Annotated in this window: 51 protein-coding genes (2 of these 51 only partly in view); 34 read left to right on the forward strand and 17 right to left on the reverse strand. The window is 37.2% G+C overall.

The genetic code is table 11. The features are described from left to right. The 7 genes from BM207_RS02610 to BM207_RS02640 all read right to left on the reverse strand — a co-directional run. A protein-coding gene (locus tag BM207_RS02610; RefSeq protein WP_394332962.1) for a glucoamylase family protein crosses the window boundary here: on the reverse strand, positions 1–1,091 show its 5' portion. 469 nt of this gene lie to the left of the window's left edge; the window shows 1,091 of its 1,560 coding nt (coding positions 1–1,091); the start codon lies at positions 1,089–1,091; the stop codon falls past the left edge of the window. Positions 1,092–1,270: 179 nt separating this feature from the next. Beyond that, complete coding sequence (locus BM207_RS02615) at positions 1,271–2,158, reverse strand: LamG-like jellyroll fold domain-containing protein (protein WP_090991990.1); 888 nt, start codon at positions 2,156–2,158, stop codon at positions 1,271–1,273. 16 nt (positions 2,159–2,174) lie between these two features. Next, positions 2,175–3,728, reverse strand: coding sequence for a RagB/SusD family nutrient uptake outer membrane protein (locus BM207_RS02620; RefSeq protein WP_090991991.1), 1,554 nt, complete (start codon positions 3,726–3,728; stop codon positions 2,175–2,177). 24 nt (positions 3,729–3,752) lie between these two features. Next, positions 3,753–6,767 (reverse strand): SusC/RagA family TonB-linked outer membrane protein, encoded by a 3,015-nt coding sequence (locus BM207_RS02625; protein WP_090992072.1) that lies wholly within the window; start codon positions 6,765–6,767, stop codon positions 3,753–3,755. Positions 6,768–7,021: 254 nt separating this feature from the next. Then, positions 7,022–9,886 (reverse strand): ligand-binding sensor domain-containing protein, encoded by a 2,865-nt coding sequence (locus BM207_RS02630; RefSeq protein ID WP_245768009.1) that lies wholly within the window; start codon positions 9,884–9,886, stop codon positions 7,022–7,024. Between the two features lie 91 nt (positions 9,887–9,977). Beyond that, positions 9,978–10,919, reverse strand: coding sequence for an oxygen-dependent tRNA uridine(34) hydroxylase TrhO (gene trhO, locus BM207_RS02635; protein WP_394332963.1), 942 nt, complete (start codon positions 10,917–10,919; stop codon positions 9,978–9,980). Between the two features lie 63 nt (positions 10,920–10,982). Then, positions 10,983–13,439 (reverse strand): DUF5686 and carboxypeptidase regulatory-like domain-containing protein, encoded by a 2,457-nt coding sequence (locus BM207_RS02640; RefSeq protein ID WP_090991994.1) that lies wholly within the window; start codon positions 13,437–13,439, stop codon positions 10,983–10,985. 126 nt (positions 13,440–13,565) lie between these two features. Here BM207_RS02640 and kbl point away from each other — a divergent pair, with 126 nt between their 5' ends. The 8 genes from kbl (at position 13,566) to BM207_RS02680 (ending at position 20,129) form a co-directional block, all read left to right on the forward strand. After that, positions 13,566–14,753, forward strand: a complete 1,188-nt coding sequence (kbl, locus tag BM207_RS02645) for a glycine C-acetyltransferase (RefSeq protein ID WP_090991995.1) — start codon at positions 13,566–13,568, stop codon at positions 14,751–14,753. 43 nt (positions 14,754–14,796) lie between these two features. Then, positions 14,797–15,738, forward strand: coding sequence for an alpha/beta hydrolase (locus BM207_RS02650; protein WP_090991996.1), 942 nt, complete (start codon positions 14,797–14,799; stop codon positions 15,736–15,738). Between the two features lie 102 nt (positions 15,739–15,840). Further along, positions 15,841–16,881 (forward strand): phenylalanine--tRNA ligase subunit alpha, encoded by a 1,041-nt coding sequence (gene pheS, locus BM207_RS02655; RefSeq protein WP_090991997.1) that lies wholly within the window; start codon positions 15,841–15,843, stop codon positions 16,879–16,881. Then, positions 16,881–17,291 carry a hypothetical protein gene (locus BM207_RS02660; RefSeq protein ID WP_090991998.1) on the forward strand — a complete coding sequence of 137 codons (411 nt, stop codon included), beginning with the start codon at positions 16,881–16,883 and terminating at the stop codon, positions 17,289–17,291. The genes pheS and BM207_RS02660 overlap by 1 nt, the downstream gene beginning before the upstream one ends. Beyond that, positions 17,291–17,866, forward strand: coding sequence for a TetR/AcrR family transcriptional regulator (locus tag BM207_RS02665; RefSeq protein ID WP_090991999.1), 576 nt, complete (start codon positions 17,291–17,293; stop codon positions 17,864–17,866). Before BM207_RS02660 ends, BM207_RS02665 begins: the two co-directional genes overlap by 1 nt. Positions 17,867–17,996: 130 nt before the next feature. After that, a complete protein-coding gene (locus BM207_RS02670; RefSeq protein WP_090992000.1) occupies positions 17,997–18,107 on the forward strand; it encodes a phenylalanyl-tRNA synthetase subunit alpha in 111 nt (36 codons plus the stop codon). Positions 18,108–18,261: 154 nt separating this feature from the next. Continuing rightward, positions 18,262–19,725, forward strand: coding sequence for a 23S rRNA (uracil(1939)-C(5))-methyltransferase RlmD (gene rlmD, locus BM207_RS02675; protein ID WP_090992001.1), 1,464 nt, complete (start codon positions 18,262–18,264; stop codon positions 19,723–19,725). Next, the gene (locus tag BM207_RS02680; RefSeq protein ID WP_090992002.1) at positions 19,722–20,129 is read left to right on the forward strand and encodes a hypothetical protein; all 408 of its coding nucleotides are present in this window, start codon (positions 19,722–19,724) and stop codon (positions 20,127–20,129) included. Before rlmD ends, BM207_RS02680 begins: the two co-directional genes overlap by 4 nt. 78 nt (positions 20,130–20,207) lie before the next feature. Here BM207_RS02680 and BM207_RS02685 read toward each other — a convergent pair whose 3' ends face one another. Further along, the gene (locus BM207_RS02685) at positions 20,208–20,924 is read right to left on the reverse strand and encodes a head GIN domain-containing protein (protein ID WP_090992003.1); all 717 of its coding nucleotides are present in this window, start codon (positions 20,922–20,924) and stop codon (positions 20,208–20,210) included. 129 nt (positions 20,925–21,053) lie between these two features. Here BM207_RS02685 and BM207_RS02690 point away from each other — a divergent pair, with 129 nt between their 5' ends. Genes BM207_RS02690 through hemH form a run of 4 tightly spaced genes read left to right on the forward strand, consistent with a single transcriptional unit; the run spans position 21,054 to position 24,105 of the window. Beyond that, positions 21,054–21,563: a phosphoribosyltransferase family protein gene (locus BM207_RS02690; RefSeq protein WP_090992004.1), complete on the forward strand. Its 510-nt coding sequence runs from the start codon at positions 21,054–21,056 to the stop codon at positions 21,561–21,563. Between the two features lies 1 nt (position 21,564). Further along, positions 21,565–22,188, forward strand: a complete 624-nt coding sequence (locus BM207_RS02695; protein ID WP_090992005.1) for a lysophospholipid acyltransferase family protein — start codon at positions 21,565–21,567, stop codon at positions 22,186–22,188. 53 nt (positions 22,189–22,241) lie between these two features. Continuing rightward, positions 22,242–23,090: a 4-hydroxy-3-methylbut-2-enyl diphosphate reductase gene (locus BM207_RS02700; RefSeq protein ID WP_090992006.1), complete on the forward strand. Its 849-nt coding sequence runs from the start codon at positions 22,242–22,244 to the stop codon at positions 23,088–23,090. 1 nt (position 23,091) lies between these two features. Next, positions 23,092–24,105: a ferrochelatase gene (gene hemH, locus BM207_RS02705; RefSeq protein ID WP_090992007.1), complete on the forward strand. Its 1,014-nt coding sequence runs from the start codon at positions 23,092–23,094 to the stop codon at positions 24,103–24,105. Here the strand turns inward: hemH and BM207_RS02710 are convergent. After that, positions 24,102–25,313, reverse strand: coding sequence for a 3-deoxy-D-manno-octulosonic acid transferase (locus tag BM207_RS02710; RefSeq protein WP_090992008.1), 1,212 nt, complete (start codon positions 25,311–25,313; stop codon positions 24,102–24,104). The two genes, hemH and BM207_RS02710, sit on opposite strands and share 4 nt — an antisense overlap. 66 nt (positions 25,314–25,379) lie before the next feature. Between BM207_RS02710 and BM207_RS02715 the strand changes: the two genes are divergently transcribed. Genes BM207_RS02715 through BM207_RS02740 form a run of 6 tightly spaced genes read left to right on the forward strand, consistent with a single transcriptional unit; the run spans position 25,380 to position 31,060 of the window. Beyond that, positions 25,380–26,696, forward strand: coding sequence for a UDP-glucose dehydrogenase family protein (locus BM207_RS02715; protein WP_090992009.1), 1,317 nt, complete (start codon positions 25,380–25,382; stop codon positions 26,694–26,696). After that, positions 26,693–27,682, forward strand: coding sequence for a UDP-glucuronic acid decarboxylase family protein (locus BM207_RS02720; protein ID WP_090992010.1), 990 nt, complete (start codon positions 26,693–26,695; stop codon positions 27,680–27,682). Before BM207_RS02715 ends, BM207_RS02720 begins: the two co-directional genes overlap by 4 nt. After that, positions 27,679–28,698, forward strand: a complete 1,020-nt coding sequence (galE, locus tag BM207_RS02725; protein WP_090992011.1) for a UDP-glucose 4-epimerase GalE — start codon at positions 27,679–27,681, stop codon at positions 28,696–28,698. The genes BM207_RS02720 and galE overlap by 4 nt, the downstream gene beginning before the upstream one ends. A gap of 9 nt (positions 28,699–28,707) precedes the next feature. Beyond that, positions 28,708–29,271, forward strand: a complete 564-nt coding sequence (locus BM207_RS02730) for a hypothetical protein (protein WP_090992012.1) — start codon at positions 28,708–28,710, stop codon at positions 29,269–29,271. Further along, entirely contained in the window at positions 29,271–30,323 is a 1,053-nt protein-coding gene (rfbB, locus tag BM207_RS02735; RefSeq protein WP_090992013.1) for a dTDP-glucose 4,6-dehydratase, read from the forward strand. The genes BM207_RS02730 and rfbB overlap by 1 nt, the downstream gene beginning before the upstream one ends. 2 nt (positions 30,324–30,325) lie before the next feature. Beyond that, positions 30,326–31,060 (forward strand): tyrosine-protein phosphatase, encoded by a 735-nt coding sequence (locus tag BM207_RS02740; protein ID WP_090992014.1) that lies wholly within the window; start codon positions 30,326–30,328, stop codon positions 31,058–31,060. Positions 31,061–31,072: 12 nt separating this feature from the next. Here the strand turns inward: BM207_RS02740 and BM207_RS02745 are convergent, their stop codons facing one another. Together BM207_RS02745 and BM207_RS02750 are read right to left on the reverse strand one after the other, a co-directional pair. Beyond that, complete coding sequence (locus BM207_RS02745) at positions 31,073–32,305, reverse strand: ABC transporter permease (RefSeq protein WP_090992015.1); 1,233 nt, start codon at positions 32,303–32,305, stop codon at positions 31,073–31,075. A gap of 130 nt (positions 32,306–32,435) precedes the next feature. Beyond that, positions 32,436–32,789 (reverse strand): HesB/IscA family protein, encoded by a 354-nt coding sequence (locus BM207_RS02750; protein ID WP_090992016.1) that lies wholly within the window; start codon positions 32,787–32,789, stop codon positions 32,436–32,438. A gap of 93 nt (positions 32,790–32,882) precedes the next feature. Here BM207_RS02750 and BM207_RS02755 point away from each other — a divergent pair, with 93 nt between their 5' ends. The 3 genes from BM207_RS02755 to dnaA all read left to right on the forward strand — a co-directional run bounded on the left by BM207_RS02755 (position 32,883) and on the right by dnaA (position 36,607). Beyond that, a complete protein-coding gene (locus BM207_RS02755) occupies positions 32,883–33,413 on the forward strand; it encodes a DUF7935 family protein (protein WP_090992017.1) in 531 nt (176 codons plus the stop codon). Between the two features lie 31 nt (positions 33,414–33,444). After that, positions 33,445–34,983, forward strand: coding sequence for an acyl-CoA mutase large subunit family protein (locus BM207_RS02760; RefSeq protein WP_090992018.1), 1,539 nt, complete (start codon positions 33,445–33,447; stop codon positions 34,981–34,983). A gap of 193 nt (positions 34,984–35,176) precedes the next feature. Next, the gene (gene dnaA, locus BM207_RS02765) at positions 35,177–36,607 is read left to right on the forward strand and encodes a chromosomal replication initiator protein DnaA (RefSeq protein WP_090992019.1); all 1,431 of its coding nucleotides are present in this window, start codon (positions 35,177–35,179) and stop codon (positions 36,605–36,607) included. Here the strand turns inward: dnaA and BM207_RS02770 are convergent. The 5 genes from BM207_RS02770 to BM207_RS02790 form a co-directional block, all read right to left on the reverse strand. Further along, positions 36,604–37,152, reverse strand: coding sequence for an NUDIX hydrolase (locus BM207_RS02770; protein ID WP_090992073.1), 549 nt, complete (start codon positions 37,150–37,152; stop codon positions 36,604–36,606). The genes dnaA and BM207_RS02770 overlap by 4 nt on opposite strands. Positions 37,153–37,206: 54 nt before the next feature. Then, a complete protein-coding gene (locus tag BM207_RS02775) occupies positions 37,207–37,593 on the reverse strand; it encodes a hypothetical protein (RefSeq protein WP_090992020.1) in 387 nt (128 codons plus the stop codon). A 5-nt stretch (positions 37,594–37,598) separates the two neighbouring features. After that, positions 37,599–38,387: a TPM domain-containing protein gene (locus BM207_RS02780; RefSeq protein ID WP_090992021.1), complete on the reverse strand. Its 789-nt coding sequence runs from the start codon at positions 38,385–38,387 to the stop codon at positions 37,599–37,601. A 2-nt stretch (positions 38,388–38,389) separates the two neighbouring features. After that, on the reverse strand, positions 38,390–38,833 hold the full coding sequence (locus BM207_RS02785) for a TPM domain-containing protein (protein WP_090992022.1): 444 nt from the start codon (positions 38,831–38,833) through the stop codon (positions 38,390–38,392). Between the two features lie 82 nt (positions 38,834–38,915). Next, entirely contained in the window at positions 38,916–39,500 is a 585-nt protein-coding gene (locus BM207_RS02790) for a LemA family protein (RefSeq protein WP_090992023.1), read from the reverse strand. Between the two features lie 264 nt (positions 39,501–39,764). Here BM207_RS02790 and BM207_RS02795 point away from each other — a divergent pair, with 264 nt between their 5' ends. The 13 genes from BM207_RS02795 to BM207_RS02855 all read left to right on the forward strand — a co-directional run bounded on the left by BM207_RS02795 (position 39,765) and on the right by BM207_RS02855 (position 57,361). After that, positions 39,765–40,322, forward strand: a complete 558-nt coding sequence (locus BM207_RS02795) for an RNA polymerase sigma-70 factor (RefSeq protein ID WP_090992024.1) — start codon at positions 39,765–39,767, stop codon at positions 40,320–40,322. A 66-nt stretch (positions 40,323–40,388) separates the two neighbouring features. Next, entirely contained in the window at positions 40,389–41,579 is a 1,191-nt protein-coding gene (locus BM207_RS02800; RefSeq protein ID WP_090992025.1) for a FecR family protein, read from the forward strand. A 117-nt stretch (positions 41,580–41,696) separates the two neighbouring features. Further along, positions 41,697–45,041 (forward strand): SusC/RagA family TonB-linked outer membrane protein, encoded by a 3,345-nt coding sequence (locus tag BM207_RS02805; RefSeq protein WP_090992026.1) that lies wholly within the window; start codon positions 41,697–41,699, stop codon positions 45,039–45,041. Between the two features lie 30 nt (positions 45,042–45,071). Then, the gene (locus tag BM207_RS02810; protein ID WP_090992027.1) at positions 45,072–46,490 is read left to right on the forward strand and encodes a RagB/SusD family nutrient uptake outer membrane protein; all 1,419 of its coding nucleotides are present in this window, start codon (positions 45,072–45,074) and stop codon (positions 46,488–46,490) included. Positions 46,491–46,533: 43 nt separating this feature from the next. Further along, the gene (locus BM207_RS02815) at positions 46,534–47,277 is read left to right on the forward strand and encodes a DUF4843 domain-containing protein (RefSeq protein WP_177217041.1); all 744 of its coding nucleotides are present in this window, start codon (positions 46,534–46,536) and stop codon (positions 47,275–47,277) included. Between the two features lie 34 nt (positions 47,278–47,311). Beyond that, positions 47,312–48,823: a PKD-like family lipoprotein gene (locus tag BM207_RS02820; RefSeq protein WP_090992029.1), complete on the forward strand. Its 1,512-nt coding sequence runs from the start codon at positions 47,312–47,314 to the stop codon at positions 48,821–48,823. Positions 48,824–48,899: 76 nt separating this feature from the next. Further along, positions 48,900–50,015: a TlpA disulfide reductase family protein gene (locus tag BM207_RS02825; RefSeq protein ID WP_090992030.1), complete on the forward strand. Its 1,116-nt coding sequence runs from the start codon at positions 48,900–48,902 to the stop codon at positions 50,013–50,015. Continuing rightward, positions 50,015–52,156 (forward strand): S46 family peptidase, encoded by a 2,142-nt coding sequence (locus BM207_RS02830; protein ID WP_090992031.1) that lies wholly within the window; start codon positions 50,015–50,017, stop codon positions 52,154–52,156. The genes BM207_RS02825 and BM207_RS02830 overlap by 1 nt, the downstream gene beginning before the upstream one ends. After that, entirely contained in the window at positions 52,140–53,510 is a 1,371-nt protein-coding gene (locus BM207_RS02835; RefSeq protein ID WP_090992032.1) for a TlpA family protein disulfide reductase, read from the forward strand. The genes BM207_RS02830 and BM207_RS02835 overlap by 17 nt, the downstream gene beginning before the upstream one ends. Next, entirely contained in the window at positions 53,510–54,859 is a 1,350-nt protein-coding gene (locus tag BM207_RS02840) for a TlpA family protein disulfide reductase (RefSeq protein ID WP_090992033.1), read from the forward strand. The genes BM207_RS02835 and BM207_RS02840 overlap by 1 nt, the downstream gene beginning before the upstream one ends. 72 nt (positions 54,860–54,931) lie before the next feature. Further along, complete coding sequence (locus tag BM207_RS02845; RefSeq protein ID WP_090992034.1) at positions 54,932–56,470, forward strand: NAD(P)/FAD-dependent oxidoreductase; 1,539 nt, start codon at positions 54,932–54,934, stop codon at positions 56,468–56,470. Between the two features lie 32 nt (positions 56,471–56,502). Further along, positions 56,503–56,988 carry a DinB family protein gene (locus tag BM207_RS02850; protein WP_090992035.1) on the forward strand — a complete coding sequence of 162 codons (486 nt, stop codon included), beginning with the start codon at positions 56,503–56,505 and terminating at the stop codon, positions 56,986–56,988. 13 nt (positions 56,989–57,001) lie between these two features. After that, entirely contained in the window at positions 57,002–57,361 is a 360-nt protein-coding gene (locus BM207_RS02855; RefSeq protein WP_090992036.1) for a CoA-binding protein, read from the forward strand. 65 nt (positions 57,362–57,426) lie between these two features. Here BM207_RS02855 and BM207_RS02860 read toward each other — a convergent pair whose 3' ends face one another. Next, positions 57,427–57,671, reverse strand: the 3' portion of a protein-coding gene (locus tag BM207_RS02860; protein WP_143095906.1) for a hypothetical protein. The gene runs 199 nt beyond the window's last position; 245 of the gene's 444 nt are visible here — the last part of the coding sequence; the start codon falls outside the window, past its right edge; its stop codon occupies positions 57,427–57,429.

Here is a 57,671-nt window from a genome sequence, read left to right on the forward strand (position 1 = left end):
GACAATCCAATTGGACTTATTCCTAAAAAAGAATAATGCTCAAAAAATAACGGTCCTCCACTTGCGCTTCCCAAGGGTAATTGAACACCATAGTAGGTGTTGCCATTTTTCAACGCACCATTATTGGCCCAGCCCTGATCGTATACTGCTTTAGGGATGGTGTGAGTAGTAGATGAAGCGGCCATTACATAAGTAATCAAACATTCATTCCAACCTTTAATTGGCAAATTCATCTCCCAGCCGTTTGTTGGACTCCAATGCCAGTATAAAATATTGTTGTTATCTTTCCTAAACCAATCCCATTCAACACCATTATAAATTGTAGTAATATCGCTCCTCAAAGTAGTTTCTGCAGCATTAGCTGTAGAAAAATATTGGCGAGCTGTGAGGAGCCCTTGCATCAAAAACGATGTCTCTACTAAATCTGCACCATTATCTTTTGCACTAAATGGAATGGTTGCACCAGTATTGCCATCAATCCAATGTGGGTAGGCACCATGGTATCTCGTAGTTTTGTTTTTTAAAAAATCTACGACTTTTTGCAAACGAGATAACCCTTCGGCCCTCGTAATAAAATTTCGGTGCACACCTGTAATAATGGCCATTATTCCAAAGCCAGAACCACCCGAAGTAACGGTATTACCAGACGAGTTTCTTTCTCGTGCTAATCCACTTACTGGATGTCCAAAATCCCAGAAATATTTAAACGTTTGTTTCTGCACTAAGGTAAGTAGTTCATCATCCGTAATCCGGGGAAACTTGTCTGTGCTGTTTAAACCTGACACCAAGTTAATGTTAACCGGGTTTATCAATCTACCTCCACCCGCAGAGGTTAACTTATCACTTACAGTTAAAGTATATTTTGTAAATGATTTGAAGTCGCTTTGGGGAGTGATTGTGACCGTTTTTTGCTCGTTTGAAAATGAGCTTGTAATAGCAACGCTGCCCCCAAGGTCATCGGTTAAGGTAATCGCATTGGCAACGGTCGACGTATTAATGGGCTCAGTAAAATTGAATTTTATTTCAGGCCTTTGTAGCAGATCAACATATTTTAAGGTTCCATTATAAACTCCATTTACCGTAAAAGACAAAGATGTGTCTGTGTTAGCTGGGGTTACACGTTTGTTTTTTTTACAGCTAAGAGTGGACGTAATTAACAGAAAAGCGATTAGCTTTGGAATGATCTTTATGTTCCTATTTAACGTCATGTGGTGTTTTGAAAAAGGGATTAAAGCATAGTATACTAAACACTATGCTTTAATTTAATGTGTTATTTCCCTGCAACACCTAGGTTGTATAGGGCTTTTATGTGTGCGTCTGGTAGTACAGCATTGTAGATTCTCAATTCATCAACACTACCGGTCATGGCGGCATAGGATACATCTGCAGTTACGGTTTTTCCTGGGATTAAATTATAGTTTGCGCCAATAATAAATTCTGATGGTTCATAAGATTTAAACAGATTGTTACCAACGCCCCGGTTGTTATATGATCCCACATCTACTCCATTAGCCCATTCTTTAAATGTCCCCGAGTTGCTGTCATAGGTTAATACCAAATGTGTCCAAACATCTGCGCCAATTTTTGGATGTAGGTTTGCATTCAAATTGTCTTGTGAACCGCCCCCAACAGTTGAAAACCTTGGGCCGATACCCAATTTATCAGTTACCGACGCAGGATTGCTATTGGTATTTAACCTAAAATCCAAACTTCCATCAAATACACCTGGACGAGCGATTTGCATTAACATTGTTCTTTTAGAACCATTGTTGGTAATTTGGACCCATACACTAACTGTAAAGCTTTTTAATGCATCAGTTTTTAATGCGTCAAATTGTTTGGCGTAATATAAATATCCACCATTAAGCTTAATAGCTTTACCCTTAACGCCTGAAATAAATGAATCATTAGCAGTTGAGGTAGGTGCCGAGGCAGATTTGATTTCATTCTTAGTGTCATCAAATGACCAGTAGGCTTTTAAGTTGGCCGGATAAATTTCGTCCGAACTGGTGTATCCATCAATTTTTCCCGTATAGCCACTAGGATCTACATCAGGAAGGTTATTTGGATTGTCACTTTTTTCACAAGATGAAAATAGGCCTGTTATTAAAATTAGGCTTAAAAAGTAACTTGTAGTTGTTTGAAAGGAAAATTTCATTGTTTTAATTTTAAAATTAATAACCCGGATTTGGTGTTAATATCCCTTTACTAAGGTCTATTTGAGCTTGAGGAATAGGCAGTAAATTATCACGCGATGCGATAAAGTTAGGTCTACCTGCGTTTGGTAAAACTGAACCCGAAATCCCCCATCTTACTAAATCGAAGAAACGGTCGTGTTCCATAGCCAACTCAATTCTTCTTTCATGTCTGATTGCATCCCGTAATAGACCTTGATCTGTAGTGGTTACATTTGGCAAAATCGCATTATTACCAGCTCTTGCTCTTGCTCTTATACTGTTCAGCGCCGCTAGTGCGCTTGTTGTATTTGCACCACCGCCAACCTCATTGGCTGCTTCTGCATACATTAAAACCACATCTGCATAGCGTAAAATGCGTATGTTCATCCACCTACCCGCTCTCGCATTATATAACGACCTAAAAGATGGGTTTGTATAAACTTTATGGTTATATGCAGGGTTTGCCCAAGTTGTTGGGGTAGTTTCGCCATATACCGTTTTATAACTGGTTGTTGGCGTACTTCTGTATAAAAATGTTCTTTCTCTCCGAGGGTCGTTTGGCTCATAGGCATTTTCCAAATTTGTGTTAGGAACATTCCACCCGTATCCTAAATTCCACACGCCTCCATCTCTAACGCCTTGCCACTGCGTAAACTCTGCACCTACTGCATTTTGGTCGGCCGCCACGGCACCTACAATTGAAGTTGCCTGAACTTCAAAAACAGACTCTTTGCTGTTTTCTCCTGATTCACCGAAGATGGTATTGTATGGGGTTGACAAATCATATTGTCCAGATGTCATTACCGCATTAGCGGATGCCATTGCTGAGGTCCATTTTTTCTGAGTTAGAAAAACTTTTGCCAATAGGCCATTAGCAGCACCTCTTGTTAAGCGGCCTATAAATTTTTTATCCCAACTCAAAGGGAGATTAGCAGCAGCGAATTGCAAATCGCTTTCAATTAGTGCATAAATTTGGGCCGGTTCGCTTTGAGGAACATTGATTTGTGCAACAGTTAGTAACTTATCAATTAAAGGTACTCGTCCGTACAACCTTACAAGATTAAAGTAGGCATACGCTCGTAGGAATTTAGCTTCAGCTTCAGCTTGTATTTTTTGCGCATCAGTTGCTACAATATCCTTGTCATTCTGTACTTTATCTAGCGCAGTATTGCATTTGGTAATTAGTCCGAAATAGCCATTCCACATTCCGTTCACAAAACCGTTATTTGGTGCAACCGGAAATGCATCCATGCTATTTGCATCAGCACCACCATCGGTTGGCGTACTTCCTTTATCAGCATCGTCACTTCTTACGCTTGTAGATAAAAAGAAACCTGTGCAGTGTACATCATATGATCTTAAATCATTATATGCAGCATATAGATATAAATCATAAGGTCCAGAGCCTCCAGGATAGGGATAATCTTCAGTCGTATATTTTCCCTGTAAAGATGTATCTAGAAATTTTTTACATCCAGTGAAGGAAGATAGCATGATTAGGGTGATTAGAATCAGCCCAATATTTTTGCCGTTATTAATATTATTTTTCATTTTATTGAGATTAAATGATTTTGATTAGAAAGTTACGTTTAAGCCAAATGAATAGATCGCAGGCACAGGATAAACACCATTATCTGCTCCACTTGCCAATACATTACCTAGTTGTGGCTCAGGGCTATAACCGCTTACTTTACTCCAAGTTTTGATATTCTGGCCGCTCACATATAATCTTAATTTTTGAACACCAGCTTTCGCCAATACATTTTTTGGAAGTGTATAGCCCAATTGAAGATTACGAATTCTAAAATAATCGCCGTCCTCTAAATAGTAAGTGCTAAATAATAAATTGTTACTACGTGAAACAATAATAGGCTCAACATTGGTCGAACCAGCTGTTGTCCAAGCATTTAATCTATTGCTCTCATAGCTTAGCGGAGCAAAATTTGCAGTACGACGTTGCGTATAAATTTTATTACCTGCAGAACCCTGTCCTTGAATAGTTACATCAAATGCTTTATACGCTAAACCTAAATTTAGTCCATAGCTATATGGAGGAAATGGGGTGCCTAAATATTCTCTATCTGCCGAGGTAATTACACCATCATTGTTTAAATCTGCATAGGAGATATCGCCAGGTAACGAAGTAGACATGCGTGGAATTTTATCTAAGTCAGCTGTAGATTGATAGATGCCTGTTTGCCTATAGCCATAAAAATAACCCACTGAGTACCCAGATTCTGTGAGGTTAACACCACCATTACCCAAAATCTGGAAGTTAGATACATTTCCTAATGAATTTACAATATTTTTGTTGTAACTAAAGTTGCCAGAAATATTGTAAGTAAGCTCACTTCCGATTTTATCATTCCAGCCTAGGCTTATCTCAGTACCTTTATTTGTAATCTTACCTAAGTTTGTGAAATATCTCTTGGTAGAACTTGGTAAAATAAAACTGGTTAGGATTCCATCGGTCGTTTTATTATAATAATTGAGCTCTAGACTTAATCTATTTGATAACGCTCTTACATCTAAACCTAGGTCAAAACCTTGTACAATCTCAAAATGTAAGTTTGGATCTGGAATGTAAGTGAAATCGACTGCAGGGAAAATGTTATCACCAAAAACTGCATTCGAAGCTTGTGATACTTCCTGTTGGTATAAGTTTGGATCAACACCTTTGGAGTTTCCTAATCTACCCCAGGCCGCACGTAATTTTAGGAAATCAATTCCCTTCATTTGCTTCATGAAGCCTTCTTCACTTATTACCCAACCTAATCCAACGCTTCCAAAAGTGCCCCACTTATTTTGTGGTGCAAACCTAGAGCTTCCATCTCTTCTAACTGTCGCATTCAATAGATATTTATCTTTGAAAGCATAGCTAATGCGGCCGAAAACACCCGCATTTGATTCTTCGGCACCATTACCTGAATTTGTTGTGGTATTTGTCCTTGGAATAATGTCCAAATACCAAAGGTTTGGATCAAATGGTACTTTTAGCGTAGAATCGGTACGTGAACCAGTTAATATAGTGCTCGATTCATATACAGTTGTAAAACCAATTAGCGCATTAATTCTGTGATTGTCATTAATCAATTTATCATAATTTAATGTATGATCCTGTTGGTATTTACGATATTCTGCCGCACTTTGACTAACCGATGTTCTTACATTTGGATCAGTAAAGGTAGTTGTTGGATTTGTACCTTCTCCGGTATATACTACTGTTAACGCCGGAGGTGAGTAACTCCTGCTATTGTTAAAGCCCAAATCCGTATATAATGTTGATCTCAGTGTAAAATCGGTAAGGAATTTAATTTCTCCAAACAAACTTCCGTTCACTCTATAGCCTCTATTAATCGCATTGTTACGGCTACGCTCTATGGCTGATACAACATTGCCAACCTGAGCTCTTTGAAAAGATGGCATGGCATAGAACAATCCGTCTTCCCTTCTCACAGGAACAATTGGGGCGGCGTAAATTGCTGTATTTAAGCTTGCAGCCGTAGGTTCGCTTCTATAGTGGAATCCTGATATATCTCCGCCCACCTTAATCTTATCGGTAATCCTAATTTCTTCACTCAAACGAGCAGTAAATTTTTTAAAGTTAGCATATTTCAATACACCATCTTGATTGTTGTAACCTAAGCTCACCAATGTTGTGCTTTTTTCTCCACCATTAGAAATATTCAATGAGTTGGTATTGATCATTGCATCTCTAAAAATTTCTTTCTGCCAATTGGTGTTACCATTATAGTTGGTATAATCAAAAGGGGCAGCTCCGGTGCTTGCAAGGGCTGCAGAATATAATTTTTTAAAACCATTTGCATCAACAACATCAATTAAATTAGTAACATGTTGTTTTCCAATTGTACTTTGAAAGTTTACAGCCGTTTTTCCTTTGGCAGCTCTTTTAGTAGTGATAGCGATTACGCCATTAGCACCTCGCAAACCGTAAATTGCAGTTGAGGAGGCATCTCTTAATAAGTCGATTGTCTCGATATCGCCAGGGTTTAGATAATCTATATTGTCTTGCAATATCCCATCAACCACATATAAGGGGTTCGCATCTTTTGTACTTGCTACGCCTCGTAAACGAACTACTGGACTGGCTCCTGGTGTTCCAGAATTTGAGATAGTCATTCCAGGCACTTTCCCTTGCAATGCTGCAATCGGGTTGGTAACCGTTAATTTCTCTATTTCTTCGCCTTTCACACTGGTAATGGATCCCGTTAAGTCTTTCTTTTTCTGCGTGCCATACCCTACTACAACAACTTGTTGTAAACCTGTAACATCAGATTTTAGAGTGATATCTATTTTAGTTTTGCCACTCACAGCCACCTCCTGGGGAACGTAGCCCAAGTAGCTAAATATTAAAGTTCCGTTTGAGGGAACACTAATGGAATAATTTCCGTTAGTTTCTGTTTGTACTGCTTTGGTTGTTCCCTTTATCATTACTGTTGCAAAAGGAATAGGCGCATTACTATCGTCTTTTACAATACCCGTAACTGTAACGTTTTGGGCAAAAGCAGCGTTTAATAAGAGTAAACAAAGAACCGTGAGCACAGAAAATTTTGTAAAGATTTTTTTCATACCGTTATTCATATTTGTTTAATTGATTAATCTAATTTTCGGTTTTCGAATGGTAACTGCAAGTATTTTCACCTATACATTATTACATCATCCATAATTTGAGTAGTATCTCATACAGATAGATAATATTGATTTTTGGTTCAAAAACAACGTTTTTTGTACCTTAAGATCTGATTGTGTACTACTACAAAAAGTTTTAGGCTACCTAATGTTGATGTGTTCCGAATTTGCGTATGAGAGGTAATGATGTAGTGCTAAAGCTCCATTAAAAACTCGACTAAGTTTTTATCATGTGGAACTTCGAGCTTTTTACGTAGTCTGTAACGACGGATTTCAACGCCCCTTAGCGAAATATTTAAGAGGGATGCCAGTTCTTTACTACTCATATTCATGTGAAGATAAGCACAAAGTTTTAAGTCGTTGGGGACTAGATCCGGATGATTAGCTTTAAGCTTTTTAAAGAAACTCTCATGCGCTTCATTGAAGCTACTTTCAAATAAATTCCAATCTCGCTCATCATTCATACCGTCATCTATCACTTTTTGGATCTTACGCAATTGCTCTTCAGAGAGTTTTTTACCGTTTTCATCTTTTAGCTTAGTCATTTCTTCGCTAATTTTCTGCAAAAGCTCATTTTTGTAAACTAAACTCATGGCGGAATTTGCCAACTCTCTATTCTTACTTGCAAGTTCGGCCTGTAGTTTTTCGGTTTGAATCTTGATAATTTGCTTCTCTGTGGCTTCGGCTTCCCGCTTCACAAATGCTTCCTTTTCTAATTGAAGCTTGTTCAAAATTGATTGCTGGTCCTTCTTTAATTTAGCCTCGTAAATTTTCTTTCCTGCAATAAGGGCTATTATACCAAGTACGAGGTAAACCACAATCGCCCAATTGCTGCCATACCACGGTGGATTTACGACAAATTCGAAAACTGTAATCTCACTCGTGAAGCCTTCGCTAATTTTAGCCCTAACTTTAAATACATAGGTACCACTGCTCAAGTTAGTGAAATCTTTTTGTGTAGCAGAGCTCCAATCTGACCACTGTTTGGCGTAGCCTTCTAAAAAATATTGAAACTTAACTTTTGATTGACGATAATATGGCAAAGAGAAGGAGATACGAATATTATTTCTGCTAAATGGAATTTCAATTTTCTCTTCACTACTTCCATTTTCTGTTAATGTAGAATACTTATCAGTAATATCTTCAATTTTCCGTATTAATACTGCTGGTAGCTTTTGCTTTTTAGCATAATTTGCCGAGCTAGCGGTATTATAAATCACAAAACCATCATCTACACTAATAAGATATAGTTTCGAACTAATCTGGCTAATATTTTCATAATACTGTACCATCCTCCCGTCAAGTATGCTAAACCTGTTCGAATCGATAACTGTTTGTCCTGGCTCACTTAGATTTACTAAACCCATTTTACCATGATTAATGAACCAGTATTTTTTTAAGCCTGCAGTGATAATTTTATTAGCTGTATAAAAGCTTCCCAGATTTTTGTTTAAGGCATCGTATTTAGTAAAGCGATTGCTAATCTCGTCGTAAAGCAAAAACCCTTCATCGGATGAAAAAACGATTTTATTCTCTAGGTTAAAAATATTAATGTTGAAATTGCTCGGCAAGCCATTTTTCCCATCATAATATTTAATGTTAGTCGCCTGCTTTAAATCCGGGCTTAAACTAAGCTTATAAAGTCCCTTGTAAGCGTGACTTACCCAAATATCGCCTTTATTATCTTGTTCAACGTATCTTGATGGCTCACCAAAGCCGGCCACCTTGTGACTAAAAACCCATTTTCCATTGGCATCTTTCGCAAAAATGACCAATCCAGTATAGGTTCCCTGAATGAGATAATTAGCGTTGGAATTTAATTTTTTAATGGTCCAGCCGCCGTTGATGTTTGATATCTTTTCCATCTGAGCGCCCACAATACGGTAAGTCCCATCGTTATGCCCACATAGCAGTTGACTGTCAATTTCTTGGAGGTTCCAAACCTGGCCTTGAGAACCTGGAACTAATTTAAAATCAAAAGAATTAAATAACGTACCATTCTCAGGAGTCCAAGGGCTGGCAAATAAGCCCTGATTGGTTCCAAGGTAAATTTTATCCTTTATGATCAAGCTGGAATAAACGGTTCCAAATTGACCTGCCTTATCAAAATAGAAATAGAGAGGGGAATTTAGTTCGATCCGGTCAATTCCATTGTCGAGCCCCGCCCATAAATTTTGCTCGTTATCTGCATATAAACTTAAAATAGTATTGTTTTGTAACCCACTCGATTTATTAATCCGCTGTACAATGTTGCCGTTTTCATCGATGATAATCAATCCGTTTAAGATGGTCCCATAGGCATAATACTTATTTAAGATTTTTACGCCATTGTTAAGTTGGTAGGTCTTCAAGAATGAATTTGCAAGACTATTTAGAGGCAGAAAGGTTTTTCCATCATAAACAAATAGACCATTTTTTCCGGTACCGATAATAAAACTACCATCTTTATAAGGAAGTACGGAAAGGATGCCAGTATTTCCCAAAATCTCACTCCCTGACAAAGGAATTAAATTTTTTCCCTTTAACTCAAAAAGTCCCTTCCCCAGTACTTCTGCAAAAAGTTTATCTTTAACCTGATGTAAAAATAAGAATGCATTAGGGGGTTTTACAACGGTTACTTTTTTATCCTCGTAGATGTAGATTGAAGAAAAGGACTGAAAAATTACGCGTTTTCCAACCGTGTATATCTTCCAGATTTCGTCGCGGATTTTATAAGGTTTGGGAATGAGGTTAACAAGGGAAGTATAACGAAGCTTTTTATGTTGATAAGACCAATATCCAAATTCTCCAAAACTACCAGTGTAAACCATACCGTCTTTTGCGGTAGCTACGGCACGCACAATTTGCCTGTTTGGCATTTTATATTGCTGCCAATATTTCCCGTCAAATGTCAGCAAGCCTTCGGCATTTCCAAAATACATCAACCCATTTCTATCCTTTGCAATAGACCAATTTTGATTGCCAGATAAGTAGGAAGATTTCGGGTAATTTTGAACGTAGGGCACACCGATGCTCTGTATGTCATCAGCCATCAGTCCGACAGGAACTATTAAGTTCACCAATAAAATAAAACAATATCTAAGCAAAGTATGGTACATTGAATATCAACTATTTTCGAACATTGTGCAAAATAGAAATTTCGAACCGATACTACGAATTTTGGACTACAGATTTAATTGGCTGGGGTACTTTAACATAATAGCCAGTTCCATCATAAGGACGTTTACGAGGATGCGTGGTACACGCTTCCGAGCAACAACCTTGTAGTTGTTCTCCACAACTATCACACTGTGTGAAATGCTCATTACACTCTGGATTGGCACAATTGATCATCTTAGGTGTAGTTGTTCCACAATTTAAACAAATGGAAACAACAGTTGGGTTCACCGAATTTACATCTACAGCAATTCGGTTGTCAAAAACATAGCACTTGCCTTCAAAATCTTTTCCACCCGCTTCTTTTCCGTATTTAATAATCCCGCCATGTAATTGATACACGTCGTTAAAGCCATGATGGAGCAATAGCGCACTTGCTTTTTCGCACTTGATACCACCAGTGCAATAGGTCATCACTTTCTTGTCTTTATATTGAGCTAAAGCTTCAATCTGATCAGGAAAATCTCTAAAATTTTCGATATCGAGTGTAATAGCGTTTTTAAATTTTCCTAAATTATGCTCGTAGTTGGAACGGACATCGAGAATTACAACGTCATCACGGTCAATCATTTCACTAAATTCCTTTGGCTCTAAATATTTTCCAGTTTTTTCGTTCGGATTAATAATACTTGTATCACGTAACCCAGAGTGTACAATTTCTGCCTTGTATCTACAGTGCATTTTTATAAAAGAAGGCTCTGGGACTTCGTCGATCTTAAAGTCTGTTTTTGCAAAACGTTCATCAGCTTTCACTGCTGACATATAAGCTTCACAAGCTTCTTTGGTTCCTGAAACTGTTCCATTCAGCCCTTCTTTGGCGACAATAATGCGTCCTACAAGGCCTAAAGATTTGCAAAAAGTTAAATGATCTGCAGCAAATTGTTCTGCATCCGCTATTGGAGAATAGCAATAGTAAAGTAAGGTATTGTATATCATAATTCATTGATACCGCTGCAAACGGCGTTTAATGAGCCAAAGATAGGGAAAATAGCCGAAATATTAAAGACCAAGTGAATAGGCAATCCTAAATCCTTGATCAACGTTTTTCCTTCCATCGAAAGCATAGCCATAACTAAGACCGAAGCCAAATCGCTCTACACCAAAATAAAATTCTTTATAGTTTCGCTTATCAGGCTGGTTTAAGTAATTGAAACCTACTATTTCTTCTAGTTTTAATTTCCGGAGCAATGGAACTTTATTGAGGATAAAGCCAGCAAAATTGTGCTCTAGATGAAGTTCTATGTAATGGCGATTGGTGCTGTATTGATAGAAATCTAAATATCTAAATTTGCGCAGGTTTGGAGGAAAGACAGTCGAATTGTTACCCCTAAAATGCTTCCGGTCTGGGTAAAAAAGAGCATTGTTGTTTAAGAACTTACCTGTGCCAATCACAAATGAAGTATAGCCTACCAAACCCGTACGGATACGCTCTTGGTAAACTTCGAAGCTTAAAAAATCATAATCTACGTCGCTGCCCAATACATCCTTAAACCCCTTTCTATAATTTAATAAGAAGCGAGGATATCTAGATTCTTCATATCTTTTTGCATAAGGTGTAGTAGTGTATCTCTGACCAATAGTATAACTTAATGCTGCATTAATATTAAAAGAGCTATGCGTAGGGAATAAGGGTGTTTCAACAGTCGGGGTAAATGGATTATTGGAGGTGAACTCCCGATCTTTTACGTCTCGAATGCTAAAACTGTTGGTGTTTTGAAGAGTAAAATTTTTCGCATAATTAACGCTCAGTGAACCCTGTAGCCCATCGGCTAACTCCCTGGCTGTGGCTATTGTTGCAAACTCTTTTTTATAGAACTTTGCCAAATTGGTTTCAAACAGCAGGGTGTTTATGGCGTTGGAACGTAAACTCATTGTACCATACGGATTAAGATCTTCTATTGAAGAACCAAAACTTGCTGTGATACTAGCTCTTTTTTGTCGGTTGTAGAGGTATACACCAGTCAGATTAGCGGTAAATATCTTATTAGAAATACCGTATCTAATTTGTGGCCTAATGCTAAAATTCCGCTCTTCTTCTAACGTTTTAGAGTAAGTAAGGCCATATTTTAGCGAAATCCCTTCCACGGTATTAAAGGAAATAGCTCGAACTAATCCATCTAAATGGACATATCTTTTGGCGTAGCGATTGTTAAAATTATGGCCTCCGATAATGAATTTACCAAGATTAAACTTGTTGTTGACATTTTCTACAGAATCAAGATAGCGTTTCGTTGTTTTAAGTAACCCTACACTATCTTTTTTACGGTAATCCTTCTTTTCTTCTTCCGATAGAGGAATGGGCCTGCTGTTTGCCCAGTATAATGAATCTTTTTTGTTTACCGCTTTAGTTATTTTTAAGATTTCTGCCGTGAAATATTTTTTAGGGAAATTAGGATGAATGTTGTAGTTATTAAAAATACTCACATAATAACCTTCAAATTTGAAGTCGAAGAAGTGACCCTTAAACTGAAATTTCATGTTCGATGGAAGGTAGGTATTTTCAACTTTGTTAAATTCTTGACTGATATTTAAGGTGTCGACAAAATTTATCCCTGCGTCTTCTGTCAAGAAGACATTCGTGCCCATTAATCGCCAACTATCATCTGCAATATAAACTACGCCCCTAAAAGCTGGATCGTTCTTTCGACGCGGAATAACTTGGATTTTATTAATCGTAGATCCATTCTCTTCCGTGGTGCCTAAAAGCTTATAATTATAATAAAATAGTGCGTTGTCCGCTATAGGCGAAACAAAACTGCGGGAGCTTAATCCACTTCCTTCAAGCAATAGATTTTCATAGAAGTTGATGATCATATCAGAGGCTTTATTATAACTAAATGCATTATTTCGACCTGATACTTTCGACGATACCATTTCTTCTTTAATCTTATTAGGGCGCTGAAAACTAAAGAACGATTGTGATTCGGAAAGATATAATATGCCCTTTCTACTTGAATCTAGTTCAAGGGATTTTTGGATATCGATTCCTAAAAATTTCTTTGGGGCTCCAACAAGCTTTTGTAAACCCTTGATATAAACCTCAGCGCTGAAAGCACTAACTTCATTTAAGTGTTTTTTTCGCTCTCGAATTGCTTTTCGCATAATCTCAAACGCAGGGTCTTCCGCGTCTGAACGGATGGTTACACCTGCTAAAGTGTAACTTTCTGTCGTTAAAACCTGGTTTGCCGTCACGTTCGTATTAACCTCTATTTTACGTTCAAAGGTTTTAAAGCCTATCGCTTTGAAGATGAGGACCACTGTTCCTTTGTCGGCCGTGAGTTTATAAACCCCATCAGCATTAGCAGAAACTCCTTTGCTTGTATTCTTAATATAGATGGATGCAAAAGGTATTGGGTCTCCATTGGGTTCCGTAATCTTTCCGCTAATTTGATATTGTGCAATAGCCGAGACAGAAGTAAATAGGCAGAGCGTAATTAAGAGGCGAACTTTCTTCATATAGACGTTAAAGTTAAAATATACGTAAGCATTTAACGTATTTAATCTGTTAAAGTTTGTTAACGTGTAATATATTATATTTGTAGACTGATTTTAACAATAAATGGTTGCATCAAAAAAATAGATATGTATAAAACACTACAACCAGTTTTGCAAAAGGAACTGGAAGAAATAGAAAACGCCGGACTGTATAAACGTGAGCGAATTATTACCACACCACAAGGAGCTGATATTAAAGTTAGTACTGGAGCAGACGTAATTAATTTCTGCGCCAATAATTATTTGGGCCTGTCTTCCCACCCAAAAGTTATTGCCGCAGCAAAGCAGGCAATAGACGATTATGGATATGGAATGTCATCAGTTCGCTTCATTTGTGGAACGCAGAATGTACATAAGGAATTGGAAGCTAAAATTTCTGCCTTCTTAGGTACGGAGGATACCATTTTATATGCAGCAGCTTTCGATGCCAATGGTGGTGTCTTTGAACCCCTATTTAATGCAGAGGATGCTATTATCTCCGATGAGTTAAACCATGCCTCTATCATTGATGGTGTGCGCTTATGTAAAGCTCAACGGTTTCGCTATAAGAATGCCGATATGGAGGATTTGGAGCAACAGTTAATCGCTGCTAAAAATTGTAGGCATAGGATTATCGTAACAGACGGCTCTTTTTCAATGGACGGTTCGGTGGCTCCTTTAGACAAAATTTGTGATCTGGCCGATAAATATGAGGCTTTGGTTATGATAGACGAATCGCACTGTACCGGGTTTATTGGTAAAACAGGTAGAGGAACTCACGAACACTTTAATGTTATTGATCGCGTGGATATCATTACGGGTACCTTAGGTAAAGCATTAGGAGGCGCTTCCGGTGGATTTACTTCTGGTAAAAAGGAGATTATTGATATGCTACGTCAGCGTTCACGCCCATATTTATTTTCTAATACCCTTGCCCCAGCAATTGCTGGAGCGTCTATCGCAGTATTAGATATGCTATCGGAAACTACCTCATTACGCGACAAACTTGAAAGTAATACCAAATATTTCCGCGAAAAGATGACGGCCGCTGGATTTGATATCAAACCAGGATTTCATCCAATTGTACCTGTAATGCTTTATGATGCTAAAATAGCACAATCTTTTGCAGCAAAAATGTTAGATGAAGGTATTTATGTAGTTGGATTTTTCTATCCAGTTGTTGGACAGGGAAAAGCGAGGATACGTGTTCAATTGTCGGCAGGACATGAACAACATCATTTGGATAAAGCAATTGCAGCTTTCATAAAAGTTGGGAAAGAGCTTGGAGTAATCTAATGGAAATTGGCGGGCATCCAGGCCCGCCATAATTAATTAACGGATGAAGCACGTTTTTAGGCGATCACTAGTACTTTTCATAGTCGCATCTTCTTTTTTAACTTGCAAAAAGGGGAACAAGATAATTACCGATCCAGTAATTAAAGTTGAGGCAGCAACTTTTACAGATGTCTCATATGGTAGCAACCCACATCAAAAAATGGATGTTTACCTTCCTGCAAATCGGAGCGCTAGTACTAACCTGATTATTTTTGTACATGGTGGTAGCTTTATTGAGGGTGATAAAAGTGATTTTACCAGCTTGGTTAAGGAATTGGTGAGAGCCAATTTTGCCGTTCTAAATATCAATTACAGGTTAGTTGATGCCACTGGACTTTATGATAACCCTGTGAAGCACTTAGAAAGTGCTGTTAAAATTAAAGATCAGATCGCAGATGTGGCTAGTGTTGTTAATTATGCTCTTTCAAAAGCTAGAGAATGGGAAGTGAGCGAAACAAAATTGGGAATAGCGGGACATAGTGCAGGCGCTACATTAGCTCTGTTGTACAGTTATGATAATCGAAATACCAATAAAGTGAAAGCAGTTGTGAATTTAGCAGGTTCCTTAGATCAAACCTTTGCAGATATCCCCCCGTTTATGCTTCAGTTTTTGCCCGATTATATCCTTGAAGCTGGATATCGATATACGGGTTATACTGTAGCCACAGAAAATGACCAACATTATAAAGCAATCAGTCCTTTGTTTGTAGCAAATTCCAATCAAAAAGTACCTACTTTAACTGTTTTTCCCGAAAATAATGAAGTGGGCGACTTGCCAAAGCAAGGGCGAAGCACATTCGATGCTTTTACCAATAAACTTAACAGCTTGGGGATACCTAATAAGTTTGTACAGCTTCAAGGAGCAGATCATGGGTTTACTAAAATGGGGAACGTTGATGCTGTTTTAAAGGAAACAATAGCCTATTTTAATGCAAATTTAAAATAAGGCTTTACAAAGTTAAATAGACGACACGCATAGAAACTTCATAAGTCGATTTATCAAATCGGGCGACTTCGTAAGTTGAAATTTTAGCCGTATATTTGACGCATGTTACAAGAGCAGATCACAGAATACAGCGCAGAGATCAATGCATTTGATACTTCGAATGCTGATGAATTAGAACAATTCAGAATTCGTTTTTTAGGCACAAAAGGAATCATTAAAGATGTGTTTGACCAATTTAAAGCGGTTTCTCCAGAAGAGAAACGAGTATTGGGTAAAGTTTTAAATGAGTTTAAGCAGCTTGCTGAAGCTAAATATTCAACTTTGACTGATTTAATCTCGGACACTGGGCTTAAGACTGAAGACTCAGGATTAGATTTAACTTTGCCTGGCGAAGGCTTCGAGGTGGGCGCTAGACATCCATTGGCCTTGGTAAGAAGAGAAATTATTGAAATCTTTAATAAACTCGGATTTAGTGTTGCAGAAGGGCCAGAAATTGAAGATGATTGGCATAATTTTTCTGCGTTGAATTTTCCTGAAGAACATCCGGCAAGAGATATGCAGGATACTTTTTTCATTAAAAAAGGTGGTGAAAATGGGGATATCGCGTTACGTACTCACACATCATCAGTACAGGTACGAATGATGGAAGCTGGGAAACCCCCTTTTAGAGCATTAATGCCAGGTCGCGTTTATCGAAACGAGGCCATTTCTGCAAGAGCCCATTGCTTTTTCCATCAAGTTGAGGGCTTATACGTTGATGAAAATGTGTCCTTTGCAGATTTGAAGCAAACTTTATTTTATTTTGTTCAGGAATTATACGGAGAAGGAACTAAAGTTCGTTTCCGTCCATCATATTTTCCTTTTACCGAACCTTCTGCTGAAATGGATATTTCCTGTACAATATGTAAGGGAGATGGATGCCAAATGTGCAAATACAGTGGTTGGGTAGAGATTTTAGGCTGCGGGATGGTGGATCCTAATGTTTTAGAAAATTGTGGGATCGATTCTAAAAAATACAGCGGATTTGCCTTCGGCATGGGGATTGAACGTATCGCCAATTTAAAATTCGAAATTAAGGATCTTCGTTTATTTTCCGAGAATGATGTTAGGTTCTTAAAACAATATAAAACGGTAATTCTATAATGTCGAATAAGTTTTTAGGTTTAATGATGCTATTCCTTTGTGTTTCTTGCGCCAAGGAAGACTATTTGCCTAATTTACCTGTAAATTTTAGTGCGCCAATAACCGATCCGCGCTTAAATAGGATCAGTAGTGCCGGTGGATCAGTTGTCATAGACGGTTATGGTATCGCGGGATTAATAATTTGCCGTAGAGCAGATAATTCTTACGCAGCGTTTGACCGATGCAGTACTGTAAATCCCGAGGAAAGAAATGCCGTAATTATCGAAACGGGCGGACTGACCGCTTTGGACGAAAAAAGTGGGGCTAAATTTAACTTGATTGACGGCGGCCCTGCTAAAGCGCCTGCCAAAATAGCATTAAAGCAATATAGTGTTACCATTTCCGGATATACTTTACGCGTTACTAATTAATGGAACCAGAGAAAATAAAAGAAAGCATTATCAGAGCAGCCAAAGAGCTGTTTAGAAAATATGGTTACCATAAAACCAGCGTAAATGAGATCGCTAAAAAGGCGAGAATCGCCAAGGCAACAATTTACAAATATTTCGATAGTAAGGAGCAGGTGTTAGATGCCATATTAATGGATTACTTGGATGTTAACCTTCACGAAATAATCAGTAATAAAGTTCAGTACGCCAATGAAGAAGAACATTTAACCGCCTTGGTCATGAAAACCTGCAGGTTGTCTTACACCGTATGTAATGAGTTTATCGGCTGGGACTTTGTTCGTGAAAATACTAACTCTCAGGAATTTTTAAAACACTTGTCTGATCAGTTAGAGGCTTTATTGCTTTCAGCATATTTGGAACTAGATCATTTTAAGAAAAACCCCGCACGAAGAGGAGGATTGGCATTCTTATTAAAGGCGAGTAAAAGTATTGTATTTTCATTTGCCTTTACGTCAGTAAGCGATGCCGATGTAAGGAAGAATTTTGTCACCTTTCAAAAGGAACTATTACCCTATCTAGTAAAGGCGGCTCTGTAAACCTTTCGTCGCTAATCATTTTGTGTTCTATTTGTTACACTTTCATGCTATTTTAATATTTTGATAACATATACCGTTTTGGTATTTGGTATACTTTTGGTTATATTTGATTAAATTCAATAATAATATCATGAGTGTTGAAGTGTTAGAAATTTCGGTAAGCGTTGATGAGAAGTTCGATGTAGATTTTAATTTAGGGCAAGGTTTATTTGGGTTTATCCTAAGGATTTTCAGTAAATAAAAGGTGTTAGGATGATGTGCTAATCTCCTTGCTTCAATTCGATATTGGTTGAATATTACGCTACATATAAAGATGCTCTTACATACGGCAAACAAGTAATTAATTCCAGGGTACTGGCTTTCCGACTCCCAATTTAATCCTTATCTTTGCAGTAATGAGTAGAAACAGAAGAAATGCCGAACCAATTAGGATTACTGGATTAAGCATTATTGATATTGCTGAAGAAGGTAAAGGGGTTGGTAGGGCTGATGAATTGGTTGTTTTTGTAGACAAGGCTGTTCCTGGCGATGTGGTTGATATTCGTGTGGTGAAGAAAAAGAAGAACTTTGCAGAAGCGATTATTGAAAACCTTCAGTCGAAATCCGAATTTCGGAAAGATCCATTCTGCAGTCACTTTGGTACCTGTGGAGGATGTAAATGGCAGCATATGGATTATGATGCTCAGTTAAAATTTAAACAAAAAAATGTAGAGGCCGCGCTTCAGCGGTTAGCTAAAATTGATACCAGTAAGATGGAACCAATTTTAGGTTCTACAGCCAATCAATATTATCGCAATAAATTAGAATATACTTTTTCTAATAAGAGATGGCTTGATGCCGCCGACATGAGTTCTGAAGAAGAAGGACGGGAGATGAATGCCTTGGGTTTCCATGTTCCTTTACGTTTCGATAAAATCCTTAGTATTGAACACTGTTACCTGCAGGCAGAACCTAGTAATAGACTGAGATTAGCCGTGCGTGATTATGCGTTGCAGCACCAATTGAGTTTCTACGACTTGCGCAACCATGAGGGCGCTTTACGGAATTTAATTATTAGAACATCTTCAACGGGTGAGATAATGGTGGTGGTTGTTTTCGCCTACGCTGAGCAAGAACAAATTGAGGGGTTAATGGAACATCTCAAAAGCTCATTTCCAGAAATAACCTCCTTACTTTACATTTTAAATCAAAAGAAAAACGATACCATATTCGATCAAGAGGTAATGGTCTACTCAGGAAGAGATCACATCTTTGAACAAATGCCGGTTGAAGGGGCAAAAGATGGAGTAGTTAAATTTAAGATTGGGCCTAAATCTTTTTACCAGACAAATTCTCATCAAGCTTACGAACTTTACAAGATTACAAAAGAATTTGCTGGCTTAAAGGGAAATGAATTGGTGTATGATTTATATACCGGCGCAGGTACCATTGCCAACTTCATTGCGGGCAGTGTTAAACAAGTGGTTGGGATTGAATACGTGCCAACGGCTATTGAGGATGCAAAGTTCAACGCCAATTTAAACGAGATTAACAACACCCTATTTTATGCGGGTGATATGAAAGATATCTTAACAACTGATTTCATAAACCTGCATGGTAAGCCTGATGTTGTGATTACTGATCCCCCAAGAGCAGGGATGCATACCGATGTAGTGGTACGTTTATTGGAAATGGAAGCCGAGAAGATTGTGTATGTGAGTTGTAATGCTGCTACCCAAGCGAGAGATCTTGCTTTGCTCAAAGAGAAATATGAGGTAGTTAGAATTAAACCCGTTGATATGTTTCCTCATACCCAACATGTAGAGAATGTTGTTTTGTTGCAATTGAGAGCTCCTAACAATCCTAAAATAAAATTATGAACGCTGAAGAATTATTAGGTAACCTCCATGAAGGTGGAGATAACAAGCCCCGAGAGAAGAAAAGTCCGCTGATAAGTTTAGAGAAAGATCTCTCGTTTTATGCCGAATCAATTAAGGAAGTTGCAGTGGAGATCATGGTAGAAGGGATTTCGTCATATCCAATTTTTATTGCGCATCAACACGAGGTAAATATTGGAGAATTGATTTTAAACCGGGCAGATTTAAATACAGATTGGACAATTCAGGCATCAACTCTTGAGGAGTTTGTTCAAAAAGGAATTATCCATCCTGATAAGAAAGAACATTTCTTAAAGAGCTATAAAAAACCAGAGAACTATATGTGTGTTTTTGTGGTTGTTCCGGAAGGGGCTAATTTTGTGTACTTTCCTTACAAACTTTCCTAGTTTACTTCGTAAGTCAATATTAAAAAAGCCAATATTGCATCCACAGTATTGGCTTTAAACTAAAACTAAACTTGATTATTATTTTATGTGGTTTATGTCGCCACTTTTAGAATTGCTGGTTTTCTTTAAAGAAGCGTTCCCTTTATAGTTTACATCACTTCCACCACTTGCTCCAGCTTCTAATATCTTATTTACAAAAAGGTTTGCATCACTTCCGCCACTAACGGTAGCCTTTGCATAATTAACTGGGAAGCCAAATGCAGCTACATCAGATCCACCACTAGCGGTTACTTTTAGATTTTCAGCACCTCCTTTAAGCTCCGCGTCACTACCTCCACTGATGGTTAAACTTAAATCTTTACAGATCAAAGCAAGCTTTAAATCAGAACCGCCACTTGCAGTTAAATTTAACAGATCGGTTTTTAAAGTGTTTTGGGTATAAACATCAGATCCGCCAGATGCGGCTAGCCTCTTTAAGTTCTTGTAATTTACATAAACCTTAATACTTTGGTTTTTAAATACGCTACTCCAATTCATCCTGCTTTTGTATTTAATGATAACTTCGCTTCCGTTTTGTTCTACAACAACGTTTTGAATGACATCATTTCTTCCTTTAATTGTCAGGTTTTCAGTAGAACCTTGCGTTAAATAGAGGTCGATACCGCTACTTACACTGATGCCATTAAAATTTTTAATTGCCACAGTCTTGCTATCCTGTGCATAAGCAACTGCATAAGTAGTGCTTGCTATTACGATCAATGCTAAGCCTGTGCGGAATATTTTCTTGAAGTTCATAACTATTTCTTTAAGGTTTAATCATTAGACGCATGTAAGGGTTTAAAAGTTGCACCTTTGAAAATATTTTTTTTAATGTTTGTTTTTGAGGGCTAAAATCGTTCTTTTGTATAGGAAAAATAAATATCAATGGCCGAATCACAAGTACTTATTCTCGACAAAAATCAGATTACCCAAAAAATCAAGCGTATTGCTTATCAGATTTTGGAAGATAATTTGGAAGAACAAGAAATAGTGTTGGCTGGTATTTGGGACCGGGGTTATAAACTGGCTCTGCGGTTAAAATCGGAGCTCGAAGATATTTCCGATTTTAAAGTTACTTTACTCCGTGTTGATCTCGAGAAATTAAATAGCAAGCTAGTAGCCAAAACAGATATGGAAGAAGCCAAATGGAGTGGCAAGGTAATTATTCTGGTAGACGATGTGCTCAATAGTGGTAAAACCTTGGCGTATGGTTTAGGAGTTTTCTTAAACACCCCTCATAAAAAAATCCGTACTGTAGTGTTGGTAGACAGGAGCCATAAAATATTTCCAATTGCTACCGATTTTGTGGGCCTCGAGCTGGCGACTATTTTAAAAGAACGCGTTGACGTTGTTTTAGATGTAGCTGGCGAAGAGGATAGAGTGTATTTGAGTTAACATGTATTATCCACGTAAGAACGGTCTTATTTCAAAATGTTATTCGTGGTATTTCGACTTTATTTTTAAGATCAATTTTTCAAAGTTTACCTATAATAAATTAACGGTTCAGGATGATAAAGCCATCTTGGTATTGGCTAACCGCTTTAGCTGGTGGGATGGATTTATGCTTTTTCAATTAAACAAAAAGGTATTCAAAAAGCAGTTTCATGTGTTGGTCACTAGCTCAGATTATCAAACTATTAATTATTTAAAATATTTTGGAGCCTTTGCTCCTAAAAATAAGGGTAAAGATGTAATTGAGACATTGCAGTATGCAGGTGCTTTATTAGATGATCCAAGGAATTTGGTTTTAATTTTTCCACAGGGAAAGATGCGTTCAAGTCACTCGCAGAATATCGTGTTTGAAAAAGGGGTAATTCAGGTTATCAATGCTTCTAAAAAGAAGTTTCAGCTAGTTTTTTCTGTTGTTTTGACGGATTACTTTAATAAACAAAAGCCTGAAGCCGAGGCATATTTGCATAAATGGCAAGCAGAAGAATATATCAGCTTACAACTGCTTAAAAGTGAATATAATAAGCATTATGTCAACGCGATATCAAAACAATCACAAAAAGCACCATAACCCTTAATTTGTGAACTCTTTTTGTATTTTTGTAAGCTATTATAGGCAATAAAATGGGATACAATTTAAATGTAACAATAGACAAATCATCAGGCTTTTGCTTTGGTGTAGTTTATGCCATTGATATGGCCGAAGATATTTTAGATCACGATGAGTATTTGTACTGTCTTGGTGATATTGTGCATAATGATGAAGAAGTTCTTCGTTTGAAATCAAAAGGACTACGCATTATAGATCATGAGGATTTGAGGAATCTGCAAAATGAAAAAGTGCTGATCAGGGCCCATGGTGAAGCTCCATCTACTTATGAGCTCGCATTGAAAAACAATTTAACGCTAATCGATGCATCTTGCCCAGTTGTCCTAAAACTACAGAATCGAATAAAAAACTCCCATGATGACGATGAGCAAATTCTAATATTTGGTAAACATGGTCACGCCGAGGTTATTGGTTTACAAGGGCAAACGAATGGAAATGCTATCGTTTTTCAAGATATTGCTGAACTGGACACTTTAGAGCTTCCCAATAAATTTACACTCTATAGCCAGACAACAAAAAGTACAGATAAATTTTATCAGATTAAAGACGAGTTGCTAAATAGAGGGTATGATGTGAAAGCAAATGATACGATTTGTAGGCAAGTTTCAAATCGTTATGAAGAATTAGAAAGATTTGTAGCTGATTTTGATAAAATCGTGTTTGTTTCGGGTAAGAAATCGTCCAATGGAAAAGTGTTATTTGATGTTTGTAAAAAGTATAACCCAAACACTCATTTCATTTCTAATACGGATGAGCTAACGAAAAGTTGGTTTAATGCAAATGATAAAGTTGGGATATGTGGCGCAACATCAACACCAATGTGGTTAATGGAAAAAGTAAAAGCTACGCTTGAAGATTATTAATATGAGAAAGAAAGGTGTTTTATTGGTCAACTTGGGTACGCCGGATAGTGCAGAGGTAAAAGATGTTAAGAAGTATCTTGATCAATTTTTGATGGATGAGCGAGTAATCGATATTCCGAAATTTAATAGAACCTTATTGGTTAAAGGGATTATTGTTCCATTTCGAAGTCCAAAAACTTCTAAATTGTACAAGGAAATATGGGATGAGAATGGCTCTCCACTTTTGCATTATAGTAAAATTCAAGCAAAACTATTGCAAGAAAAATTAGGCGACGAGTATCAGGTAGAGTTAGCCATGCGCTATCAAAACCCTGCAATTGAAAGTGCATTGAACAAACTGAAAGCAGGTCTTGTTGAAAGCATCAGAGTTATTCCAATGTTTCCACAATATGCTTCTGCGAGTACCGGCTCAGTGATGCAATTGGTAATGGAGTTGGTTTCCAAATGGCAAACTATTCCTCCTATTTCTCTTGTCAATTCTTTCCATGATAACAGACTAATGATCGAAGTTTTTGCGGAAAATGCCAGAAAACATCAGCCAGAAACATATGACCATGTATTGTTTAGTTTCCACGGGCTACCTGAAAGACAATTACTGAAATGCGATCATACTGGTGATTATTGTTTAAAGAAAGATGAGTGTTGTGAAACGTTAAATAACACCAATAAGTTTTGCTATTCTGCCCAGGGGCATGATACGGCAAGGCTTTTAGCCAATGAATTGGGTATTCCAAAAGAAAAATATACCGTTTGTTTTCAATCTCGCCTAGGGAAGGAACCTTGGGTACAGCCATATACCACTGACGTTTTAAAAAAGCTGGCTGCTGAAGGCAAAAAACGTTTATTAGTGTTTAGCCCTGCTTTTGTAGCCGATTGCCTCGAAACCCTTTATGAAATTACCGTTGAGTATCATGAAGAATTTAGAGAATTGGGAGGTGAGCATGTGCAATTGGTTGAGAGCTTAAATGATCATCCGAAATTTATTGAAGCTCTTGCTGAACTTGCGCTAAACTAGCTAATTTTGGCTATAATCATTTCTGTTGCACCTTTTTTGCTGGTCACATAGTTTTTTGCATTAGCGGAGGCCTTTTCATTGGTCTTGAAGTGTTCAAAAGCTGATAGAAGTTTAGATTCGTTAGTTATGCTTATTGCTGCATTTTCCGCTATAAGATCTTTTGCTTCTTGAAATTTAGCGTACTTAGGCCCAAATATTACAGGTATGCCAAATGCTGCCGCTTCTAACGTATTATGGATTCCCGCTCCAAAACCGCCACCAATATAAGCAACCTTTCCGTATTGATAAAGTGATGAAAGCATGCCGATATTATCGATTAACAGGATTTGGTCCTTGTGCTTTGTACCTCGATCTCTAATTCTTGAAAACTTCACAGCCTCCGGAAATATTTTCTCAATATCCTGAATGTGCTGTTCATTTACCTCATGGGGTGCAATAATCAATTTCCAATCTGGATATCTTTCGGGAAAAGCGGAGAGTATTTTTTCATCTGCAGGCCAGGTGCTCCCAGCAATAAATACAGGAAATTCTCCGCAAAATTCTTCAATCTCTGCCAGTTTTTTCGGTTTGGCAGCATGCTCGTAAACCCGGTCAAAACGCGTATCACCACTAACACTTACTTCATTAATACCAATACTCTTTAAAAGACTTGCACTTTCTTGGTTCTGAACAAAAAAATGGCTCACACACTTTAAAATAATTCTATTAAACCCGCCATACCATTTAAAAAATGCCTGGCCAGGTCTAAAAATCCCGGATATTAAGTACAAAGGAATTTGCTTTTGACGAAGTGCAGTGAAATAATGGAACCAGAACTCATACTTAGTGAAAATGGCCATACTGGGATTTACCAATGTCAGGAATTTCTGAGCCTTTGCAGCGGTATCCATGGGCAAGTAAAAGATGGCATCTGCCTCTATATAGTTTTTTCTTATTTCATAGCCAGAAGGAGAGAAAAAGGTAATGATAATCTTTTGTGCAGGATTTATAGATTTGATTTTTTCTAAAACAGGTCTTCCTTGTTCAAATTCTCCCAGCGAAGCAAAATGAAACCAAATTGGTCGATCGGCAGGATCTACTTGAGCAGAGATTTTCTCAAACACCTTCTTTCTTCCCTCAGTAAATAATTTTGCTTTCTGATTAAAGTGAGAGGCTAATTCAGTGATAACAGTAAATAAAGCAATTCCAATATTATAAATCCAAATCATTTTGAATGTTAATTTCTTATCTTCGTTCGAAGATAAATGATTAAAATTAAAACTTGCTGAAAATATATGAAGATAGCGGTAATTGGAACTGGATATGTTGGCCTAGTAACCGGAACATGCCTAGCAGAAACAGGTAATGATGTAATCTGTGTAGATATTAACGCAGTTAAGGTTGAGAAAATGATTAATGGAGAAGTTCCGATTTACGAACCCGGTCTAGATGTTTTATTTCATCGAAATATTGCTCAGGGTCGTTTATCGTTTACAACCGATCTGGCTGATGCTGTTAGCGAGAGCCAGATTATATTTATGGCTTTGCCAACTCCGCCAGGAGGTGATGGCGCAGCCGATTTATCTTATATTTTAGGCGCTGCAAAGGATATTGCCAAGTTAGTTACTTCTTATAAAGTAATTGTAAATAAATCTACAGTACCAGTAGGTACGGCCGATAAAGTCCAAGCTGTTTTTACAGCAAATACTAAGGTAGCTATAGATGTAGTGTCCAATCCGGAGTTTTTACGGGAGGGGGTGGCTGTTGATGATTTTATGAAGCCAGATCGAGTGGTTATTGGAACGAGAAGTGAAAAAGCACAAAAATTAATGGCGGAATTATATGCACCATATGTCCGTCAAGGTAACCCTATTTTTTTTATGGATGAGCGTTCTTCGGAGTTAACGAAATATGCTGCTAACTCATTTCTTGCGACCAAGATCACCTTTATGAACGAAATCGCAAATCTCTGCGAAATTGTAGGTGCGGATGTTGATGCCGTAAGAAAGGGCATTGGCTCGGATGATAGAATAGGCAAACGTTTTCTTTTTCCAGGAATTGGTTACGGAGGAAGTTGCTTCCCGAAAGATGTGCAAGCATTAGCCATCGCAGCCGATAGCCACGATTATGATTTCCAGATTTTGAGGGCTGTGATGGAGGTAAATGAACGTCAGAAATTAGTGTTGGTTGAGAAAATCTTAAAATACTACAAGAATAATATCAAAGGCAAGCATTTTGCACTTTGGGGCTTAGCTTTTAAGCCAGAAACGGATGATATTCGTGAAGCACCAGCCTTATATATTGTGGATGAATTAATTAAACAAGGCGCTACCATAAGCGCATTCGATCCAGAGGCAATGAATAATGTTAAAGCTATTATTGGGGACAAAATTTCGTTTGCAACAAATCAATACGATGCTTTAGAAAATGCAGACGCTTTATTAATTGCTACCGAATGGTCTGTGTTCCGTAATCCAGATTTTGAAAGAATGGATCAGGTGTTGAATAATAAAGTAATTTTTGATGGACGAAATCTATTTGATCTTGAGAAGATGATAGATCTTGGATATTATTATAATAGTATAGGAAGAAAATTAATTTCCGAACAATGAAAGCTAAAAGAGTACTCATAACGGGAGCCGCGGGCTTTTTAGGCTCACATTTATGTGATAGATTTATCAAAGAGGGGTTTCATGTAATTGCAATGGACAATTTAATTACAGGAGATCTTAAAAATATTGCTCATTTATTTAAGCTAGAGAATTTTGAGTTTTATCACCACGACGTTTCTAAATTTGTATATGTACCCGGAGAGCTAGATTATATTCTTCATTTTGCTTCTCCCGCTAGTCCAATCGATTACTTAAAAATTCCTATACAAACTTTAAAAGTGGGCTCTTTAGGTACCCATAATTTATTAGGTTTGGCAAGAAACAAAAACGCACGGATGCTAATTGCTTCAACTTCTGAAGTGTACGGAGATCCCAATGTTAATCCGCAACCCGAAGAATATTGGGGAAATGTAAATCCTGTAGGCCCTCGGGGGGTATATGATGAGGCAAAACGATTTCAAGAAGCAATAACCATGGCCTATCATACGTTTCATGGGTTAGAAACTAGGATCGTTAGGATATTTAACACCTACGGACCAAGGATGAGGCTTAATGATGGACGCGTGCTACCAGCTTTTATCGGCCAGGCCTTAAGAGGAGAAGATCTTACGGTTTTCGGTGATGGCAGTCAGACCCGCTCATTTTGTTATGTAGACGATTTAGTGGAAGGTATTTATAGGTTGCTATTTAGCGATTATGCACAACCCGTTAATATTGGCAATCCTGATGAAATTACCATTAAACAATTCGGTGAAGAAATTATCAAGCTTACTGGTACAAAACAGAAATTAGTTTTAAGAGATTTGCCTGTTGATGATCCGAAGCAACGTCGACCCGACATTACCAAAGCAAAAGCACTCCTTAATTGGGAGCCTAAAGTAAGTAGGGCAGAGGGATTAAAGATTACGTATGATTATTTTAGATCACTGCCAAAAGAGGCATTGGAAAATACAGAACATAAAGATTTTAAAATATATAATAAATAATGAAGATACTAGTAACAGGTGGTACGGGATACATTGGATCCCATACAGTAGTCGAACTTTTTAATGCAGGATATGAGGTTGTCATTGTAGATGACCTGTCGAATTCTGATATCAAAATTCTAGAACAAATTGAGAAGATTACTGGGAAAAAACCTGATTTTGTAAAGTTAGATCTATGTAATGAAAAAGAAGTAAATGATTTTGCGGCACAGCATAAAGATATTTCAGGTATTATTCATTTCGCAGCTTTTAAAGCAGTTGGTGAGTCTGTTCAGGAACCCTTAAAATATTATCGTAATAACTTTTATAGCTTGATAAATCTTTTAACTGCTTATAATAGTAAGGTAAAATTAGTGTTTTCTTCATCTTGTACCGTGTATGGACAGCCTGATGTGCTACCAGTTACAGAGCAAGCGGCAGTTAAAAAGGCCGAATCTCCCTACGGAAACACCAAACAAATCGCCGAAGAGATACTGCAAGAAACATGTGCAGTTAAAGCTGAATTAGAAGTTATCGTTTTAAGATATTTTAACCCTGTCGGGGCCCATCATACCGCCTTAATTGGGGAGCTTCCCAATGGCATTCCTCAGAACTTGGTTCCTTTTATTACACAGTCGGCTATAGGCAAACGCAACTCGATTACGGTTTATGGCGATGATTATAACACACCAGATGGATCGGCAATTAGAGATTATATTCACGTGGTAGATTTGGCAAAGGCCCATGTTGCTGCAATTAAAAGATTAGAAAGTAAATTGGGCGATAATTATGAAGTATTTAATATCGGTACAGGTAAAGGGTCATCGGTATTAGAAATAATAAATGCTTTTGAGCAATCAACAGGTGAAAAGCTAAAATATACAATTGGAAAGAGAAGAGAGGGTGATATCGAACAAACTTTCGGAGATGTTGCCAAAGCAAATAAGATACTGGGTTGGAAAGCCGAATTAGATATCAATGAAATGATGAACTCGGCATGGAAGTGGGAAAAATATCTGAAAGATAACCCTTTTTAATTATTGTAAATGAAGCTAAGTGAGCATAAAAATCTAAAGGCCGAAATTCTCGCGCTTCCTCCAAAGGAAAAGGATAAACTTTTGCTCCGTTTAGTAGCAAAAGATAAGGTGCTTACCGAGAGGCTGCATTTTTTACTGCTCGAAGATGAGATTAATTTAAAGGAAAGGGTTGCTACTTTGAAAGACGAGATAGAACAAGTAGCTCATAACTTAAGAGAATTAAAAGGCGAAAGTTCAAAAGATGTCTTATTGAACATGCGTAAAATACTGAAGTCAATTAATCATTTTTATAAAGTTACCAAAGCAGACTTTGAAGAGATAGAATTGCGGATTTTTTTATTCACCCTCATGCCCACTAGCGGTCGCGTACGTTCTTTCTCCTTAGCTAAAAATTATGATCAACTGCTAGCTATTTTTTTTGTAAAATCAATAATTGCTACGCTCAAGAAATTTCAGAGACTGCATGAGGATTTGCAATTTGATTTACAAGAAAGTGTTAATAAACTATTAAGTAAAATATATAATACCGTTCCAGATATCGCAGTAGATTTAGGACTGCCAAAGCAAATATAATGAAGAAGATTTTAATTACAGGAGGGGCTGGCTTTATTGGCTCACATGTTGTACGGAGATTTTTAATTAATTATCCTCAATATGAGGTTGTTAATTTAGATGCCTTAACTTACGCGGGTAACTTAGCCAATCTAAAAGATGTAGAGAATTTGCCGAATTATAGGTTTTTAAAAGCCGACATTACAGATGCTAAACTGATCAGTCAAATTTTTCAAGCTGAGAACTTTGATGCGGTGATACATTTGGCAGCAGAATCTCATGTAGATAGATCAATTGCCGATCCTAATGCATTCGTAATAACCAATGTTTTAGGTACGGTTAATCTTTTAAATGCAGCCAGAGAGTACTGGAAAGGAAGTTATCATGAAAAACGGTTTTATCACGTAAGTACCGATGAAGTATATGGGGCATTGGGAGATGAAGGGATGTTTACGGAAACTACCGCTTATGACCCGCATAGTCCATACTCGGCGTCGAAAGCAAGTTCTGATCATTTTGTGCGTGCTTATCACGATACATACGGCATGGATTGTGTAATTTCGAATTGTTCAAATAATTATGGCTCTCACCACTTCCCTGAAAAACTTATTCCATTAGCGATAAATAACATCAAAAATAACAAGCCTGTTCCTGTTTATGGGAAAGGGGAAAATGTAAGAGATTGGCTTTGGGTAGAAGATCATGCAAGAGCAATAGATGTAATTTTTCATGGGGCAAAGAGCGGAGAAACTTATAATATAGGTGGACATAACGAATGGAAGAATATCGATTTAATCCGGTTATTGTGCGAGGTAATGGATGAAAAATTAAATCGTGAGAAGGGCGAATCCGCTAAGTTAATTACCTTTGTAACAGATAGGGCAGGTCATGATTTGCGTTATGCGATAGATTCTACTAAATTGCAAAACGAATTGAACTGGGTTCCGAGCTTGCAATTTGAAGAAGGACTTGCGAAAACAGTCGATTGGTATTTGGCAAATGAGGAATGGCTCATGAATGTTACCTCGGGTAACTATCAATCATATTATGAAACACAATACCGGGAGAGATAATTTTGTTCGGATTATTTAAAAAGAAGCGAAAAGAACCTGAGATCGATTTTTCGGTTATCGGCACAGATATGCACTCACATATCATTCCGGGTATTGATGATGGCGCACGTACGATTGAGGACTCAATTGCATTAGCTAGAAGGTTCAAGGCTTTAGGCTATAAAAAATTAATTGCTTCACCTCATGTAATGGCAGATTATTTTAGGAATAGTCCGGATACTATCCGTAGAGGGCTCGATGTGTTGAGAAAAGGATTACTTCAGAACCAAATTGACCTTGAAGTAGAGGCAGCTGCAGAATACTACATGGATGAAACTTTTGAGAAGAAGATAAAAGAAAAAACTGTTTTAACCTTTGGCGATAATTATCTTTTATTTGAGCTTTCTTTCATTAATTATCCAGCAAATATTCATGATATGATTAAACTGATGCAAGACAGTGGTTATAAACCTGTGCTTGCGCACCCTGAAAGATACCCGTATTTTCATGGTTCGGTAGATAATTATATCCGAATTAAAGAGCAGGATTGTAATTTACAAATTAATGCAATTGCGCTTACCGGCTATTATGGCCCTGGGCCAAAGAAACTGGCCGAAGAAATAATAGAAAATAATCTGGTCGACTTTGTAGGGAGTGACATGCATCATCTTCGCCACGCAGACGCATTAAAAGAAAGTTTATATACTCCCGGTTTACAGGAGTTATTAAGCGGGAAGTTGAAAAATACTCTCTTGTAAGCTATTGATCGTCTACTCGTATCTTAAGGCTTCAACAGGATCTAATTTTGAAGCTTTTTTCGCAGGATAATAACCAGAAAGTATTCCAACTCCTACGCATAGTACCAATCCGCCCAGAATAAACATCCAAGGGATGATAAATGATCCACCCATTGAAAGGGAAATCAAATTTCCGATCCCAATTCCCAATAATATTCCAAGTGCGCCTCCAATTAAGCAGATCACTACTGCCTCAATTAAAAATTGCTTACGAATAGTAGCTGGATTGGCACCAATTGCCTTCCTTATGCCAATTTCTCTCGTTCTTTCAGTTACTGATACCAACATAATGTTCATCAAACCTATAGATGCTCCAATTAAAGTAATCGAGCCAATAGCAATACCACCAATGGCAACCCAAGCAAGGTTTTCAAATAAAGTTTGCGCCACAGCATCGCTTTTGGTAATCTCAAAATTATTGGGTTCTTTGATCTTTATCTTTCGGATATTTCTCATTTCTGAAGTGGCCTCTCCAATAATGTTGTCCATTAACTCATTATTTGGAACCATCACGGTAATGGTATAGGACGGATTATTGTTAGAATTGACCAGCTTCGCTTTAAGTAGTGGAATATATACCGCCCGATCGGTATTTGCTCCCATACTAGCCCCTTTGGCAACTAAAACCCCTATCACTTTTAATCGGTTATTACCAGCAGTAATAATCTTATCTAATGGGGATTCATTCTTGAAAATAGTTTTTGCAATTTCAGCACCAATAATACATACATTATTGCCATTCTCTACTTCCAGCGGACTAAAATTCCGTCCTAATGCTAACTCTAATCCTTGAGAAGCTAGCCCGTTTTCATCGAAGCCCTGGATGTTAATATTTGGATTTGTTTTTTCCGTACCATATTTTACTGTTGACCCTCCACTTGCAAATACGCTTACAGCTACGGTAGCGGGAGTATTTAACCGTTTTTTAAATGCAATCGCCTCTTCATACCTGATAGATTTAAAAGGCTTTGGCCGTTTTCCACCTCCACCTACTCTGATTCCCGTTCCGCGGTTGCGGATATTGAATGAATTTGCGCCCATACTAGAAAATGCATCTGTCATACTTTTCTTAACAGCGTCAAGCGTTGTTAAGATACCAACCAAAGCTGATAAACCAATCGCAATGATGAGTGCGGTTAGTAAAGTACGTAATCGGTTACTTTTAATAGATTGCAGTGCAATTCTTACATTTTCGGTGTAGGTCATTTGATAAAGATATATTCTTTAAGGTATAAAAATAGAAAGTCCCGTTGTTAAGACAACGAGACCTTGTAAAATGTTACATAATACTTGAATACTTTGGCAAATCTTCAAAATTTGTCAAAGTATTCAAGTATTAAACAGAAAAACTAGTGCCACATCCGCAAGAGCTTGCTGCATTTGGGTTGCTAAACGTAAATCCGCGAGAATTTAATCCGTCTTGCCAATCAACTTGCATTCCTAACAAATACATTTGGTGGGCTTTATGCATAAAAACTTTTATTCCATCAATGATGAACTCCTGGTCGCCTTCCTTTTTTTGGTCAAACCCTAAAACATAACTCATTCCAGAACAACCACCGCCTTCCACGCCAACACGTAAGCCAAAATCTTCGGCGATCTCTTGCTGATCCTTTAATTTAAAAAGTTCTTTAATGGCACCTTCGGTAAAAGATACAGGTGCAAAAGCAGTTTCTACAGCGTTACTCATGGTTAATTAAATTTTATCTGTTACAAATATAAATAATAATGCACATTTTTGCCTTTCATACCTTATTAATATTACCGTAATTAAACAATACTTATGTACGTTAAACAGATTTTTATAGATCTTATGGTACTGTCGCTAGGAATTTTTATTCCATTAATGGCAATTTACTATGTCGTTAAAGGCGATATTATGCGCTTTTTCAACTTAAAAACAATTGAATTAAATCAAGTCCACAGCGCATCTTTGCTTCCCTTAAGATTGCAGGCGCATGAACGATTAATTATTTTTATTGACCGGATTAATCCAGCCAATCTACTCATCAGGTTACATCACCAAGGGATTGGGATAAAAGAATTACAAAATTTAGTGATAAATGACATTAAGTCTGAATTTCAACATAATGTTGCACAACAGTTATATATCAATGCTACCAGTTGGCAGGTAATCCGTAAGTTAAAAGACGACACCCTTGCGATGGTTAATAATGCGGTATTAGGCTTGCCTGAATCTGCAAATGGAACGGACTTAAGTAAGAAAGTGCTACAACATATGGCGGGCATTCCCGAAAACCCATACGATTTAACAATTGAACATTTAAAGAAAGATATACAAGAGTTATTTTAATCAGTTAACCAATTAACCAAAACCATAAGTAATGAAACATACTACAACTTCCGGGATTGAAATTAGGCCTACTTATATCTTAAGCAAAGTAACAAACGAGCTTCCCGGTGAGTTTCCATTCACCAGGGGTATACAAAAAGACATGTATCGTGGCCGGCTTTGGACAATGAGACAGTATGCTGGTTTTTCTACTGCAGAAGAGTCAAACAAACGTTATCATTATTTATTGGCCCAAGGTACAATGGGACTTTCTGTGGCTTTTGATCTTCCAACGCAGATTGGTTATGATTCAGATCATGATATGTCTGAAGGGGAAGTGGGTAAGGTTGGGGTAGCTATTGATTCCTTAAAGGATATGGAAATCTTATTTGAAGGAATTGAGCTCAAAAAAATTACTACCTCGATGACCATAAACGCTACAGCTTCAATTTTATTGGCGATGTATATTGCGCTTGCTAAAAAGCAGGGTGCGGATTTAAAGGAGATCTCTGGTACTATTCAGAATGATATTTTAAAAGAATATGCCGCAAGGGGCACATATATATATCCACCTAAACCATCTATGCGGCTTATTACGGATATCTTCGAATACTGCAGCAAAGAAGTTCCAAAGTGGAATACGATATCTATTTCTGGATATCATATTCGGGAAGCAGGCTCTACGGCAGTGCAAGAATTGGCATTTACCTTGGCTAATGGTAAGGCTTACTTAAATGCAGCCCTGGAAAAAGGCTTAGCGATTAATGTGTTTGCGAAGCGGTTATCATTCTTTTTTAATTGCCACAATAATTTTTTTGAGGAGATTGCCAAGTTTAGGGCTGCAAGACGAATGTGGGCTAAAATTACCAAATCATTAGGGGCTACAGATGAGAAAGCACAGATGCTCAGGTTTCATACGCAGACAGGCGGAAGTACGCTCACGGCCCAACAGCCCCTGAATAATGTAGTGAGGGTAACAAATCAAGCGATGGCTGCGGTACTTGGCGGCACGCAGTCCTTACACACAAATGGCTACGATGAGGCTCTGTCTCTGCCCACAGAAGCGGCGGCGAAAATTGCACTCCGTACACAACAGATAATCGCATTTGAGAGTGGAGTTACAGATACAGTAGATCCTTTGGCCGGGTCGTATTTTATAGAAAGTTTAACGGATGAAATTGAAGCTGCTGCACAATTATATATCGATAAAATAGATGCCATGGGCGGATCGGTAAATGCGATAGAAAATGGTTACATCCAGCAAGAGATCGCCAATGCGGCTTATCAATATCAAATTGAAGTGGAGTCGGCCGAGAGAGTTATCGTAGGTGTAAATAAATTTACGCAAGAGAAAGAAGGAATTACTGATGTCTTAAATATTGATGAATCCATACGAACTATTCAAATTGATAAATTAATTAAATTGAGGGCGGAAAGAAATAATAAGGCAGTAGCGCAAGCCTTGAAAAACCTCGGTGATGCAGCTAAATCTGACCAAAATTTGATGCCATTTATTCTTGCAGCGGTGGAGGAATATGCTTCGCTCGGCGAGATCGCAGATTGTATGAGAAATGTATTCGGGGAATATTAATTTTATGTTAAAATATAGTTATCCACACAAAAAATTTAGGTTAAGTAGTATATGCTACTGCTTTTGAAGTACTTACAAAATAATTGAAAAATTTGTTCTTTTTGTTGATAATTTTTTGAATATTCGATAACTCAAAAAGGGGTATCCGTAACACCCTTATTAATATTGAAAACCAACAAATTATAGAATAACAATGGAAAAAACTTGTACCGAAGTATGGAAAAACTGTCTTCATATAATTAAGGATAACATTCCGACCCAAAGTTTTAAAACCTGGTTCGAGCCGATATCTGCACTTAAATTAGATGGAAACGTTTTAACCATTCAGGTGCCTAGTTTATTTTTTTACGAATGGCTGGAAGAACACTATGTTGGACTGCTTCGTAAAACAGTAAAAAAACAATTGGGAGATGAAGGGCGATTAGAATATAATATCGTTGTAGACAAATCATCGAACAGCGGCTCACCTTATACAACAAACATGCCCTCTAACGGAAATGGGGCAGAAGCAAAAGTGCAATCTATGCCAATTCCGGTATCGATCAATAAGGATATCAAAAATCCTTTTATCATTCCGGGTTTGAAAAAATTAAATGTAGATCCTCAATTAAATACGAATTATACTTTTGAGAATTATATTGAAGGAGATTGCAACCGTTTAGCGCGTTCAGCGGGTTATGCTGTGGCTGCAAAGCCGGGAGGTACCTCATTTAATCCACTAATGATTTATGGTGGCGTTGGCTTAGGTAAAACGCATTTAGCACAGGCCATAGGTAATGAGATAAAACGCAATATGCCAGATAAACTGGTTATTTATGTTTCTTGTGAGAAGTTCTGTCAACAATTTGTAGACTCATTAAAAAATAATACCATTAATGATTTCGTTAACTTCTACCAGGCAATGGACGTCATCATTATGGATGATGTACATAACTTTGCTGGGAAAGAGAAAACACAGGATATCTTTTTCCATATTTTTAATCATCTGCATCAATCAGGTAAACAGGTGATTTTAACTTCTGATAAAGCTCCGAAGGATTTAGCAGGTTTAGAGGAACGTTTATTAAGTCGCTTTAAATGGGGGCTATCTGCAGATTTACAAATCCCAGATTTAGAAACCCGTATCGCTATTCTTAAGAAGAAAATGTATGCTGATGGAATCGAGCTTCCTGGTGAGGTAATTGAGTATGTAGCTCACAATATTGATAACAATGTGCGCGAATTAGAAGGTGCAATGGTTTCACTACTGGCGCAGTCTACCTTAAATAAAAAGGACATTGATTTAGCTTTGGCTAAGCAAATGTTGAAGAACTTTATTAAAAATACCTCGAAAGAAATTTCAATGGAATATATTCAAAAATTGGTATGTGAATATTTCGAGGTTCCAGTTGATATGGTGAAATCACAAACCCGGAAAAGGGAAATTGTACAGGCACGTCAAATATCCATGTACTTGTCTAAAAGCCATACTAAATCTTCTCTAAAAACGATTGGTGCTTTCTTTGGTGGGCGTGACCACTCAACAGTGATTTATGCTTGTCAAACCGTAGAAGATTTAATAGAAACGGATAAGAAATTTAAAGCGTACGTTAACGATATTCAGAAGAAACTGAAAATGAGTTAGTCATGTAATATGGCCGCTAAACCATAAAATAGACCAGCTACGTGAAGTGCCTGGTCTATTTTGTTTTCGGCTAATAGTTGTTTAACTTCCTCAACGGTATATTCTTCTACATTTAAGATCTCGTGCTCATCTAACTGTTGTTCATGAGTTTTAACACCTCCTGTTAACAAGAAAGTAAAAGTCTTGTTATTTGATGTCGCCGGATTGGGGTACAACGTTGCGACCAATTTGCAAGTGTCAAAACTATATCCAGTTTCTTCTAATAGCTCACGCTTGATTGCCGTTTCCGCAGTTTCATCGCCATCCATTACACCACCTGGAATTTCTAAAGAAATGATATCTGCAGCATAGCGGTATTGTCTGACCAAAATTATTTTCCCTTCCTTCGTTAATGCGACAGCATTGGCCCAATTAGGATATTCTAAAACATAATAGTCATCCTTAACAGCTCCTCCCTGTAATTTACAGGTGTCAACCCTTAAAGTAGCCCATTTCTCTTTCACTAAATATTTTGTGGCAAGTTTTTGCCATTTTAGAATCTCCATATGAAATGTTTTTATTATCAATGTCGTCATTGCGAGGCACAAAGCAATCTGATTTTATAAATACTGCTGAAGCGTTTTTTGCCGATGTAAGTTAACCAGATGTATGATTTTGTATTTATTCGAGAGTTGCTCGTAAATCAAGTTAAGTTTGGGCGCTATAATATGGTTTTTCTCGTCGCTAATTCCTAATTCGTAATATAAGAATTCACTAAGGGAGTCCAGCTTTTCTGCAGGCAGGTCACTTGTCTCCAACCACGCTTCAAATGGTGCTAGATCCGGATTTGTTAAAATATCCGTAGGCAGGCTAAAACTGTGCTCCAACGTTTGTTGAAACAGAAGTGATGCTTCAGCCAATTTCAGTTCAACCTTAAGTCCCATAATTCTAGCTAAGACCTGAGCTAGCTTTTCTATTTCTGCTGTTATAAGATCTCTTTTGTGCATAATCTCTACCAACTACCGCTGCTTCCACCACCACCAAAACTTCCACCTCCGAAACCTCCAAAACCACCACCGCTACTTCCACCACCAAATCCACCACCAAATCCGCTTCCCGAACCACCTCTACCAGAGCCTCCTAATAACAAGCCCATCAATAGCCCTTCTGCAACCCCACGCCCACTTATTACTTCACCTCCACCACCGCCTCCACCGCGCTTGCCTATAATGAAAATAACAATTACGATGATAATGATTGCAATCATTCCCGCTCCACCTGCTTTGGCGCCTTTTTTAGCTTTAGATTTCGGCTGATCATTTTTGTATTCTCCCTTTGTTAAAGAGATAATGGAGTTAATTCCGTTTTCGATACCTTTGAAATAATCCCCTTCCTTGAAATAGGGCTTAATGTCATTCTCAATAATACGTTTAGTATATATGTCTGGTAAAGCACCTTCTAAGCCGTAGCCGGTTTGGATAGATAGTTTGCGATCACCAATTGCTACTAACAATATTACGCCGTTGTTTTTAGCTTTTCCACCAATTCCCCATTTGCGCCCAAGTTCTAAGGCATATTCATTGATATCATAATCACCAACTGTTTTAACAATTACTACCGCAATTTGGTTAGAGGTCGAATCATCAAAAGCAATCAGTTTTCTTTCAAGCTGTGCAATTTGTTCGCCTGAAAGCGTATTCGTTTCGTCGGTTATAAGTCTATTGCTATTTGCTGGGAAATTTTGAGCCATCCCAAAATAAGCGCAAAGCAAAAAAACTACCGAGAGAATTAGTCTTTTCATAATTAATGGTTTTCCTCTTGATTCATATAAATGATATCATTTGGTAATTCATTTACGTCTCCGTTTTGATAAGGGAAAAATAAAGCTAGTTTTTCTCCTGCTAATGAAACACCTGCAACAATACCCTCTGCTAAATTTCCGCTCAAAAAATGAGCCTTCATAGCCACTTGCGTTGTTTCCCAAAAATCTTCAGGAACAACATGGTCAATTCCCCGATCACCTATAATGGCGAATTTGTGGTCTTCATAAGCCAGGTATATCAGTACGCCATTATGTTGTGCCGTTTTATCCATCCCTAACTCCGTAAAATATTGGGTAGCTCGCTCAAAGGCGCTCCCGTGGCATTGCTTTTCGATTGCAATCCTGATTTCTCCTGATGTTGCCTTCTCAGCATCTGCAATAGCATTCGCAATTAATTCTTGTTCTTCTTTTGTGAATATTGACATATGTAGTCGATTTAATAAAGTAAAGGGTAATAACTATTCATTCCAAACAGTTATTACCCAATAATGTTAAGTGTAAGTTTTATTAAAACTCTACCTTTGGTGCATTCTGCGAACCAGCCTCCGCCTTAAATGCTGCCTTTGGCGCAAAACCGAACATACCTGCAGTTAAATTATTCGGAAATGATCTAACCTTGGTATTATAAACTTGCACAGATTCGTTAAAATCTTTACGTGCTACGGTGATACGGTTTTCTGTACCTTCTAGTTGGGCAGAAAGATCACTGAATTGTTGCGTCGCCTTTAATTGTGGGTAATTTTCAGTTAGAACCATTAATTTTCCTAACGCTTGGGTAATTTGTCCCTGAGCAGCTTGATATTTTTCTATATTCTCTGCATTTAGTTTGTCAGGATCAATGGTTATTTTACTTGCGCTCGCTCTAGCCTCAATTACGGCAGTTAGTGTTTCTTGCTCGAATTTTGCTGCACCTTTCACGGTACTCACTAAATTAGGAATTAAGTCTGCTCTCCTTTGATACTGTGTTTCCACATTACTCCATTTTGTCTGAACATCAACATCCATTTTAACTAAGCTGTTATATCCATTGCATCCTCCAATAACCAGAATTAATACAAGAACAGCTATTACGCCAATTACGATTTTTTTCATATTCTTCTTTTTTGATTTACTTAGTTTCTTAATTTACAAATTAGATAACAATACTCATGCCTTGTTACGAAAAGAGACAAAAAACTGACAAGTTGCCATAGTTAAAGGTAATTGGATTGAATTGACAACAACAGGTCTTAGTCGGTCTGCATAAACATTTGTGCAGACTAAAATTAAGAAGTTGTTTTCTATCATAAATAAAATCATATTTGGATGCTATTAAGTAGCTCATTTGATTAAATTATCAAGCAAATATAGTAGTATATGGTAAATGAAGACATAACAATTACTCGCTTTGAAGATTTTTTTCATATGCATTATAGATTTTTATGCCTTGTAAGTGTTCAACTAGTTGGTGATCTTGACGTAGCGAAGGATCTTGTACAAGAGTTTTACATAGATTTTTGGAAACGTCGTCAAACTATCCAACTCACAAGCACATTCCAATCTTATGCAGTAAGGGCTGTTAAAAATTTGAGTGTCTCTTACTTACGAAAACAACAGTCTAATGCCTCAAGAAATATTCATCTTTTAAAAGACGATGGATTTGATCCAATGGCTGACATCGAATCTCAATATGAAATGGAAGCGCTTGATAGTAAGGTCAAGACTGCTATCGATAAACTTCCTAAAGAGTGTAAAAGAATTTTTATGCTCCATAACATTGATAATTTAAGTTATGCTCAAATAGCTGAGCGTAATAATATCTCCATTAATACGGTTAAAACCCAAATGAAGCGAGCTTATGCGTTTTTAAGGACAGAATTATCAGATCAATCCTTAAGTTGGCTTATTATATCTGCCTATTTATTAGCTAATTAGCTATTTTTTTAAACTCTTAGAAAACATCTTGTCACCCTAATCATAGTTTTTAACGACTTATATTAAATGATGAACAAATCATATAACACTGGCCTGCCAGAATGGGAACAAATTCTTCGTGCACTTAATAACGGGGAAGAAATAAGCGATGATCGTTACCAAAAATTAAGTAGTGATGAAAGATTGCTGATTTCGCAATTGCAGGAAAATCAAAAACTCGCAGAAGCAGAGAACCATCTCGATGAAATTGATTTAACTAGTGATTGGTTCTCTATTAACGCACGTTTAGCGGCAATAGCCAAAGAAGAACGTATTAAGCCGCTCTTCCCAAATTGGCTTCGCTATGCCGCAGTAATTCTTTTACCACTTATGGTTGGAGGAATTTACTTATTGTCGATCCGAAACTCTAAAGAGGAAAGAATAATGGCGATAAATAAAGAAGATAGAGGACTAAAAACCCCCATCCTGATTTTAAGTGACGGTAGTTCGATAGAATTAGGACCTAAAAAGAGTATTACTAATTTAAGCGGACCACAGGTCTTTGTGCAAGAAGAAAATGGCATCGTATATAAAACTGGGGAAAATACCGGTGCAATTCCCATTTTTAATACATTAATAATCCCAAGAGGAGCGGAATACAAATTAATGCTTGGTGACGGAACCGAAGTGTGGATAAACGCCGATACGAAGATTAAATATCAGGTAAACCTTGATGCGGCTAAAACCAGAGAGGTATTTCTTGAAAAGGGAGAAGCTTTTTTCAAGGTGGCAAAAAATCCTAAGAGGCCCTTTATAGTACACCATGGCAACATGAACGTCGAAGTTTTAGGCACCTCATTTAATATTAATTCTTATTCAAATACTACCTACACTACTTTAACAGAAGGGAAAGTAATGGTGAGCACGGCTAATGGAGAAAATAGAGTTGAGTTGGCTCCAAACCAACAGGCAAATTTCAATAAATTAACAGGAAGCATAGAAAAGCAGGATGTGGATGTATTTAGTTTTGTGGCTTGGAAAGATGGAATTCTTGCATTTGAAAATGAGACGATGGCAGATTTGATGGAGCAAATCGGAAGGCTATATGATTATGATATTGACTTTAAGGATAACAGCTTAAAACAATTGCATTATTCTGGGAGTACGGATAAAACTAACGATATAAAGAAAATTTTAAATATTATTCAGAAAACTTCAAACTTAACACTCACCCTAAAAGAAAGGACCATTATTGTAGAAAAATCGACTAAAAACTAAAATCAAAAAAAACGGGCAATGTTCCAAGCATTACCCGCCAAAAGTAAATCTGATAATAATTCGCTTTGACCGAGCATCTAATTATTTATTGTCATTACCTAAACTATTTCAAATCTAATGAAAAAAAAACATATTAAAATGGTTCCCCTAAAGAACTTTTTGAGAGGATGTTTTAGGAAAGAAGGACTCTTGATCCTGCTATTTTTATCCTTTTCAGCCAATCTGATTGCGCAAACCGTACAAACAGTGAGCTTAAATTTAAAGAATGCTCCAGTTTCAACCGTCATTGATGCGTTAACAAAACAAACAAAACTTCATATCATTTATAACCATGAAGAAGTAAACGTCTTACCAAAAGTTAATATAAAAGGTAAGAATTTACCTTTTCGAAAAGTACTAGATCAAATATTAGCAGGCTCTAAGTTAGCGTACAGCATTCAGGAGAATACAATAATTATTGGCCCAAAAACCAATAAAGACGAAAAAATTATTGAACCTAAGAAAGTATCGATATCTGGTGTAGTTACCGACGAAAATAAGTTGCCACTAGGAAGAGCAAATATTGTTGAAATGGGTACTGAAAATGGTACAGTAGCTGATGAAGACGGCCGCTTTAACTTTAACGTAACAGAAAACGCCTCAATAAAAGTTACTTTTCTGGGAATGGAATCGCAAGTTATTCCAATTGCGGGAAGAACTTCATTAAATATATCCTTAAAAACTAGCCGCACCGAGATAGGCGAAATGGTAGTAACGGGTATTTTTAACCGTAGGGCAGAATCTTTCACAGGCGCAGCTACCAAAATTACACGCCAAGAATTGCAAAGGGGAGGTGTAGTAAACATTTTTCAAAGCCTGAAAAATATTGAACCTTCTTTAAACATACAAGATAACCTTGCCTTCGGTTCTGATCCAAATAAGATTCCGGATATGCAAATTAGAGGGGCATCTTCTTTTCCAGATCTAAAAGGTCAATATGCTACTAAACCTAATCAACCACTTTTTATTGTCGACGGTTTTGAAATGACCATAGAAAAAGTATCTGATTTAGATATTAACAGAATTGAAACAGTAACCATTTTAAAAGACGCATCAGCAAAGGCGCTATATGGATCTCGAGCGGCCAATGGCGTTATAGTTATCGAAACTGAAAAAGTAAAGCCAGGTGAGTTGAGAATTAATTACACAGGTAGTGTTAGTATAGAGAGCCCAGACTTAAGCAGTTATAATGTTGCAAACGCCATAGAAAAATTAAATTTGGAGAAGCAGTTGGGTGCCTATGATAGAATTCAGCCTATAGTGGGTTTAGCCTATGATAGTTTGTATTATGCCAATTTAAAGGAGGTTCAAAATGGCGTAAATACAGACTGGTTGTCACAACCTGTGAGAACTGGAATCACAAACAAACAAACTCTTGGTTTTGAAACTGGCGATAATCGATTACGCGTGGGGGCAAATTTCTTTATGACCAACACGCAAGGTGTAATGCGGGGAAGTGACCGTAAAAATATGGGGGGAAGTCTTTATGTATCGTATCGTTACAAAAATATTTTATTCAGAAATCAATCACAATATACCAATGTAAATGCGATAAATTCACCTTATGGAGATTTTTCTGAATATGCTAAATTGAATCCCTATTGGAGAACAACTAACGAAGATGGCACCATTCGTAAATTTTTAGGCATTGGCCCCGTCTTGTCTGAAGACGTATATAATCCAATGTACAATGCAACACTCAATACGCGTTCAACATCGAAGTATAGCGATATTACCAATAATACATTCTTGGAGTGGTTTATTAACGAAAATCTTAAAGTTACTGGTCGCCTTGGCTTCAGTAATACAGTTAATTCTACAGAGAATTTTTTGCCGGCTAATCATACAAATTTCATAGGATTTACAGGGGAGAACTTGTTTTTGAAAGGAACATATGATAAAGGAGATGGTAAGGCTTCTATGGTAAGCAGTGATGTGAATTTAAACTATTCAAAAGTATTGGGCAAGCATGTGCTGTTTACAAATATAGGTTTGAATGTTCGCGAAGACAATGCTGAGAGTTATTTACATAGCGCCATTGGTTTTCCGAATGATAAAATGGACAATATTATTTTTGCAAAGCAATACGCTTTAAATGGTAAACCGTCTGGTTCCGAATCAATTAATAGAGAGATAGGTACTTTAGGGGCTTTAAACTATTCTTTTGATAATAGATACTTCGCCGATTTATCTATTAGATATAGTGCATCATCCCAATTTGGGACTGATAAACGCTGGGGAGCCTTTTGGTCTGCAGGAGCAGGATGGAATATTCATAATGAAAAATTTCTACAAGGCAGTAAATATATAAACTTGTTAAAGATAAGAGGGTCTTTGGGTTATACAGGATCTCAAAACTTCAATTCTTATCAAGCAATGTTGTTATATGACTATTTTGTGGATAATTCTTATCAGGGGATGCTCGGCACATTTTTAAATGGCTTAGCAAATAAAGACTTAAAATGGCAACAACGTCTCGACTATAACGTTGGCTTGGATGCCGAATTGTTTGAACATCTTAGTTTACGCTTAGATTTTTATAATGCAATTACAACAAATCTTTTAACAGATATTACAACTCCACCTTCACTTGGTTTTGAATCCTACAGGGCAAACCTAGGTCAAATCCGAAATAGTGGTGTCGAATTTAGAGCGAATTACAGAACACTTGTGAATAGTGCGAATAGGCAGTCGCTTAATTTTTTTGTATCTGGAGTAGCTAATAAAAATAAAATACAGAAAATTTCTAACTCTCTTCAAAGCCTTACGAATAGTCAAGACCAGTTGTCCAGAACTAGCAACAGGCCTTTAGTTAGGTTTGAAGAAGGTCAGTCACTTGACGCTATTTGGGCGGTTCCTTCAATGGGAATAGATCCAGCAACTGGAAAAGAGGTTTTTGTTAAAAAAGATGGCACAGTCACAGATATATGGGATGCTAATGATAAAGTTGTAAGTGGGATAAACCAGGCAAAGATAATGGGTAACATGGGCTTGAACTTTGAGTTTAAAGGTTTTAGCTTAGGAGTAATTGTACTTTACAGAATGGGTGGGCAGATTTATAATCAAACACTTGTAGATAAAGTTGAGAATGCCCAATTAAATTATAACGTCGATAGTCGCGCTTATTACGATAGTTGGAAAAAGCCAGGCGATAATGTACTGTTTAAAAATATTGGAGTATCGAATGCTAATACATTGGCCACTTCTCGATTTGTACAGGATTTAAGTGAATTTGATATAAGTGCGCTTAACTTGGGTTATGACTTCTACCGCCATGGCTTTGTCAAGAAAATGAAGCTACAACGTTTAAGGGCGATGCTTAACTTAAATGACGTGAAAAAGTTCAGTACTGTTCGTATTGAAAGAGGTACATCCTATCCATTTGCGCGTCACTTTGCCTTCACTTTGATGGCTAACTTTTAATTAAATATTTAAAAATTTAAAGAATTAGAAATGAAAAATAGCTTATCAACAGTTCTACTGTTACTATTCATATTCCTTTTTGCTAGTTCCTGCAAAAAATGGCTGGATGTTCAGCCGCGCACAAAAGTTAAATCATCCGTATTACTTAAATCGGAACAAGGCTATAAAGATGCACTAATAGGTTGTTATAGTCTTATGAAATCACAATCGTTATATGGCAGGGAATTGACCTTCGGTTTCGTTGATGCTGTTGCACAACAATACGACACCTATAATAACGCTACCTATAATAATGTTTCGCAATTCAAATATCTTACCGAGGCTCCTGTTCGGAACCAAATCGATAATATTTGGAAGGGAATGTATAATACAATCGCAAACGTAAATAATATCCTAGATAACATTGATAAGGATAAAGCACTGTTTACAGGAAATAACTATGAGCTAATTAAAGGCGAAGCACTGGCGTTAAGAGCGTTTTTACATTTTGATTTGTTACGTCTCTTCGGCTCGACGAACTTAACCAAGTTGAGTATTCCTTATGTTAGAACTTTGAGTACCGAAGTTACACCTCGTGAAGCAGGTAACCTAGTTATAGAATTAATCCTGAAAGATTTACAAGATGCCGCTACAAACTTGAATGTTGATCCCATCAAAAAGGGACTCAAATCTTCAACGGATGAGTTCTTAAATAATCGCCATCAAAGAATGAATTATTTTGCAGTAAAGGGTATTACAGCTAGAGCATATTTGTGGAAAAATGATAAGGTAAACGCCCTTGCGAATGCAATGGAAGTAATCAATATAGGAAATCAAATATTCCCATGGATTCAAACAGCCAATATAGCTGCAACAGCAGATAAAGACAAGGATCTTACATTCTCAACAGAAAACCTCTTTGCTTTGAACGTATTTGACTTAAAGACTATTGCTAATACTTGGTTTATTTCTGCATTGCCACAGAATCAGCTTTTCAGAGGTTCTTACTATTATGAAGAAATGTTTGAGACAAACACCGTCGGTTCAAACGATTATCGGTTGTTGTTCACATCGAGGTTGGTTAATTATGATTATGTCCTTTATAAATATTATCAACCAGAAAACTATAAAAAGGCTTATTCAGAGATGATACCGCTAATCCGTAGGTCGGAAATGAATTACATCGCCGCCGAATGTAATGTGGGTGTTGATAATCAGAAAGCTATAGATTACCTAAATGAAGTACGATTGAATAGGGGAATAACAATTCCGCTTGATAATAATTTAAACGAAGCAGCTATTCGCGAAGAGATTTTAAAAGAATATAGAAAGGAGTTTCAAGGCGAAGGGCAAATTTTTGCATATTGTAAAAGGACAAAACAGGAGTTCTTCCCCACTCACTACATTACGTTAACAGATCTACATCTCGTGATGCCTTTGCCAGACAATGAAGTTGAATTCGGTAAATAACAATATGTGCTATTCATCATTTAAAATTTTAAAAAAAAATCAAATGAAGACAACAGTAAAAATATACTTAATGGTTCTTTCCTTAAGCACTATATTAAGCGCCTGTTCCGAAAAAGATATTCCGGGTTATAAAAATGACCCACGTTTGTTCTTTCAGATTCCTGGCGAAGGAAGTGTGGCCCTGCGCGATTCTGTAATTTATTCTTTTCCGGCTCACCCAAATGTAGGGAATAGCGACACACTTATCTTTCAAGCCTGTATTATGGGCGAGCCATCAAAGTCGGATCGGGAAATTGGTATTAAAGTTAATACAGAAAAATCAACCGCCATTGAAGGTGTAAATTTTAAATTTCAAAGTAAAATAATGCCGGCTAACATGTTTAAAGTTGATATTCCAGTTGTGATCTATAAAACAGGATTGAAAGATAAATCTGTACGACTCGAATTGGAGGTGGCTGAGAATGATCATTTTAAGAAGGGCTATGAACGTTATAAAAAGGTCATCTTTATCTGGGGAGATAAATTTCTTAAACCAGATATTTGGGATAGTTCAAATTACAGAAATGCTTTCGGCGAATTTACCGAAACCAGATATGCATTTATCTTAAATGCGTGTAATATCACTGAACTTCCTGATCCAATGAATCTCCAACTATTGGGCTATTACAATGCATTGGTAAGAAAAGCCCTGCTCGAATATAATACCAAGCCAGGAAATACCCCCTTAACAGATGAAAATGGGGTTGTAGGGTTCTGGGTTTGGACGGGTGTTGGGGGACAAGGGTAAATAAAATTGTGTTTAATCTAAAAGAACTTTTTACATGAAAAAGAATAATTGTTATTTCATAACACTGATTACCCTATTCCTATTTTTAGTATCATGTGCTAAAGACAAGGGTAATTATACTTATAAAAATTTGGATAGTCATTTTGTTGACATCGACGCATTACCAAAAACCTTTGTTGTGAAGCAAAATGAATTAGTAAAGGTTAATCCTACGAATTCAATCGAAGCACCTACTAATTTAGCTTATGAATGGCGTCTTGTACAACAGAGTTATGCTCCAGATCCGTCAACAGGTACTTATGTTAATAAACAACTGGCAGTTACTAAAAATCTTTCCTATAAGGTAATTGAGGCACCGGGAAGCTACTTATTGGTGTTATATGTGACTGATAAATCTAATGGGGGTATTACGCAAATGGTTAAAATGCCATTTACCATAAGCTCGTACGCCTCAATTGGATGGATGGTTGTGCATGGGGATAATACAGGGAGTGATCTGAGTATTGTTGTTAACAACAAACTTAACAAGTTATTACCAGCGGGTACTGATTATGTTCAGTCCAATGTTTTTTCTGAAACAAATGGAGCTAAAATTCAAGGTGAAGTTGCAAATGTGTACTATATAGATAATCATTGGGTTGATGTGTTCACTAAAACCAATGATGGAGGAGTCCGCCTTGGCGGAAATGATCTGCGTAAACTAAATTCATATAGTGAGATGTTTATAAACCCACTCCCAAGCAACAATGTTAAATTTCAAGCATATGCGGGATGGAGCTACAATGAACTCCTAATTAACAACGGGGATTTGTATTTTATTCCTCAAGCTGATATTAATGTTTACAGTAAGTTCGGCGTAAAATGCTTTGGAGAAGATTATGTTGCCGCACCATTTATAGGCACAATTTTCAACTGGGCTTATTTTGGTGTAATCTACGACAGTAAGCATAAGCGATTTTTGTATATCGATTACGATAGAACCGTTCGGCAATTTGAAGCACCAAGTGCTTCTGCAGCATTTGATATGCGGAATGTTGGAAAGGTCATGGTTTATGCAGAACACGGTTTTGATAATAGATGGTTTTGTGTAATGCAGAATGAAAACAACCCATCTTCGCGGGAACTTTACGTGTGTAAATTTAATGTGAGTGATGATGGAAATAGGGGTATAGCTAAAATTAACATCAGTGGGGCCACAGAATTAAATGCCGCTAAATATTTTGCGTTTGGGAATAAGGGAAATATCATGTATCACGCCACAAACACAAAGATTTATCAAAACAACTACGCAGGCAATTTGGCATCGACCCTTATGTATGATGTATCTGCAAACTATCCGGGAAGTGTAATTACCAATATGAAGATGTTTAAAGTAAACAATCATCCAAATGATGGTAAAATTTTGTTTGTCGCTCTCACTAATCCTACCACCAAATCAGGTACCCTTCTGCAGATCGAAGTGAACGAAGTTAGTGGTGCCTTTGGTACTATAAAAGCCTATACTGGCTTCGGTGAAATCTCAGCCATGAACTATAAATCAAAATAATTAAACCTAATTTTTAATGGAATTCATTAGCATTTGCGTTGATGGATTTCATTAATTTCTCAAATAAAATAATAATATGAAAATGATCAAACTTAAGATTGCATTAATAGCTATGGCTATTCTTCTATTAAATATACCAAGTTTTGCACAAGAAGTATTTTGCAAAGTTAGTGGTAACATCAGCGGCCTTGATAAGGCAGCCAAGATAACAATTTCACGTAATAGAACGAGTTCAATTCCGGTTAAAACGACGGTTACTAAAATTAATGGTGATTTTTCATTCACCTTGCCTGCTATAATGTTCAATGAACTTTATGATTTAAAGGTTGAAGGTGCCAGGGGAACAGCTAATTTTATTGCAGAAAAAGGCACGGTAAAGATTACTGGAGAAAAAGAGAGAATTTACTTAGCGGTCGTTAAAGGAACTCCAGAAAATGATCATTGGAATAATTATCAAAAATTTTCCCAAGAACAATCTAAGCAAAACAATCATCTGACGATGAATGCAGATAAATTTACTGAGGAAGAACGAATAGCCATCTTCAATAAGGTACAGCAACGTCAAGAAAACTATACTGACTCCTTAGTTCAAAATTACCCCAAGTCGGTTGTTGCTTTGTATATAGCAAAAATACCACTAATGATGATGAAGCATGATCAGATAGATTCTTTGTTAACGGTATTTAAACCTGGTTTCGCAAAGCACCCTTACTATCTTGCTATGAAAACAAGAGCTGATATTCTCCGAAAAGTGGCGCCGGGAGCGATAGCTCCTGATTTCACGGTAATAAAGCCAGATGGTACATCTAAAATATCCCTGTCGTCATTCCGAGGAAAGTATGTACTGCTTGATTTTTGGGCTTCCTGGTGCGTGCCATGTCGAGAAGAAAATATTCACACCAAAACTATCTACCAAAAGTTTAATCCAGCCGGTCTGGAAGTTATTTCTTTTTCATTGGATTCTGATATAAAAGCTTGGAGAGATGCGTTAAAACAAGATGGCTTAATTTGGCATAATGCCTCCGATTTAGTTGGTGGAACTAGATCCCCGGTTGCTAAGAACTATGGTATAGACGGTATTCCGGCACTTTGGCTTATTGATCCTACGGGGAAGATTATTGCGGAAGGGATAAGGGGAGAAACCCTTGAGGCTTTGCTAGAGTCTATTTTCAGTAAAAACAAGGGTGAGTAATGAAGCTTAAAAAAAGTATTTTATCAAGCGCACTCCTTGTCGTTTTTTTATTTTGCTCTGTATTTCAACTGCGAGCTGATGAGGGTATGTGGCTACTTGCTTTGTTGAAAAAGCAAAATGCTGAACGACTGAAAGCAATGGGGTTGAAAATCCCGATTGATGAGCTGATGGGGACAACTGAAGGTGCCTTAAGTGAATCGGTAATTGCATTTGGATCTGGATGCACTGGCTCGATTATCTCTAACACTGGATTGATACTTACCAATTATCATTGCTCCTACGATGCGATTCAGCAATATGTGAGTCCAACATCTGATATTTATAAAAATGGGTATTGGGCAACGGATCAATTACATGAGCTTCCTATTAAGGGATTGTCAATAACTATTAATAAAAAAATACTGGATGTAAGCGATGAAGTAGCAGAGTTATTATCAAAAGGAAATTCGAAAATCAACAGTATTCGAGATGCACAATTGCTCATTGCGAAGAAATACCTGGCCCAGTATCCCAAATATAGAGTTGTAATTAAAGCGTATAAGAATAATACCCTTTTTGTTCTTTTTTTACAACTTAACTATGAAGATGTGCGGATGGTAGGAGTGCCCCCAAAAGATGTTGCGAAATTTGGTGGAGAAACGGATAACTTTATGTGGCCAAGGCATAGCGCCGATTTTGCCTATTTTAGAGTTTATGCGGATAAAAATGGTATGCCAGCAGCATTTTCTAAGGCGAATATTCCTTTACAGGTAAAGACCTGGCTTAAAATTTCAACAGAAGGATATCGGAATGGTGATTTTGCCATGTCTATGGGATACCCAGGGATGTCGGATCGTAATGCCCTTTCCTTCAAGATTAAAGAAAAAACGCAAGTATTAAATCCGCCAATGATCTCCGTAAGGAAAGTTACTCAATCCATTTGGGAAGATGAAATGAACAAAGACGCCCTCGTTAAACAAACCTATGCCGAAAAATTTGCTACCTCGGCTAATTATTACAAGAATGCGATAGGGATGAACTACTGGGTAAATAAATTAAACATTATTGCCCGAAAAGAGAACCATGAAAAGGAATGGATGAAGTGGGTGCTTAATGATACAATAAAAAGAAGTATTTATTTAACTGCTTTGCAAGATCTAAAAGCTGAAATTGAAGGAAAGGCTGATTTTTTAAAAGCCCAAACTTACTATGCTGAATGTATGGATGCTTGTGAAATACTCAAATTTAATATGGGTTTTGGGGAATCTTTTAACACGTTTGTTACGAGCTCAAAAAAAAGACCTTCTCTGCGCAGTGATCTCTCAAATACGGTAACCTATCATTACAAAAGGCTAAATGTCGCGGTAGACAAAAGGATGACAAAAGCAATGTTGAAACTCCTTAAAGATAGCTTACCCGAACAGTTATTACCAGATATATTTATTACAAAGAAATTAAATACCAATCTACTAATAGATCAATATGTTGATTCGCTGTTCCAAAGTTCAATTTATTCAGATTCGACAAAACTCCAAAATTGGTTAAAAAGTCCTTCAAGGCCACTTGTAAACGATCCAATCACTCAGTTCACATCGTCGATTGAAAAGAAAACTGGAGAATTGTTCAGGGTATTTTCATTCACAAACAAATTTTATAAAAGTTCCGCATATTATGATAATAGTGTTGCTGAGTTTAAAGGAGATAGCTATTATCCTGATGCTGATAAAACAATCAGGCTCTCCTACGGTAAAATTTCTGATCTTAACTTGGATGGGAAAACTATTCCCTATCAAACTTCTTTTAGTGGCTTAATTGCAAAAGCCGATACAGTTAATAAAGATTTTCTCCTCAATAGAAAATTATTAGAGGTCTGGCAAAAGAATGGAAATGGCGATATGCCGGTCAACTTTATCACCAATGGCGATGTTACTGGTGGGAATTCAGGAAGTCCAATGCTAAATGCTGATGGTAAAATAATCGGCCTGGTGTTCGACTGCAATTGGGAATCGATGACAAGAGAGTTTAACTATGAACAGGAACTAAACAAAGTTATTTGTGTAGACATTCGATATCTGTTGTTCATAACCGAGAAGTTTTCGAACAGTGCGAGAATTATTACAGAAATAAATAAGGCTAATAAGCGTAATGGAAAAGGTAGTTAAGAAATTTATGCTAATAAGTTTGGGTTTGATGCTGACAACCCATGCTTTGGCTGTAGATGGAGTCAAAACAGTTATAAAAGGTACCGTAAATAATAGAAGCATAAAAGTCATTAACATCTTCAAACGTGAGATGATGAGGAGACCTGCGGCCTCGGGTATTGTAAAGTTGAATGGTCAGTTTCAACTGACCATGGATTTGAAAGCTGCTGGTTTTTATTTAGTTTCTGATAGTGCTAACAAAATCAAGGGATTTGAGATGTATCTTAATCCTGGCGACCAGATTTCGATGGAAATTGTTAATGATGACTTTACACTAAGCGGTAAGGGAAGTGTCGTAAATCAATTACTTTATGATTTGAATCGCAAATATCCATACAATGAGTCTGATCCAGCCAGTCATTCGCAAACTTATCATCATCGAATTCAAGCTATTCAAAGCTCCACGGTAGCCGAAGTTATTCGAAAAAAAAGTCTGTTACTGGGTAATGCACAGGGGGAATACCTAAATAAAGTATACGGGAAATTGATAGAATCGAGAGTCTATCCGCTTATGTCCAGTATAATGGAGGTGAACTTCATGGATTTTGATATTCGTCTTTTACCTGAAATCGTCATTTACCCTAACTGGAGTCAGTTGATTACGGAAATGATGTTTTCTAAAATGAACGCAGGCAGATTAAAAGTTCATAACATCAATACTTGGATAGCCGATTTTGGAAACCTGATCGAAAATCAAAGGTTAAAAGAAGATTACGTTTTAGCGATGCTGGAAAGTTCGGTTTCATATGGAGATTTCGTTTCAATAAATGAGGTAATTAAGGTTACGCTTCCTTTACTCAAGGATCAAAAAAAAATTACAAGAATAAAAGCATTGAAAGCGAAAGTTGCTCAGCGGATAGGGTTTTATAAAAATGTTATGCCTGGAACTGACCTAAGCAAATACACTTTTAAAGATGTAAATGGTAATCAAGTATCAATTAGCGATTTCAAAGGAAAACTCATTTATATCGATGTTTGGACTACAGGTTGTATGCCTTGTATGGCTGAAGCACCTTACTTAAAGAGGCTCGAACACGAAATGCAAGGGGAAGAAATTGTGTTCCTTTCTATTTCTTGCGATTCTGGGGCCGAAACTTGGAAGAAAACGTTAAAAAGCTATAAATTGGACGGAGGGCTTCAGCTGCTAATGAATGGATACGACGATCCGTTTTTCGAAAAAATAGGAAAATCAGCGGTTCCTCGCTTTCTAATTTTGAATAGAGAGGGTAAAATGCTCGATTATAACAGCTGTAAACGCCCTTCTAATCCCCTGCTGAAAATTTATCTCACTGAATTAGTCAATAAAACAAAATAATGAAATTATATCTCCTATTTTTTGCATTTTTATTTACTTCGATTTTCACTGCACATAGCCAAATCACAGAAATTAACGGGGTTTCAAAAAAGAAGAAACCATTAACAATAAAGTTATTTAAAATTATATCGGGTCAGTTAGAAGAAATAGCATTCGTAAACTCGAAGTTTAATGCCAGTTTTAAATTTAAGTTTAAACCGGATTATAAGGGTTACTACGTGCTTGGCTTTGGAGATTCTCAAGACCCTAAAAATAAATTTAAACTATATGTTAAGGGCAATGATAGAATTAATCTTGAACTTAATGATTCTACATATTTATTGAGAGGTATTAATACTAGGGAGAATGAAGTACTATCACTGTGGCATAAATTAGCCTTTAACATTGAACGTAGATCAGTTTATTTTATTCCTAGTCATTTAAATGGATTCTTTCCCCAGTTGGAAAATCTTGCTTCGAAAGTAAAAAATTGGGCGAGCGGCAAAGAAACAAATAATGCTGAATTTGATGAACTCATGAAAACCACAGTCGAATATGATCTTGCCTATTTTGCTTTGGCATTTATCTCGTCTTCTCGAGCCTCTCAGCCTAATGTTGCAGACTATAACCCTTATTTAAAAAATTTTAAAGCAGATCAGTTTCTTCAAAATGCTAGGCTGTATAATTTTCCTTATGGTACAATTATGTTGAAAAATTTAGTTTCATTTAAGAACAGAAATCTTCGCGAACCGAATTTGGAAATGGCCGTAATGTCAATCGGAAACGACACCTTAAAGGGCGAGTATGTGCTTAGTGAAGCGAGCATTTTAAAATCTTACACGAGCTACCAAGATATGATAGGAAGTTATGAGAAGTACTTTCTTACGGAAGATCAAAAGACGCGGAAAAAAAAGTATGAATTAAAGCTAGCCAAATTTAGACCGGGAGCTGAGGCCATTAATTTCACCTATCCTGATAGGTCTGGTACCATGATTTCATTAGGTGATTTCAAAGGGAAAATAGTATTGGTAGATGTTTGGGCAACTTGGTGCGGCCCTTGCATCGCAGAAATTCCATTCTTGAAAAAATTAGAAGAAGAGTTTCACGATAAGAATGTTGTGTTCCTAAGCGTGTCGACAGACGTTGAGAAGGATAAGGAAAAGTGGAAGAAGTTCATTTCAGACAAACGCCTAGGCGGAATCCAGTTGTTTGCTAATGGTGGTTCATCAACTATTTCGAAAGTATATCATATTTCGGGAATTCCTAGGTTTATGTTGTTCGATAAAAACGGGCATATCATCGACGTCGATTCACCACGTCCTAGCGATCCAAAACTAAGAGAAATTCTAAATGAATATTTGGATCGCTAGCGTTAGCACTTATCTATTGTAAGATTTCCTTACTTTTGTTAAACGTTCGGGATAAAAACCCGACTTTATAGTATGATTAAAGAAATTGAAATTACGCTTTCGCCAGAATTAGTAGCTCAACCCCAAGCTATCAAAGAACAGTTGGCAGCCACGCTAAAAATAAAAGCTAGCCGTATCCAATCCTATCAAATTATTAAACGCTCTATCGATGCTCGATCAAGAAAGGTTATCTATCGTTTACAAATTAGGGCTTTTATTGATGAAACTTTCTTTACAGAAACAACCTCATTTAATTATCCTCCAGTAAAAGAAGATAGGACTGTTATCATTGTAGGTGCAGGGCCAGCAGGCCTATTTGCAGCTTTACAGTGTATAGAGAATGGCTTAAAGCCTATTGTTATCGAACGCGGTAAAGACGTTAAGCAACGTAGACGGGATTTAGCCGCAATTAATAAGGAAGGTATTGTAAATACCGAATCGAATTATTGCTACGGAGAAGGTGGTGCAGGAACATATTCTGATGGGAAATTGTATACCCGTTCCAATAAGCGAGGCGATATTAATAAGGTACTACAAATATTTGTACAGCATGGGGCTGATGAGGATATTCTGATAGATGCCCGACCTCATATTGGGACAAATAAACTGCCGCAGATTATTTCTGCAATTCGTGAAACAATTGAAAGTGCGGGTGGTGAAGTACGATTTGATTCTAAATTAACAGATTTTTTAATCGAAAATGGTAAGATCAAAGGTGTCGTAATTAATCAGGCGCAAGAAATCTTAGCTGATTCGGTTATCCTAGCAACTGGACATTCGGCAAGAGATATCTATGAATTGCTACATGCTAAAAATATCTTAATCGAAGCTAAGCCATTTGCATTGGGGGTTAGAATTGAACATCCGCAACAGGTTATTGATAGTGCGCAATATCATTGTGATATAAGGAGTGAGTTTCTTCCTCCCGCTTACTATAGCATGGTTGAGCAGGTGAAGACGCGAGGAGTATTTTCTTTTTGCATGTGTCCGGGTGGAATTATTGCGCCTTGTGCTACTGAAGTTGATGAGATTGTTGTTAATGGCTGGTCGCCTTCCAAAAGAAACAATCCATTTGCAAACTCAGGTACTGTAGTACAGGTTACCTTAAATGATGTGGAGGGGTATGATCCTTTAAGGATGTTAAACTTTCAACGAGAAATAGAGCAACTGGCTTTTGAAGCCGGGGGCGGTAATTTGGTTGCGCCGGCACAAAGGATGATAGATTTTGTAGAAAATAGACTATCGATTGATCTGCCTAAGAATTCCTATTTGCCAGGAACCAAGAGTGTAATGCTCGCTAACATACTACCCGAATTTGTTTCGGAAAGCCTTAAAGCAGCACTGCCTTTGTTTGGCAAAAAGATGAAGGGCTATTATACCAATGAAGCGATTTTAGTCGGCGTAGAAAGTCGAACCTCATCGCCAGTGCGTATTCCGCGAGATAAAGAAACTTTTCAGCATCCGCAAATTACTGGGCTATATCCTTGTGCCGAAGGTGCAGGTTATGCGGGCGGCATTGTTTCGGCGGCCATAGATGGTATTAATTGCGCTAATGCAATTCTTAACCAATAAAACTTTAACCAGAAAAATATTGTTCTAATGATATGGAACTTAACCTAATTACGGAACTTAAAAAAGCTTTTAACGGAGATGCCTGGCATGGGAGCAATCTGATGCAACAATTAAATCTGGTAGATCCCGCAAATGCTTTTTATCATTTTATTCCAAATGCTCACTCCATTGCCGAACTTGTGTTGCATATTACTGCGTGGACTGATGAGGTAAATTCTCGATTGTTAGGTGCAGTAGCAAAGGAGCCCGTTGCAGGGGACTGGCCTACACCTCAAGCAGAAACCATTAAAGAATGGGAAAAGATTGTGTTCAATTGTAAAACAAGCAACGAAGAATTGATTAGGGTGTGCGATGGCTTAAGCTCAACGAGTTGGCAAACTGAAGTTAAAGATGATAGAGAGGGGGAAATGGGTACTGGTATTACCTATGCGGCATTGATCAATGGGTTGATCCAACATCATGCCTATCATGCTGGTCAGATTGGCTTGCTTTTGAAATTTAACCTTAATAAATCCTAGTAATCATACCATAATGAAAAAGACTTTAATTATAGGCGCTTCGCCAGATCCTTCTCGCTATTCTTATAAAGCTGCTCACATGCTAAAACGCTTTGGTCATGATATTGTGAATGTTGGAATAAAGAAGGGCGAGGTTGCGGGGGTGGAGATTGAACGTCCACTAATTATTCACCATGACATCGATACGGTTACCTTATATATAGGTGTGGCTTTGCAGGCCCAATACCATGATTATATTCTGCAAACAAATCCCAAGCGGGTAATTTTTAATCCAGGTACTGAAAACCAAGTGTTAGAACAGTTATTGGTTCAAAACAATATTGAGCCAGTTGAAGCTTGTACCTTAGTTCTATTGAGTATCGGTCAGTATTAGGAGTCTTAGCAAATCTCTAAATAAAGAAGTCGCCCCTATTGTGTGTCTTTAATATATAAATATTTTTATCTAACGATATTAAATGCCTTAGGTTTAGAAACACCATTAAACCATGCCTTTTCGAGGTATACGGACGAGTCTACAAATCTGAACTCTCCACTGATTGTATCCATTTTTGAATTCCCAAACTTTATCAAAGTAAGCGTAGTCGGTGTGCTCCGGTCAAAGTGTAAATAAATTTTTAATTTTTCATATCCAGGACTACCTGTTATATCAAATGGTTTACCCCCATTAACGGCGGGTGTTACAT

The organism is Pedobacter insulae, assembly GCF_900113525.1.
Classification (GTDB): domain Bacteria; phylum Bacteroidota; class Bacteroidia; order Sphingobacteriales; family Sphingobacteriaceae; genus Pedobacter; species Pedobacter insulae.

What these genes read in the sequence shown, in the direction of transcription:
- BM207_RS02615 (WP_090991990.1), bottom strand. Translation starts at nt 2,158, where the DNA reads ATGAAATTTTCCTTTCAAACAACTACAAGTTACTTTTTAAGCCTAATT.
- BM207_RS02620 (WP_090991991.1), bottom strand. Translation starts at nt 3,728, where the DNA reads ATGAAAAATAATATTAATAACGGCAAAAATATTGGGCTGATTCTAATC.
- BM207_RS02625 (WP_090992072.1), bottom strand. Translation starts at nt 6,767, where the DNA reads ATGAAAAAAATCTTTACAAAATTTTCTGTGCTCACGGTTCTTTGTTTA.
- trhO (WP_394332963.1), bottom strand. Translation starts at nt 10,919, where the DNA reads ATGATATACAATACCTTACTTTACTATTGCTATTCTCCAATAGCGGAT.
- BM207_RS02640 (WP_090991994.1), bottom strand. Translation starts at nt 13,439, where the DNA reads ATGAAGAAAGTTCGCCTCTTAATTACGCTCTGCCTATTTACTTCTGTC.
- kbl (WP_090991995.1), top strand. Translation starts at nt 13,566, where the DNA reads ATGTATAAAACACTACAACCAGTTTTGCAAAAGGAACTGGAAGAAATA.
- BM207_RS02650 (WP_090991996.1), top strand. Translation starts at nt 14,797, where the DNA reads ATGAAGCACGTTTTTAGGCGATCACTAGTACTTTTCATAGTCGCATCT.
- pheS (WP_090991997.1), top strand. Translation starts at nt 15,841, where the DNA reads ATGTTACAAGAGCAGATCACAGAATACAGCGCAGAGATCAATGCATTT.
- BM207_RS02660 (WP_090991998.1), top strand. Translation starts at nt 16,881, where the DNA reads ATGTCGAATAAGTTTTTAGGTTTAATGATGCTATTCCTTTGTGTTTCT.
- BM207_RS02665 (WP_090991999.1), top strand. Translation starts at nt 17,291, where the DNA reads ATGGAACCAGAGAAAATAAAAGAAAGCATTATCAGAGCAGCCAAAGAG.
- BM207_RS02670 (WP_090992000.1), top strand. Translation starts at nt 17,997, where the DNA reads ATGAGTGTTGAAGTGTTAGAAATTTCGGTAAGCGTTGATGAGAAGTTC.
- rlmD (WP_090992001.1), top strand. Translation starts at nt 18,262, where the DNA reads ATGAGTAGAAACAGAAGAAATGCCGAACCAATTAGGATTACTGGATTA.
- BM207_RS02680 (WP_090992002.1), top strand. Translation starts at nt 19,722, where the DNA reads ATGAACGCTGAAGAATTATTAGGTAACCTCCATGAAGGTGGAGATAAC.
- BM207_RS02685 (WP_090992003.1), bottom strand. Translation starts at nt 20,924, where the DNA reads ATGAACTTCAAGAAAATATTCCGCACAGGCTTAGCATTGATCGTAATA.
- BM207_RS02690 (WP_090992004.1), top strand. Translation starts at nt 21,054, where the DNA reads ATGGCCGAATCACAAGTACTTATTCTCGACAAAAATCAGATTACCCAA.
- BM207_RS02695 (WP_090992005.1), top strand. Translation starts at nt 21,565, where the DNA reads ATGTATTATCCACGTAAGAACGGTCTTATTTCAAAATGTTATTCGTGG.
- BM207_RS02700 (WP_090992006.1), top strand. Translation starts at nt 22,242, where the DNA reads ATGGGATACAATTTAAATGTAACAATAGACAAATCATCAGGCTTTTGC.
- hemH (WP_090992007.1), top strand. Translation starts at nt 23,092, where the DNA reads ATGAGAAAGAAAGGTGTTTTATTGGTCAACTTGGGTACGCCGGATAGT.
- BM207_RS02710 (WP_090992008.1), bottom strand. Translation starts at nt 25,313, where the DNA reads ATGATTTGGATTTATAATATTGGAATTGCTTTATTTACTGTTATCACT.
- BM207_RS02715 (WP_090992009.1), top strand. Translation starts at nt 25,380, where the DNA reads ATGAAGATAGCGGTAATTGGAACTGGATATGTTGGCCTAGTAACCGGA.
- BM207_RS02720 (WP_090992010.1), top strand. Translation starts at nt 26,693, where the DNA reads ATGAAAGCTAAAAGAGTACTCATAACGGGAGCCGCGGGCTTTTTAGGC.
- BM207_RS02730 (WP_090992012.1), top strand. Translation starts at nt 28,708, where the DNA reads ATGAAGCTAAGTGAGCATAAAAATCTAAAGGCCGAAATTCTCGCGCTT.
- rfbB (WP_090992013.1), top strand. Translation starts at nt 29,271, where the DNA reads ATGAAGAAGATTTTAATTACAGGAGGGGCTGGCTTTATTGGCTCACAT.
- BM207_RS02745 (WP_090992015.1), bottom strand. Translation starts at nt 32,305, where the DNA reads ATGACCTACACCGAAAATGTAAGAATTGCACTGCAATCTATTAAAAGT.
- BM207_RS02750 (WP_090992016.1), bottom strand. Translation starts at nt 32,789, where the DNA reads ATGAGTAACGCTGTAGAAACTGCTTTTGCACCTGTATCTTTTACCGAA.
- BM207_RS02755 (WP_090992017.1), top strand. Translation starts at nt 32,883, where the DNA reads ATGTACGTTAAACAGATTTTTATAGATCTTATGGTACTGTCGCTAGGA.
- BM207_RS02760 (WP_090992018.1), top strand. Translation starts at nt 33,445, where the DNA reads ATGAAACATACTACAACTTCCGGGATTGAAATTAGGCCTACTTATATC.
- dnaA (WP_090992019.1), top strand. Translation starts at nt 35,177, where the DNA reads ATGGAAAAAACTTGTACCGAAGTATGGAAAAACTGTCTTCATATAATT.
- BM207_RS02770 (WP_090992073.1), bottom strand. Translation starts at nt 37,152, where the DNA reads ATGGAGATTCTAAAATGGCAAAAACTTGCCACAAAATATTTAGTGAAA.
- BM207_RS02775 (WP_090992020.1), bottom strand. Translation starts at nt 37,593, where the DNA reads ATGCACAAAAGAGATCTTATAACAGCAGAAATAGAAAAGCTAGCTCAG.
- BM207_RS02780 (WP_090992021.1), bottom strand. Translation starts at nt 38,387, where the DNA reads ATGAAAAGACTAATTCTCTCGGTAGTTTTTTTGCTTTGCGCTTATTTT.
- BM207_RS02785 (WP_090992022.1), bottom strand. Translation starts at nt 38,833, where the DNA reads ATGTCAATATTCACAAAAGAAGAACAAGAATTAATTGCGAATGCTATT.
- BM207_RS02790 (WP_090992023.1), bottom strand. Translation starts at nt 39,500, where the DNA reads ATGAAAAAAATCGTAATTGGCGTAATAGCTGTTCTTGTATTAATTCTG.
- BM207_RS02795 (WP_090992024.1), top strand. Translation starts at nt 39,765, where the DNA reads ATGGTAAATGAAGACATAACAATTACTCGCTTTGAAGATTTTTTTCAT.
- BM207_RS02800 (WP_090992025.1), top strand. Translation starts at nt 40,389, where the DNA reads ATGATGAACAAATCATATAACACTGGCCTGCCAGAATGGGAACAAATT.
- BM207_RS02805 (WP_090992026.1), top strand. Translation starts at nt 41,697, where the DNA reads ATGAAAAAAAAACATATTAAAATGGTTCCCCTAAAGAACTTTTTGAGA.
- BM207_RS02810 (WP_090992027.1), top strand. Translation starts at nt 45,072, where the DNA reads ATGAAAAATAGCTTATCAACAGTTCTACTGTTACTATTCATATTCCTT.
- BM207_RS02815 (WP_177217041.1), top strand. Translation starts at nt 46,534, where the DNA reads ATGAAGACAACAGTAAAAATATACTTAATGGTTCTTTCCTTAAGCACT.
- BM207_RS02820 (WP_090992029.1), top strand. Translation starts at nt 47,312, where the DNA reads ATGAAAAAGAATAATTGTTATTTCATAACACTGATTACCCTATTCCTA.
- BM207_RS02825 (WP_090992030.1), top strand. Translation starts at nt 48,900, where the DNA reads ATGAAAATGATCAAACTTAAGATTGCATTAATAGCTATGGCTATTCTT.
- BM207_RS02830 (WP_090992031.1), top strand. Translation starts at nt 50,015, where the DNA reads ATGAAGCTTAAAAAAAGTATTTTATCAAGCGCACTCCTTGTCGTTTTT.
- BM207_RS02835 (WP_090992032.1), top strand. Translation starts at nt 52,140, where the DNA reads ATGGAAAAGGTAGTTAAGAAATTTATGCTAATAAGTTTGGGTTTGATG.
- BM207_RS02840 (WP_090992033.1), top strand. Translation starts at nt 53,510, where the DNA reads ATGAAATTATATCTCCTATTTTTTGCATTTTTATTTACTTCGATTTTC.
- BM207_RS02845 (WP_090992034.1), top strand. Translation starts at nt 54,932, where the DNA reads ATGATTAAAGAAATTGAAATTACGCTTTCGCCAGAATTAGTAGCTCAA.
- BM207_RS02850 (WP_090992035.1), top strand. Translation starts at nt 56,503, where the DNA reads ATGGAACTTAACCTAATTACGGAACTTAAAAAAGCTTTTAACGGAGAT.
- BM207_RS02855 (WP_090992036.1), top strand. Translation starts at nt 57,002, where the DNA reads ATGAAAAAGACTTTAATTATAGGCGCTTCGCCAGATCCTTCTCGCTAT.